Origin of the sequence: Streptomyces sp. NPDC004435 (genome assembly GCF_042873895.1) — a bacterium.
In the GTDB taxonomy this organism is placed as follows: Bacteria; Actinomycetota; Actinomycetes; order Streptomycetales; family Streptomycetaceae; genus Streptomyces.
The window spans coordinates 168082-225002 of record NZ_JBIAMB010000017.1 but is presented as its reverse complement, the minus strand read 5'-3'; the positions used below and the strand labels follow the sequence as shown (position 1 = coordinate 225002).

Genomic DNA, 56921 nt, shown 5'->3' with positions numbered 1-56921 from the left:
GCTCCTCCTCCGGACGGCGAATCGGCAGCGCCGGTGGCAGGGCCGCCTCCGGTCTCTGACCCGCTCGTCTTCGCCCGGGCCAGCGCGGTGATGCTGTGGTCCTTCGACGCCCGGACCACCAGCCACGCCGAGCAGCTCGCCGGGATGAAGTCCTGGATGACGTCCGAATCCGCCTACGCGGACTGGGACTCCGTGCAGGCCCAGATCCCCGACCCGGTGCTGTGGTCGCGGCTGAGGGACAACGGCCAGCACGCCACCGCAGCCGTCTCCGAGGCGCACTTCCCCAGTGCCTTCAAGCAGGCCATCGCCGACGATCCCGCCGCGATCACCGAGGCGTACATCTACGCCGTCACCGTGCGCGGCAAGACCCAGCTGGCCTGGACCGGGGGCGGGTCGGGAGCCGAGGACCGCCAGATCACCCTGGCCGTCCAGTGCCGGCCCAGCGCGGACTGCCGCCTGGTCGCCGTCGCCCCGCGCGTCGCCCCGTAGCCCTCTCCCGTACTTCCTGACCCGAAAGGACGCCCGACGTGGGCTTCTGTGACCTGCCCGTCGCCGGTTCGATCTGCGACATCGGCGACGCGATCGAGTTCGCCTCCGATCCCGTCGGCGCGATCGGGAACTGGATGGTGCAGAGCGCCGGTGACCTCGCCGCCGCGGCGGCCGACCTGGCTGCCAAGGCCATCGACCGCACCACCGCCATCGACCTCGGCGCGAGCTGGTTCCGCGACAACTACGAGACGATCTTGCCCATCGGCCTCATCGTGCTGGTCGCCACCTTCTGCGCCCAGCTCGTCAGAGCCGCCGTCAAGCGAGACGGCCAAGCCCTCGTCCAGGCCCTCACCGGAACAGCGAGCGGCGTTCTCTTCGCATTCTGTGCGATCACCTTCACCACCGTGGCCATCGAAGTCGTCGACGCGCTGTCCGCCGGACTGTTCGCGGCGGCCGGCACGGACATCGCCTCCGCCGTGCGCCGGATCGTGAAGGTCTCGGCCATCGGTGCCGTCGCCGGACTGGGCTGGCTCGTCGCGGTCATCGCCGCGCTCGCCTCAGCCGCAGGAGCGTTCCTGTTCTGGTGCGTGATGATGGTCCGGAAGGTCGGCATCCTGATCCTCGTCACCTTGGCCGTGTTCGCGGGAGCGGGCGGCGGCTGGGAGGTTGCCCGCCGGTGGCGCCGCGGCTGGATCGAAGCCACCGCCACCCTCGTCGTCTCCAAGCTTCTGATGACGATCGTCTTCGTCCTCGGCATCTCCGCGCTCGGCGAAGCCGACAGCAAGGACGGCCTCGCCGCCCTGGCGGACGTCGCGGCAGGCATGGTGATCATGCTGCTCGTGCTGCTGTGCCCGTACATGGTCTTCAAGTTCGTCCACTGGGCGTCCGAGGGCACCGACGGCGAATCCATCCACCGCGCCGGTGGCGCAGGAGCCTCAGTGGCCCGCCAGCACGCCGAGAACGCCGGCCGTAAGGCAGCAGCCGCAGCGGCGACCGCCGGCACTGGCGGCGCCGCCGCAGGAGCCGGCGCGGCAGGAGGTGCCCAGGCTGGCGCCGGCGGGTTCCCCGGTGACATCGCCGCCAACCCCGCGACCGGCACTGGCATGCAGAGCGAAGGCTCCAAGGGCGACTCGGAGAGCCGTCTGCAGGACCTGCTCCAGCAGACGATCTCGCCTCAGTCCCAGGGCGGCGGCACGCCCGACGGCCAGGAGGGCGCCCCTCCGAGCTGGAGCGGGAACTGGGCCGGCAGCGAAGCGGCCCCCGCGGGGCAGCAGAGCGGTGAGTTCGGCAGCAGCTCGGCTGCGATGCCGCCCGCTCACGGGGCCGCGAGCAGCGACTCCGCGCCCGCCGGCCCGCCGCCGGGCCCGTAGCCGCCCCTCCCGTACACCCGCCGCCGGGGGCAGGGGACCCTCCCCGCCCTGCCCCCGGCTCCTCCCTCCCGGAAGCGATCGTGTCCTCCGTTCTCACCGTCAAATTCCCTACCCGGTCGCGCCGCGGCATCCTCCTCGGTCTGACCCTCCCCCAGCTCGTCCTGGTCTCCTCGACCCTCGCCGTGCTGCTGGCCACCGTGGTGACCGCGGGCCTGCTCGGCGCCGTCGTCCTGGCTCCGCTGTGGCTCACCACCGCCGTCCTGGTCGGCGTACGGCGCGACGGCCGCTCCCTGATCGACTGGGCGCCGCTCGTCGCCCGCTTCGCCCACCGCCGACGGACCGGCCAGACCCTGTGGCGCGCCCGCCCCGTCTCCCGGCCCCGAGTGGAGGGGCTGCTGCACCTGCCCGGCACCGCCGCATCCCTGCGCGTCGCCACCGCCGACTCCGGGGCCGCCGCCGTCCACGACCCCCACAACCAGACCCTGACCGCCGTCGCCCGCGTCAGCTCCCGCGCCTTCGCACTGCTCGACCCGGCCACCCAGACCGCCAACGTATCCGCGTGGGGCCGGGCTCTCGCCGGCATCGCCCGCACCGGACGCATCTCGACTGTGCAGGTCCTGGAGCGGACCGTGCCGAACTCCGGCGACAGCCTCACCCGGCACTGGACCGAGCACGGCAACCCCCATGCCCCGATCGCCGGCCAGATCTACACCGAACTCCTCGCTTCGGCCGGACCTGCCGCCGCCCCGCACGAGGCGTACCTCGCCATCGCCCTGGACCTGAAGGCCGCCAAGCGCCTGATCAGCCAGGCCGGCGGCGGCCTCGCCGGCGCCTTCACCGTTATGGAACAGACCACCTCCTCAGTCGCCCAGGCCGCCCGCAACGCGGGCCTGACCGTCTCCGGATGGCTGGGGCCCCAGGAGATCGCCGCCGTGCTGCGCACCGCGTACGACCCGGCCGCCACCGCGCACCTGCAGCAGTGGTCCGCCACCGGTCAGGCAGAGGCCGACCCTGCCGCCGCCGGACCGGTCGCCCAGGTCGAGGAGGCCGACCGGCTGGTCACCGACAGCGCCCGGCACGCCACCTTCTGGATCGAGAACTGGCCGCGGACCGAGACGAGCCCGGGCTTCCTGCACAGCCTGATGTTCAGCGCCGGCGTCCGCCGCACCTTCTCCCTCATCTACGCGCCCCAGGGCATCGACTCCGCTCTGCGGGACGTCCAGCGCCGCAAGGCCGCGATCATCGCGGACGCCTCCGAGCGCCAGCGCCGAGGACAGGTCGACTCCGAAGCCGACAGCGTCGAGTACGCCGACGTGAAGACCCGCGAGAAGCAGCTCATCTCCGGCCACGCCGACGTCGCCCTCACCGGACTGCTCACCGTCTCCGCCGACACCGACCAGGACCTCGACGCCGCCTGCACCCAGATCGAGACGGCCGCCGCCGACGCCCAGGTCGACCTGCGGCGCCTGATCTACCAGCAGGCCGATGCCTTCATCACCGCGGCCCTCCCGCTCGCCCGCAGCACCCTGTAGCCCGCCCTGCCGCCCGACGGCGTCCTCCTTCCCCGCGAGAAGCCCATGTCCCCTGATGACCGCCGCGACGCCTTCGACGGTGACGCGTACCCCTACCTGCGGGCCGCCACCGCCGGGCTGCGCCACCACACCCGCGCCCAGAGCGCGACCGGCCAGGACCAGCCCAGCGACCGGCCCCACCTCGACGCGCTCCACGCCCACCTCACCGCCCTGCACCGCCTCATCGACCAGGCCGCCGAGCAGACCCGCCCCGAGCGCCCGGCAGCCGGACGTCACCTGGCCACGGCCCACGCCCGCGTGTGGCAGGCCGCCGACTCCGTCCACGCGGCCTTCCACCTGGTCCCTGCGGCCACGGAGGACGAGAAGTGCCAGCCCGACCGGCTTCCCGAGGGACCGCCCTTCCTCACCATCTGCCAGCGGCACCTCGCCGCCGTCCACGCGATCCGGCGCAAGACCACCGCCGCCGACCTCGCGTCCTGAACCGTCCTACTGGAAGCGTCCCTTGTCCCACCGCCGCGCCAGCGCCACTCCCCTGTTCACCCCGCATGGCATCGACCGCGCCCAGCGCCGGGCTCTGCGCAAGCAGACCGCCCGCGCAGAAGCCCGGGCCCGCACCGCCGCCGGCACCGGACCCGACCAGCAGTCCGGGGAAGCAGCCTTCCCCGCGCCGTTCTACCCACCCACCGGACGTCCCGGTCCCGCCTCCGCCCGCGGCAACCGCCTCAAGCTCCCCGCCCACCGCATGACCACCGCCGTCGCCAGCGCCGCCTACCCCTTCCTCGCCGAAGGCGGCCTGGGCGCCGACGGCATCTACATCGGCAAGGACCTCCACGCCGAAGGCAGCTTCACCTTCGACCCGTTCTCCCTGTACGGGCGCGTCGAGGGCTTCACCAACCCCAACGTGCTGCTCGCCGGGGTGATCGGCCAGGGCAAGTCCGCCCTGGCCAAGAGCCTGGCCCTGCGCAGCATCGCCTTCGGCTACCGCGTCTACGTCCCGTGTGACCCCAAGGGCGAATGGTCGGACGTCGCCCGGGCCTTGGGCGGCGAGTCCATCGCGCTCGGCCCGGGCCTGCCCGGCCGCCTCAACCCCCTCGACGCCGCACCCCGGCCCTCCTCGGTCCCACAGACCGAATGGGCGGGAGAGGTCCGCACTCGCCGTCTGCTCCTGCTTGCTTCCCTGGCCCGCACCGTCCTGGGCCGCGATCTGCTGCCCATGGAGCACACGGCCCTCGACATCGCGCTCGACAGCGCCGTCGCCCGGGCCGCCGCCGCCAGCCGCGAGCCTCTCCTCGGCGACGTCGCCCACGCCCTGGCCGACGGTCCCGGCCTCGAACTGGCCGGCGGCCTGCTCTCCGGACGCCTCGGAGATGCCGCCCGCGACCTCGCCCACGCCATGCGCCGCCTGGTCTTCGGCGACCTGGCGGGCATGTTCGACGCCCCGTCGACCACGGTCTTCGACCCCTACCGGCCGATGCTCACCGTCGACCTCTCCCGCCTCGGCGGCAGCGACGACACCGCGCTTGTCCTCGCCATGACCTGCGCCTCCGCGTGGATGGAAGCCGCCCTCACCGACCCCGGCGGCGGACGGCGCTGGGTGGTCTACGACGAGGCGTGGCGCGTGCTGCGCCACCCTGCCCTCCTCATGCGCATGCAGGGCCAGTGGAAGCTCTCCCGCGGCCTGGGCATCGCGAACCTGATGGTGATCCACCGCCTGTCCGACCTGCTCTCCGCCGGCGACGCCGGCAGCCAGAGCCGCGCCCTGGCCGAGGGCCTGCTCGCCGACTGCAGCACGCGCGTGATCTACCGCCAGGAGACCGACCAGCTCGCCGCCGCCTCCAGCCTCCTCGGCCTGACCTCCGTAGAAGCCGGAGCCCTGTCCCACCTCAGCCGGGGCCGCGGCCTCTGGAAGGTCGCCGGACGCAGCTTCGTCGTCCAACATCAGCTACATGCAGCCGAATTGGACCTTTTCGACACCGATTCCCGTATGCATTGACCCCTTCTCCTGGAGTTCCCCTGCACCCCGATTACGAGCACTACGACAACATCGGTCGTAGCACCGAACAGATCATCGCCGCGCACTTCGGCATGGCGACGGAGGGCGACCTCCTGCGATGGGCTCGTCGTGACGCCGAGGCGTACCTCGCCGAGCGTCCTCTGCCGACTGGCTCGCCTGTCCCTCTCGACACCGCCGCATATCGCGTCGCACTCAACGAGGCCCGGACAATCGCCGAGGTCAGTGCGGTCACCAGACACCTGATCGAAGCCTGCAGGCCCGTGCTGGAGTCGATGGGCCAGGTCCTGTCAGACATCGCCGACTGGAACGGCCGGTATGGGAAGTCAGAAGCCGACTCCCCGTCCCGGAAGGTGATGGAGGCGGCCAACCGCCTCATGTCCACGCTCTGGGACGCCGAGGCAGCCGACCTCGCCGCGCTCCGGGCGACGTACGACCCCGCTCCTACACAACCGGGGTCGAAGCCCGCACCGGGCCTCCCGCCTGCCCCGCCCGAGGCGCCGTCCTCCGGCCCTAAGCCCAGCCGCTAACACCCTTCCGAAGGCTGAACTTGTCGACCCGTTCCTTCATCGCTCGCCCCACCGACCCCTCGACCGGAAGCCGGTACGCCGGCCGTTACTGCCACTTCGACGGCTACCCCGAGAACCAGCTCCCTCTGCTGCTCGGCGGTCTGCAGTATCGATTCGCCGGAGACCTCGAAGCCCTTCGCCGCCATCTCGTCGACGCCCCGCACGATTGGTCGGGGCTCGGCATGGACCTGCTGGAAGGCGCCCCCGAGCACGTGCTGAACCAGATCGATCCGCACGCGGAGCGCTTCCCCAGCCGCCCCCTCGACGACGTCGTCACCCTGTCGGGCGAGCCGGCCGAGCCCATCACCATCACGCAGGCCAACGCCGGCGGCCTCGAATGGGGCTACGTCCTGCACGACCACGGCATCGAGGTCATCGCCCTGACCTGGGACGACCGCGGAGGCCCCATCGTCAGCTGGGACACCTCCCCGCTCACACGCTTCCAGGGAACCCCGTCGCTGTGGGGCCGCGACCAGCCCGTACCCGTCCGGCCAGCCCGCCCCGCGCTGAAGGTCGCCGCGCCCGCCAGTCCCCTGCCGGCCCCGGCCAAGACCCGCGTCACCCGCTGACCCCGACTCCAGGAGCCCATCCCTGTCCGCCCCGCAGATCACCGTCGTCATCGCCACCCAGCTCCGCCCCGACCGCCTGCTCTACCTGGAGCAGATGCACGCGAGCCTCTCCCGGCAGACCGTTCCGTGGGAGGCCGTGCTCGTCCTCGACGGCGCCCCGCCCGAAAACGTGCCTGCCCCGATCGCCGCCGACCCGCGGGTACGGGTTCTCCCCCTGCCCCGTCCAGTCGGCGCCGCCTGCGCCCGCAACCTCGGCCTGAACCTCGTGAACACCGAGTTCGTGAACTGGGCCGACGACGATGACGTCTTCCCCGACTGGAGCCTGGGCGTACGGCTGGCCGCAGTCACCGACCGCCTCGGGTGGGTTGCCGGGTACAGCGCGGACTGGCTGCCGGACGGCACCACCCGCGTGTGGGAGTGCCCCACCCCGCCCGGTTTCCACGCCGCCGGCGACGTGGTCACGTACTGGCCGCTCCCGCAGGACACCATCCCGATCGGGCCCACGACGATCCTGGCCCGCACCCGCCTCGTACGCGCGGCCGGCGGCATGGGCGGCCTCGTCCAGGGCGAGGACTACATGGCCGCCGTCGGCGTCACCAACCTGGCCCCCGGCGTCCTGCTGCCCCTGCCCGTCTACAAGTACCGCAAGCACGAAGGGCAGATGACACAGGGCGAGCAGTACGACGAGCTGGAGCTCGCCGCCCGGCAGCACGCCCACGCCTACGGCCACGCCCTGCGCAACGCCTTCGTCGCCGCCCGGGCAGCGTGAACATGGCCGGCACCGCACTGCCGCAGGCACGGCCGGACGCCGAGATCATCCTCTGTGTCAGCGCCAAGGAGGGCCTGGTCGCCATCCCCGTGGGTGAGAAGTACTCCCACGGACACACCGCCCTCCGCTCGACGGGCGCCTTCGAGAAACAGAAGGCGGGCTTCCACGTCCTGCGCGACCTCAGCACGATGCGCGACGTGATGCCCGCGCTGGCCCAGGCCGCCAAGCTCTATCGGGTCGCACTGACCACCAGCTCCAACCCGTATCTGGGGGACTACGCCCAGAAGCTGGCGCACTGCCTGCCCGGCAACTGGACAGCGACGGTCGAGGTCTACGCCCACCCAGTGTGGCAGGAGGACTGGCTCCCTCTGCTGTGGGACAGCGGTCAGCTCACCGAGGCAATGGAGCGCTGCCGCGTCCCGTACGGCGCTGTCCTCACCAGCTCGACCGGCGCGGAACTGCTCCTGATCGAACAGCCCGGCGCCGCAGGTCGCTACCTGCTCGGCGCGTGCGCGAGCAGCACCTTCGACGACAACTACGAGAATCCGTTCGCTCCGCCGGCCATCGGGTTGCCCAAATACCCGAAGCTCGCCGCCGCCCAGGTGACGACCAGCTTTCTTCCCCGCTATGAGCACGCGGTGCACAAGCGCCTGTTGGCGGAGGTCGAGAGCGGGCACGGACGTCTGGAAGACCTGCGGCGCTCTGCCGGTGACGGCCACGCCGAGAGCTCGACGGCCGTGCTCCGCCAGCTTCGCCCCCACGCGGCGCACCTCCTCGACCGAGTCTGGTGGGCCACCACCCCGGACCGGGCGGATGCCGAGGCGCTGGACCGGCTGACCGCTCTGCTCCGGCCGGGGCGAGGCGACCGACCCTCTGTATTCAGGGCGCCGGCCCCGCTGCCCCCTGCGTCGGCCGACGACGTACGCCGATGGCTCGCCGACGCCCCCGTACTCCTGAAGCACGCCCGGGCCACCCTGCCACCCCCGTCCGCGGCCGACTCCCGCAGGGCGCTCGCCTCGGCTCCCCGAGCCCCCGCAGCCCCGACCGCCTCAGGTCGCGGCCGGTGAGCCCGCTCTCCTTCCTCCCCTCCTACTCCGAGGACGTACATGCCCCATGTCCCCCATTTCCACTTCGGCCTCGACCCCGGCCTCGGTGTCGTAGCCCGACCGACAACGGAGATCACGCCGCATCTGGCCAACTGGTACCTAGTGCATGAGCAGTTCGAGCTCGTTCCTGGCACCGCAGATCTGTACCGGCTCACCCGGCAGGACCACGATCCTTGGCGACGAGGCCGGCAAGCCGTACACGATCTCCGCCAAGCCGGATTCGCCGTCCAGGCCGACTACAGCCTCGATCCCGCCCAGTCCGCCCCGCCCGCTCCCACGCGAGGCAACGGGCTGGCCGAGCGCCGAGCCCGCATCGCAGCGGCGGCAGCCAGCCGTTCCCCTCAGCGCCCCCTCACGACCGCGCCCTCGACAACGGCGCCCATCCCCGCCGCCGGACCAGTTCGCGCTGCTGTCTCGCGGGGTCGGTGACCCGTGGACGACGCCTCGATTCGCATCGTCCGTGAGCGCGGCGGCGAAGTGGAAGTCACCGGCCCCGTCGACTCGCTCGCCATGGAACTGCTCCTGCGGGCCGGCTTCCTGACCCAGCCGACGCTGAGAGGCCCCTGGATCCGTCTCCCGTTCGACATGGGCGAGACCTGGGAGAACGACCGCGCCCAGTGGGCCGCCGACATGCTCCGCACCGCGCGGTACCCCGTTCTCCTCGACTCCAGCCTCACCTCCGCCCCTCCCCCCGCCCCGCCTCATCGCCGCGCTCCCGCCCTGCGCGCGGCTCCATCGCGACGCCGCTGACGCGCCGCCTTCCGGAGAACACCCGTGTCCCCTACCGCCCACATCACTCTGTACACAAGCCCTGACGACGGCATCGTCGCCCTCCCCGGCGGGCCAGGTGCCGACTGGGCCGTCATCGCCCTTGACCTCGCGCACTTCGAATCGGCCGACGAAGGAATCCACGTCCTGCCGATGTCCGACCTCGACCGTGCGCAGAAGGCGCTCGACACGCTCTACACCAACGCACAGCGGTTCGGCATCACGGTGACCACCACCCGCCAGACATTCATCGGCGACATCGGACGAGGCATCGCTGCCCGCCTGGATGACTCCTGGACGGTGGAGGTCGGCAACTGCCTGCTTTCGCCCTCGGATTCACGTAGCCGCCTGAACTTCCTCTGGGACTCCCTGGGGGGATCGCTGTCCTACGTCATGCAGTCGTACTCGGAGCAGGTATCGGCAGTGGCCTTCCTCCGCTCAGAAAACGGCCTCGAACTGGCGATGCTGCGACGCCCGTGGGACGGTCAGATCGTCGTCGGCGCCCTCGCTCCGGAAGCGCAGTTCACCTCGCTGGGGACGGCGGCGCCGGTCAGCGTCGCCGCACCCGATGTCGCCAGCGTCCTGAAAAAGGTCACGGAGACACTCCTGCCGTCCTACGAACACGCCCTGGCGCAGGCCCACTTCCGGCTCCTAGGACGCGTCCTTGATCAGATCCGGTCGGCCCGGAAAAACGGCGCCCTGCCCCGCGTCTGGGCGTTGAACGAGGACCTCTGCCAACACTGGTACAGCCTCGACCAGCATCTACGCCAAGGCGTGTACGGCCCGCTGCCGAAGGCTCTGGACGATCTCCTCCGCGGGGCCGACGCAGCCTTGACCGAAGGCAGCGCGCAGGACGAGGAAGGAGCTGTCCAGCTCCTGGAGCGCTGGCTACAGCAGGGCACACTGCTCGTCGACCTGGTGCAGTCCCTCGACCCGGACTTCACCGCCTCCTCGGTCACACCGTCGGCGCCTGCTTCCCTCCCGCCCGGGCCGCCACATCAAGGGCGCCGGCCGGGGATGAGCAGGTGACGACCGCACGGACGTCGGGACCGGTTCTGGGCGAGCCGTACGTGGCCCGGCTGCTAGTCGGCACCATGATCGCGCGGCTCCCGACGGGCATGGTGCCGGTCGTCCTCCTCCTGCTGGTCGCCGACCAGGGCGGGGCCGCGTCCACCGCTGCCCTGATGTGCGCGGCGTACGGGCTGGCCTCCGCGCTCGGGCAGCCGGCACTCGGCCGGGTCGTTGACCGGCACGGGCAGACGGCCGTGACCTGGACGGCTACCGGCGTCACCAGTCTGGCGATGCTGGCCATGCCCCGCGTCGACTCGACCACGCAGACGCCGCTGTTCATCGCCCTGGTGGTCCTCGCCGGCATCTCCACCCCGCCGGCCGAGGCCAACCTTCGAGCCCTGTGGCCGAGCGTGCTGCCCGATCCTCAGCAGCAGCGCGCCGCGCTCGCCCTGGACACCGGCTCGCAGGGGCTGATCTTCATCGCGGGCCCGCCGCTGGTCGCCGCCATCACCACGTTCGCCGGACCGGACACCGCCATGGTCGCGACAGCCATGCTCGGCCTGGTCGGGGCGGCGGTCGTCCTGAGCGCCGCCCCGTCCCGGAGCTGGCGCCCCGGCACGGCCGCGTCGTCCGGGCTTCTCGGCCCCCTGCGCTCGCTCGGGCTAGTCGCTCTGCTCGTCGCCATGACCGGGACCGGCGTCGCACTCGGCGCCCACACGGTCTGGGCCGTCGCGCTTGCCGAGCGGAACGAGAGCGCTCTGCTGCTGGGACTCCTGCCGGCGGCACTGTCCGTCGGCAGCCTCCTCGGCGGCACGCTCTACAGCCGACGGGCGTGGCCGGGCAGTCTCACCGCTCAGCTCGTTGCGGGTTCCGCCGCCTTCGCCGTGTGCTGGCTCCCCCTGCTGCTGAGCCCGGGCCCGGCAGCGGCCGTCGCCGTGTCCGCCCTGCCGGGTCTGGCCCTCCCGGCCCTGGTGACCAGCGCCTTCCTCACCGTGGACGCGCTCGCCCCGGCCGGCACTGTCACCGAGGCGTACGCGTGGCTGATCGCCGCCATCGGCATCGGCCAGGCCACGGGCACAGCCTTCGCCGGCCAACTCACCACCCACCCCCAGCTCGGCGCCGGCCTCCCCGCCGCCGGAGCGGCGCTCACCATCGCCGTGCTCGCCGCAGCGTGGAACTGGATCTACGTACCCGGCACCCGCGCACGCCGCGGTCGGCACCGCCGTGTTCCCGCGCACCGCGCGGGGAGGGCTTCGGCCCGTCCCGCCTGACACCCCCTTCCCTCTTTCCCTTCTCGAACCCAAGGAGATCTTCATGGCCGTGCCCACGTCCTTCGAGGTCGTCCACAGCTGTGGACACGCCGTCCCCTACGACATGTCGACCCGGTCGGCCGACCAGCGCGCCGGGTACGCCCGGTGGCTCGCCGAACGGAAGTGCACCGAGTGCTGGCGAGCCGAACATCGGGCCGATGCCGCGAGCACCGCAGAGTGGCTGGCCGCCAAGCGCGCCGAGGAACAGGCCGCCGCGGCGGCGTGGGCCACCCAGTTCGACATGCCCGAGCTGGAGGGTCCCGAGAAGATCCTCGGCTGGGGCGAGCGCTGCCGGCACCAGCTCGTGACCAGTGCGTACGAGGCTCTCGTCACCGAGGGGAGCTGGGACGAAGCCGACTGGGCACAGCTGGAGGAGCAGATCCGCCTGCTGACCCGGGCCGGCTGGTGGGTCGACCAGCGCGGCGCCGACGGCGTGGATCTGCCGGAACTCGTCGAGGCCGCGAGCGACCGGGACCGGCCTACGGAGAACCCGTTCCGGTAAGCGCGCAGCGCGCAATATAGCGGCGGATCCCCGGTTTCCGAAACCGGGGATTCTCCGGACCCTTTGTCTTCCACCGCCGCCCCGCGACCTCGTGGAAGGACCGTCCGTGCCTGAGACCCGCCCCGTGTACCTGCCGCACGACCCGCTCACCCCGAAGCGGGACATCACCCACGCGCACTTCCGGCCCGGGGAGCACGTGGTGATCTTCAAGGGGGCCGCCGAGGGGCGGCTGTGGGGCGACGCGATGAAGGTGGTCACCGACTCGTGGCACACGCCAACCGACGAGAACGGGTGGCGGCTGCTCGACCCGAACGGCGGCCACCGCTCCTACCTGACCGCCCACCCCCGCTACATGGTGCACCTGTCCACCCGGTGCCCCGAGTGCCTCGTGCACCAGCAGGCCCTGCGCGAGTACCTGATACCGCGCGTCGGTACCGGCGAGGAGCCGGTCGACTGCCGCTGGTACTCGGTGACCGCGCTCAACCAGCTGGTCCACGCCGCTGACGTAGGCCGATAGACGGACAGGCCCACATCCCTCCGCCCCCTACCTGTCAGTCCGACACCCCCAGCGAGAACATGATCATTCACCTGTACCGGCATGGCTTCGAAGCCGCCGATGCCCTGGCCGATGCGCTCGGTCGTCCCCTCAGCGCGGACGAGGGGCTCACGACCGAGCCCGGCGGCACCGTGGTGGCCTACTGGGACCAGCTCGACCGCTACACCGACGAGAGCCGGTACTGGACGACACCGGAGTGGGCCCAGCACCTCGCCGATCCGCTGGTCGAGCATCCCTTCGCCGCCGCCCCGGACGGCTCCCGACGCGCGATCCTCCACCTGTACGTGCGCCTGCATCCACTGGACCGGGAACTCTCCCCGGCCGAGTGGTCCGAGGTCAGCCACCGACTGGCGCGCACGGCCGGACTGGCTCCGCCCGGCGACGAGTGGTCCTGCCGCTGGGTCGCCGTACGGGACAAGGCCAACCGCATGGACCTGATCGGCAACCTCATCCGCCTCGACGGCGCCTGGGCAACCACCCCCCGCCGCCTGGCCGAAGCCCTGGAGGCGGAAGCCCGCCGGATCGAAGCCGACCTGCTTCTTCACACCGGACACCCCGCCGTCCAGGAGAAGGCGCCCGCGGCGACCCGGCCGACCGCCGCCTCACCGGCTCGCACTCCGGCTGCGACAAGTCCGCTCGCGGGCATCCTGAACCAGCTGGCCGCCGAACAGGCCGGGCCGATCGCGGCGGTGCGGCAGCTCGTCGAGCAGGTCGGCCGCCAGGCCGCCGCCCTGCCCGGCCACGAGACCGCCGCCGCCGGCCGGGACCTGTTCTGGGCGGCCCGCCGCCTCCACGGCGTGCAGGATCAGCTCGGACAGATCGCTGCCCGTCTCGCGCCCGCTCCGCCCGCCCCAGGCCCGGCGCCCGCACTCCCGCGGACGTCTACGCCGCCCGCGTCGGTGCGGCGGTGAGCACGGCGGACGCGGACGCCGAGCAGACGGTGGTCATCGTGCGCGATCTGGCGACCGACGTGATCACCGCGAGCGGCGGGGACGGTCTGGCCCACGGCATCCTGGAGCGCTCCTTCTTCCTGCGGGAGACGCACGGGGTCACCTGGCACCGGCTGTCGCCCACGGTCACGCCGGAGGAAGAGCAAGCCGTCGCCCGTATGGCTGTGGCGCGTCTCCAGGCCGCCGGGTACCGGGTCCTCGCCTCTCCGGAGTTCGCCTGGGAGGGCACCGAGGCACGTTACGTGACGACGGGCCGGGCGATCGAGAACCTCGCCGGCCGGATCCGCGAGGCCGCCTCCGTGGACGACCTCACCTTCGAGCTCGCGGAGCTCACCGCGACGCACGACGGCATCGTCGCCTCGCTCGGTCTGGTCCTGCACGCGCTCGCCGACGCGTACGACCGGTTCAGCAGGCCGTCCGATCCGCGCTGGGGTTCCCGCCTGCGCAGCGAGGCGGATCACGAACTGCGACTTCTCGCAACGGAGTTGAGGAGCGTACGTGCCACCCTCGCGGACCGCGCCACGCTTCCGGGCCGTCGCGGGCCTCACCCCCCGCCACCGGCTCCACCAACGTCTACCGCCTTCGGACGGACCCGATGACCTTCCCCCCTGTCCCCTCATCGAGGAGCCCATGTCCCTCCCCCGATCCCTCCCCGACGACGACCGCGACCTGGAATCGTTCGCCACCCTCCTCGCCGAGCACCTGCCCGGCAACTGGACGGTCGAGTACCACCCGCACCAAGGCGACGAGGACCAGTTCCGGCACGCAGAAGACGTCTGGGACCTCAACCTGGTCAGCGGCGCCATCGCCGAGTTCGTCCTGCGCGAGGACGCCCACCTGATCCGGCAGGACGGCACCCGCCTGTACGTCACGATCCGCCCGCTGCACGACGACGAGTTCCTGGTGGCGGCCATCGCCCCGACCGGATCGATCGCCGCCGAGGCGTTCGAAGGGGTCCGGGAGCCCGACGGAATCGCCGTGCCGGGCGATCCCGAGCGGGCCGCTCACGCCGTCACCGCCGACCTCCTGCCCCGCTACGAGGTCGCACTCGCCCAGGTCAGGCACGCCGTCATGAATCCCCCGCAGCCCGCTTCCCGCCCCGACACGACGGTCGTGATGACCTGGCGGGAGGACGGCTCCCTCGCGGCGACGACCACCGCCCGGCCCGCATCCGAGGTGCTGCTCGCCGAGGGCTTCGTGTGGGAGACCGCCTCGAACGCCTACGTGCTGGGCGGCGACGACACCCGCGCCCAGGGCCACGCGGTCCAGGCCGCCGGCGCCCGTCTCGCCCGCCTCGGCATCGGTGTTGCGCTGCGAACGGCCCCCCGCCCCGCAGCTGATGTCTCCCTTCCCGCGTCCCAGCCCGGTGGCCGCGCGGCCCTTCGCCACCGGTGACGCAGGCCCGTACCCCGCGCCCGTCCGTTCCTCCGCTCGATCCGGTCCGCCGGCCTCGCCTCGCCGTCTTCGTCCTACGCCGCTACCTGCGCGCGGCGGTGGTCAAGGCGGGCGGGACCAGCCGTCTTCCTGCCCGTCCGGCTCCGCCCTCCGGTCCAGCTGCGCCCGTCTCCCGCCGAACCCGCTGACCAGCCTCGCGGGCCAATCCCCTTGGAACGCCATGAACCCGCCCGTCACCGACGACGCCCTCCTCGACGCCATCGCCCAGCACCTCGACCAGCTCGCCAACCATCTGCTGCAGGCAGACGCTCGCCAGGCCGCACAGATCCTGGCGCGGGTCGTGGACCTGGAGGACGGTGTCCTTCGCAAGCTGACCGACCTCGTCACTGACTGCAGCCGGGCGTCCCGCAACCATGCCGCGGACGGACTGTTCCCGCCAGAGGCATGGCTGGCCTTCGGCCGTGCCGGCAACACGCTGGCCAATGTCTCGGGCGACCTCGACCAGCATCGGAGCGCCTTCGAGCAGATCGGCAAACAGGCACCCGCCTCCGCGCCGCCGAAGGCCACCGCGTTCGTCGCCCGGGGGCGGCACCGGTGAGCAAACAGCGACAGAAGTGGTCTGGCTGGGGCGACCAGCAGGCCGCACAGCAGCACTACCTCATCGAGCCCCGCTACCTGGCCGGCGGCGGGGACCTGCGGCACATCACCGAATACCTGCGCGCCTCCGGCTGGAAGGACAGCACCCCCCGGTCGTCCGCCGCTCTCGTCTTCGGCTCTCCCGACGGGGCCGTCCGTGTCGCCTACCAGCCACCGGGCGGCTGGCAGATCCACGGCGCCGCCCAAGGGCACCAGCCGGCCTGGCAGGTCACGTTCACCGCGCAGACGCCGGTGGAGATCGTCGCCGGCCTCACCGACGCACTGACCAAGGAACGCTCCGCACACGCCCCCAACGTGTGGGCGCCGCTCTCCGAACACGGCTGGTCCACCGACACCGGCCAGGAGTACACCGCCGTCAGCCCCACCCGGGACGCCTTCGTCCAGTACGTCGGTACCGGCCCCGATCAGCACTGGTGGATCGGCGCCCGCAACGAGCACGGCGCGGTCTGGAATCTGCAGGCCACCCCGACGACCCCGCTGCACCTGCTGCAGGGCCTGACCGAGGCTCTGGCCTCCCCCGAGCCGGTGATGCGACCGCGCGGACACGTGCCGCCGAGCAAGCGCATCCGGGTCACCTCCGTGTCCGTCCTTCCCGAACAGCTCAGAGGCTGGCAGCAGGCGCGCATCACCGCCGCCCGCGCCGCCACCTGGGCCCGCAACTCCGTCCGCGTCGCCCGGCCCCGTACCAAGGCACGCCAGCACATCCCCCACTGACCCCAGGACCCCCGTGCCTTCTCCGCTCTCATGTCCCACCGCTCCGGATCCGGCCGAGACCGGCGCCACCGAATTCACGCAGGCGGGCGCGTGGCTCTGAGCACCGCCCAGCGAGCCTCCTACAGCCGCGACCACCACTCGAAGATCCCGTTCCTCACCGAGCCCCGGCACCTCGCCGGCCCCGGCGACCCCCGGCACGTCACCCACGCGCTGCTCGCCGCCAGCTGGAGCGTCACCTCCGCCCCCGGCGACCCCCGCACCGTGCTGGCTGGCCCCGCCCAGGCCCGTCACCGGCTCGTCCTCGACCCGCTCTCCGCCTCCTACTGGCAGATCGAATCCGCCGACTGGAGCTGGTGCGCGTCCTTCGGCCGGATGGTGCCCGCCGAGATCGTCGCCGGGTTCACCGACCGCCTCATCGCCGGGACCCCGCACAGCGGCATCGGCCCGTGGGCACGGATGGAGGAGGCGGGCTGGTCCGTCGAGCGGCGGCCCGACGGCACCGCCGAAGCCTGCTCCTCCGGCCCCCATCAGATACGGGCCGAACTCGCCAAGGTCTACGACGACAACCCGGAGCAGACGGCCTGGAGGATCGAAGCCCTCCCGGAATACGGCGGGGCCCCCGCCTGGCGCATGTGGATCAGCGGCGCGATCCCGGAGCACTTGCTGGACGGCCTCGCCGAGCAGCTCGTCACCACCGCCCCCGTCGTCCGCGGCATGTACGACCCGGAGAGCCACGGCGCCCGGCAGGAGCCGAGCGGCCTCACCCCCGAGCAGGCAGTCGAAGCGCACTTCGCCCGAGTCGACGCCTTCGACCGGCGGGCCCGGCCCCATCGCCGCACCCGGCCTGCGGTCTCCCTGCCCGCACCGACCGCGCCCTCCGCCCCCGCCTCCGTCTCCCTTCGCTGACCTTCGAAAGACCCCCCGTGCCCCACCCTTCTCCTTCCGTCCCCCCGCCCCCGGACCGCACACCACTGATCACCCGGCTCTCCACCTTCCTGCTGCAAGGCGACGCCGTGTTGGCCGCGTGGGAGCGGTTCGACGACGAGCACACCGACCTCGACGGCTGGCCGTACGACCAGGACGCCTACGACGCCCGGCAGGCCGAGAAGGACGCCGCCCTCTGGCACCGCTTCTCTCCCCTGCGAGAGCAAGCCGCCGCCCTGCTGGACGCGGCCGAGACGTCCGCCGGCCATCTTGCCGGGAAGTCCGGCCAGGCCCGCTGGAGCTGGCAGCTCGCTCATCTGCGCGGGGCCCTCGAACGGGTCGACACCGCCCACACCGAGTACGAGCGGCTGGTGGCCGATCCGTCCACGAGCGCCGAGGACCTCCTCGCAGCCTCCGCCGTACGCAACAGGCAAGCCTCCGAAGCCCTGGTCGACTGGCTCACCCACGGACGTGCCGTGCTGGAGATCCACGCCGCCACCGTGCGGGCCGGGCAGACCGGCATCCGCCTCACCACCCGCGCACCGCTTGCCGCCACAACGGCATCGCCCGCCCGCCGCCGCTGAACCCCCCTTCTCTCTCTTCCTCTTCCGCACCTCACTTTCTTGGAGCCCTTCGTGTCCCAGCGCCCGCTCGTCCTGGTCGTCGCCCCTGGCGATGACGTGTACCGCGGCTACTGCCTGCGCCAGGTCGCCGACGCCTACGACATCGCCGTCCTCACCACCGCCCCCCTCACCTGGGAGAAGCCGTACGTCGTCGACCACGAGACGGTGCTGGACTTCGACGACGTGGACGCCCTGCTCAGTGCCGCCGAAGCCATCACCACGCGCCGGCCGGTCGCGGGCGTGCTGACCTGGAACGAGTCCCACCTGACCGCGGTCGCCCAGCTGGCCGAACGTCTCGGCCTGGCGGTCACGACCACGGAGTCGGTCCGCACCTGCCGGGACAAGGCCGCCAGCCGCGCCGCGTTCGCCCGCCACGGCGTGCCCTCCGCCCGCTCCGTAGCCGCCGCGTCCCTCGACGAGGCTCTCGCGGTCGCCGAGGCGATCGGCTTCCCCGTCGTGGTCAAGCCGGCGGCCGTGGGCGGCAGCATCGGCGTCATCAAGGCCGAGACCCGCGAGGACCTCGCCGAGGCGTACGCGTTCGCGACCCGCGGCGTGCAGCAGCACGGCGGCGACAACTGCAGCGTCCTCGTCGAGGAGTACCTGTCCGGCCCGGAGGTGAGCGTCGAGTGTGTCACCTACCAGGGCGTGACCACGCCGGTCGCCGTCACCCGCAAGGAACTCGGCAGCGAGCCGCTCTTCGAGGAGACCGGCCACACCCTCACGGCCGGCGACCCGCTCCTGGAGACCGTCGCCCCGATCGCCAAGGCCGCCGTGCGGGCGACCGGCGTGACCGGAGGCATCCAGCACGTGGAGATCCGTCTCACCCCCACGGGCCCGCGCGTGATCGAGGTCAACGGGCGGATCGGCGGCGACTGGATCGGCTGGGCCGTCGAGCAGGCCCTCGGCCTGCCCCTCGCCCGTATCGCCGCCGACATCGCCGTCGGCGCCGCCCCCGACCTGACGCCCACCCGCCAGCAGGCCGTCGCCATCCAGGTCCTGTATGCCCCGGCGTCCGGCACGCTCGCCCAGCGGAGCATCGCCTCCGGCTTCGCCGAGACGGCCGGCTGGGTCCACGGCCCGGCCTGGCTGATGGAGGAGGGCGACGAGGTCCTCCTCCCGCCCGAGGGCGACCTGGACTCCTCCCGCGTGGGCCTGATCGCGACGTACGCCGACACCATCGGTCTCGCCATCGCACGCCGCAGCGCCACCAACAGCCACATCGCCCTCGCCGTCGACGCTCCTGCCCCGGGCCGCCCGTGACCGAGACCGCCCGGCAGCCCGCACTCGCCCAGGTCTCGCCCCGGTACCTCGCCGGAGGCGGTGACCCCCGCTGGGTCACCGCGCCCCTCCAGCAGGTCTACCGGTGGCAGATCGCGCACCTCCCCCTCAGCCCGGTGGTGCGTGTCATCCCCCGCGACCGCAAGGCCGAACTGCACCTGTCGCCCGACCCCGACCAGCCCTGGTGGATCCTGCGGCACCTCGGGGCCGGCGAGGAGGAGCCCTGGACGATGTCGTTCGGGGCCCGCACACCGGCTGAGATCATCACGGCGGCGACCACCGCCTACGCCGCCGGTCCCACGTCCGAAGACCTCCTCGATCCCGTCACGGTCCTCGAACAGGCCGGCTGGCCCTCGCGCCACCAACGGCACTTCGACTCCCCCGACGGGCACGTCCACATCGGCCGTCTCGCCAACGGCTCGTGGCACATCAAGGTCACCGCCGGCATGGAACCCTGGCGGATCTCGCACCAGCAAGTGGCCGTCTGGGAAGCGCACTTCACCGAGCACACCCCGCCTCACGTGGTCGCCGCGTTCCTCACCGACCTCGTCTCCCCCGACCCGGTCCTGCGCCACGAACGGACCATGGCCCCCGCCCTGCGGTACAGCGTCCGCATCCAGCGCGAACGCGTCCCAGCCCAGCAGGCCGAGGCAACCCTGTGGGCCCGAGTCGACCGGCTCTTCCCCCTGAGCACCAGCCGCGAGCTACCGCCCTCCCCTCAGCGCCCGGGCAGTCCCCTCCCTCGCCGTACCCGGTGAGCACCATCCCGACCGAAGGAACCACTCTGACCGCCCCGTTCCCCTATCGCGCCGACCAGCACGCCGCCGCCCTCCAGGCACTGGCGGTGTTCGTGGTGCAGAGCGAGATGATCCTCGCCTCCTGGGACTCCTACTCCGAGAAGCACACCGACACCGATGGCTGGCCGCACGACGACGAGTCGTACGGCTGGCGCAAGGTGCAGCGAGACGCCCAGACCTGGCGCGCTTTCGAGCCCGTCCGCCGCTCGGCGCGCTACCTCCTCGCCACGGCGCGGTTCCAGCTGCAGCACATCGCCGCCAGCGACATCGAGCCCCGCTGGCCGTGGCAGCTGTCCGAGCTCGCCCAGGCGCTCGACCGCCTGGAGGCTCTGCGCACCGAGTGGGCCAAGGCCCGCGAGGACCGGCGCATCTCCCAGCCGGCGCATGCCCAGTTCATCGACGCTCTGGCCGAACGCAATGCGGAGGCGTGGAGCGAACTGGACACCTGGGCCATCCACGGACACGCCCTCCTCGACCTGCACTTCGTCGCCCTCAAAGCCCCCGCCCCTGCCCCCATCGCCGTCGCGGACCCCACCCGTCTGCCCACCACCAGCCGGTCGGCGGTGAGGCGCTGATGACCAAGCACGAGCTGGTCGACCAGGCGCTGGTGTCCCCCGTCTACCTCTCCGGCCCCGGCGACCCGGCCTGGGTCACCGTGCCTCTGACCACGGTGTCCGGGTGGACGGCGCTGAACGCCCCCCTCGTTCCTCATGTCGTGCTGACCGGTCCCCTTTCCAAGAGCGAGCTTCGTCTGGAGCCGGTGCTGGAGGGGCCGTGGTGGCATGTGTCGCACCGAGACGGCCGCACCGGAACGAACTGGCACGCCTCCTTCGACGGGTCCACGCCTGTCGAGCTGATCGCCGCCGTCACCGACGCCCTGACCCATGCCGGCTACCCCCTGCGGCAGCCGGTCGACCCCTACGAGCCCCTGCGGCAGGCAGGCTGGACCGTCGCCGGCGGCCGGGGAACCTTCCTGTCCCCGGACGGACACGTCCGCGGCAGCCGGAACACCCTCGCCGGCAGCCGCTCCTGGCAGATCACCGCCGGCATCGACGAGGACGACCCCCTGTGGCATGCCTTCCTGTCCGCAGGCACACCCACCGTCATCCTGGCCTCGCTCTTCAAGGCCCTCGCCTCCCCGGAACCGGCACGGCGCTCCGCCGAGCAGATGAAGGGCTTCCCGCGCCGCGGGATCACCCTGGAGTGGGAACGGCGGCCGGCCGAGCACGTCGCCCGGGCCCTGCCCGAGCGGGTCGAGCAGCTCACCTCCCGGCGCGCGGCTCCCTCGCTACCGCCGTCTCCAGCCGGTGGACCCGGTCTCGCCGCGGCAGGGCGGAGGATTCGGTGACCGACATGATCGACCAGGCGCTCATCTCACCCTGCTACCTCGCCGGCCCCGGCGACGCGGCCTGGGTGACCGTCCCCCTGCACGAGGCCGCTGGCTGGAGCCACGGACACGAGCCCCTGCTGCCCCGGGTCGTCCTCTCCAGTCCGGACCAGAAGACACTCCTGCGACTCGAGCCCGCACCCGGCGACCAGTGGTGGCGGATCATCCACAACGGCGGCAGCGCTGCCACCAGTTGGTACGCGTCCTTCGGCGCGCGGACCCCCGTCGAGCTGATCGCCGCGGTCACCGACACCCTGACCGACCCTGCCTACAACGAGCGGGCCGTCGCCGATCCCACTCAGCCGCTGCGCCAGGCCGGGTGGGAGACGGCGCCCTCCGGCGAGTTCCGCTCCCCCGACGGCATCGTGACGGGCGAGCGGATCACCTTCTCCGGCATGACCAGCTGGTTCATCGCCGCCGCCCTCGACCAGGACCACACGGTCTGGCAGGCGCGCTTCGACGGCCGCGCCCCCGCCAGCGTCGTAACGGCCTTCACCCAGGCACTGGCCGTCGCAGAGCCGCTGCCGAGAACGCACGAGCAGACCCTCGGCCTCAGCAGGCAGCGTCTGACCCTTCACTGGCAGCAGGCGACGCCTGAGACCGTCGCCTCCGCGCTGCCCGTCCGCGTGCAGCGCCTGGCTGCCCGCCGGAGCAGCAAGCCGTCACCGGCGCCGCAGCCACCTCGGCTGACGCCGCGCCGTACCCGCTGACCACCTCAACACCGACCCTCCCCGGCACCGCCAAGGAACCACTGCCCCTTGCCCAGTCCCTCTTCCTCCAGCTCCGACGGCTATGACATAGCCCTGAAGATCGGCATGGCCGTCTTCGCCATCGGTTTCCCCCTCGCCAACTTCGCCTGGCTGGCCGGGAACGTCGCCGCCCGGTTGTCCGGGACCACCCCGTGGGTGTCCTACCGCCCGGCTGACGCGCTCCTCCATCCAGACCAGCTCTGGCCCGCAGCAGGAGAAACGTCCCTGCTCGTCGCCACCCGTATCGTCCCTGTCCTGCTGACGCTGGCCCTCGCCGCCGGCGCGGGCGTCCTGTGGCTCCGGTACAAGAACCGGTCCGGCGGCGGGAAGAAGACCGTCGACGGGATGGCGACGGCCCGCGACATCCAGCCGCTGCTCGCCAAGGCCGTCGAAGCCAAGGCCCGCTCCCTGCGGCCGAGCCTGAAGCACACCAAGCACATCGAACCCCGCGACGCCGGCATCCTCGTCGGCAACCTCGCCGGGACCCGCCACGAGGTCCGCATGGGCTTCGAGGACGTCGCCGTCGCGATCATGGCCCCGCGCTCCGGCAAGACCACCAGCCTCGCCATCCCCTCGATCCTCGCCGCGCCCGGACCGGTCCTGCTCACCTCCAACAAAGCGGCAGGCGACGCCTTTACGGCGACCTTCGACGCCCGTGCCGCCGTGGGCCGGGTGTGGTCGATGGACCCGCAGCAGATCGCCCACGCCGCCCGCGAGATGTGGTGGAACCCCCTCGCCGACGCGAAGACCCTCGACGGCGCCAACCGGCTGGCCGGGCACTTCCTCGCCGCGAGCGTGGACGCGAGCCAGCAGGGCGACTTCTGGTCCAAGGCCGGCAGCAACATCCTCAGCCAGTTGTTCCTGGCCGCCGCGCTGGACGAGCGGCCGATCACCGACGTGATGCAGTGGCTGGCCTTCCCCGCCGACCGGCGCCCGCTCGACATCCTGCGCGACCACAAGTTCACCGCGGTCGCCTCCCAGTTGAAGGGCACTGTGGAGGGGCCGCCGGAGACCCGGGATGGGATCTACGAGACCGCGAGGCAGTATGCCTCCGCCCTGCTCAACGCCGAGATCGCCGCCTGGGTCACCCCTCAGAAGGACGTCCCCGAGTTCCGGCCGACCAACTTCGTGACGAGCAACGACTCTTTGTTCCTGCTGTCGAAGGACGGCGGCGGCGGCGCGAGCGCGCTGATCGCCGCGTGCGCCGACAGCGTGATGCGGGCCGCGACCGCCCAGGCCGAACGCGCCGGCGGCCGACTCGACCCGCCGATGCTCGCGATCCTCGACGAGGCCGCCAACGTCTGCAAGATCTCGGACTTGCCCGACCTGTACTCCCACCTCGGGTCGCGCGGGATCATCCCGATCACCATCCTCCAGTCCTACCGCCAGGGCCAGAGAGTCTGGGGGGACACCGGCATGGACGCCATGTGGAGCGCGGCCACCGTGAAGATCATCGGCTCCGGTATCGACGACCCCGATTTCGCGGACAAGCTCTCGCGGATGGTCGGCGACCACGACGTCGAGACCGTCTCCACCTCGCACTCCGAGTCCGGGAAGTCGACCTCGGTGTCGATGCGGCAGGAGCGGATCCTGCCAGCCGACGCGATCCGCGCCCTCCCCAAGGGCAGCGCCCTGTGCCTGGCCACCGGCATGCGCGTCGCCATGCTCGACCTGCGCCCCTGGTACGCCGAGCCCGGCGCCGACGAACTCGCCGCCGCCTCCGCCCGTGCCTCGAAGGCCATCACCGCCCGGGCCCTCGCCAAGACCGCCTCCCGGCAGGACGACTACGACTCAGCGGCGTGACCAGCCGTCCCCGGCCGCGGGTGCACGCCCCCAGCACGTCGCGACCGAGTTCGCCGTGGCCGCCGAATTTCCCATCCCCGAAAGGATCTCCTGCCATCACACCCTCATCCGCTTCGGACACCGCCGCACCCTTCCGGGAACTCGCCACCCACTTCGCGAAACTGCGCGCCCAAGTCGACGCCGTGGACAAGGCGCCGGGTCCCGGGTTCCTCTCCGCGGTCATACCGCTCCTCCTGGAATCCCAGCAACTGACGAGACAGCTCGTCACAGCGTTGTCACGGCTCAGCACGAGCGAGTACGTCACCGTGCCCGGCAGCCGCAGCACCCTGGACACCCTCACCGCCACCGTCTCCAGCGCGGCCCTCGTGACCACCCACCTCGCCCAGGCCATTTCCGTCAATCCTCTGATCGGCGCGTGCCTTCCCGGCGCGGCGGTCGACGAGAAGGCCATCCGTCAGGCCCGCGAGACCGATGCCGAGAGCGGCATCGTGGAGTGCCTGGCCGAAGCCCTCCACGACCTCGACCTCACCGCCACCTGCTGCTCCTACGCCGCCACCAGCATCGGCCGCGCCCTCGAACGCGCGGAGGCGGCCATGCCTCTGCCCAAGCTCAACACCAAGCAGACGACCGCCCTTGAGGACCTGGCCCAGGGCGAAGGGCGACGGTACGAGGACAGCTTCGGCCGCAAGACCAAGGTCTACGTATCCGGCGGGTCCTCCGTCCATCCGGCCACCTTCGCCTTCTTCGAGAAGTACCGCCTGGTCCAGGTCGAGGCCGACACCTCCGACCGCCAGGGCCAGAGGGTGACCGTCACGGACCGCGCCCGGCGGCTTCTCGCCCAGTCCCGTCCGGCCACTCCCACAGGCCGGTCCGCTCCTGTCGCACAGGCGGCGATGGCCGGACGGTCGAGGTGAGGACCATGGCCGATGAGCAGGGCCGGTTCCTGGTCTCACCGCGGCACCTGGCCGGAGCCGGGGACCGTCTCGCCGACGTCCTCGGGCCGCTGATCCACGTTTTCGGGTGGTCCTGGACTCACGATCGGGAGACCGGGCGCGTCACCGTGGTCAGTCCCGACGACACGCTCCAGGTGGATTTTTCGCCGTCCCGCCTGGACGGTATGTGGTGGACGATCGCCCGCAACGACCTGGCCTGGAAGATCACCGCTACGCGGCAGACGCCGCTGGAGGCCCTCGCCGGCTTCACCCAGGCGCTGCCCCAACTGCTGGGCGACATGCGGCATTCGGACCGCATCCCGCTGACGGAACGTTCCGTCGCCGACATCGCCGACCTGTACGACTGGACCGCGGGCGCAGGGTCGTACACCTCTCCCGACGGGCACTGCACCATGCACCACCCGCCCGGCCAGCCGTGGCGGGTGGAGCACTCCGTGTTCGACGGATTCGACACCCACTGGACCGTCCACGCCACGGGCGCCGTCCCGGCCCAGCTCCCGGCCCAGTTCCTCACCTTCCTGGCCACGCCCGACCCGGTGGAGCGCACCCTCGCGGACGTCCCGTACCTGGCCCGGAGCGCAGCCCGGCTGACCTCGCTCACCGGTCTCCCCTCGGGGCTCGGGGCGCAGGTCGTCCACGCCCTCGGAGATCTGCCCACCAACGGGGAGGGGCGCCGGCGATGACGAGCCCTTCGGATTCCCGCCCCCCTCTGCCGGCCGAGCTTGCCCCCGCCCACGTCCTGCTGCTGGCGGAGGAAGTCACCATGTTCCGGGACCGCCTTTCCACACTGGAGTTCTCCAGGCCGGCCGCTCCGTCGGAAGCCCTGGCACACGCAGGACGCGCCGACGACCTCGCCGATACCGCAAGGGCGGTGAGGACCGAGATCGGCAAGGTCCAGCTCTACGTGAGCCCCGCGGTAGAGGACGCGTACAGCCGCATCCGGCTCCTGGAGACCCAGGCGGCCCTCGCAGGCGAGCACCTGCGGCTGGTCCACGCCTACCTCGTCCAGGTGTCGCCCCAGGAGCGCGCCCACCGGCCCTACCCGCGCGGCCGGGTCCTCGACACCCTCCTCGAAGCAGGCCACCACCTGCAGGAAGCGTCCCTGCTGACCTCGCTCGGCGCCTCCGACACCCTGCGTGCCGCTACGGATTTCGCGGGTGCGCTACGCGCCCAGAAGCTGATCGACGGCAGGCCGCAGGCGATGTCGCCCACGCAGTACCAGGCGCTGCGCGCCATCGCGACCGGACGCCTGAGCGTCGAGGACACCGGTGGCCGCGAGTGGGCGTGGATGAGGGACGCGTCGTTCTCGATGGCCACGGTCCGGTCCCTGGAGTCACGCGGCTGGGTCCGCCGGGAGGCACATCACCCCTGGCCCGGGGCGCGGACCGCCCGTCTGTACCTCACCGAGGCCGGCCGCATTGCTCTCGCCTCCTGGCTCGGCCGTGTCCCCGTCGCCTCCCGCCCGGCCGCACTCGCCACCCGGGCAAGCCGGACGCCCGTCCGCTGAGCCGTACTCCCACCCCCCGATCCGAAGGCAGCCCCCATGTCCCGTCACCTCCCTCAGGCCCCCCATTACGAGGTCTGCCTGCAGATGCTGACCCTCGCGACGAAGGCCGCCCAGTGCTTCGACGTGCTCGACGACCGCTCGCTGGCTTCTCCGCAGGCGACCGGGCGGATCGCCCGGCAGGTCACGGCGGTCACCTCGCTCGCCGAGGACGCCGCGGCCGTCGGCACGGCCCACCTGGGCCTGCCGATGTCCCTCATCGACCACACCGACCACACGGTCGCCTCCCGGCTGGCCCAGCTCCAGGTGGTGGCGAAGGCGGCAGCCGAAGCCCTGCGGAGCGCCGCCGAGAGCACCGACCCCCTCTCGATGACCGCCGCGGACACCAGGCTGACCCACGTCCAGGCGGCCCGGGACCTGCTCGCCACCGCGGCCTCCGACCTCCTCGCCTGCGCCGAGCGCGTCGCCGCCGAGATGGAGCGCTACCGGAACAACTACGCCGCCCCCGAGGCCCACCACCAAATGAGCGCAGACCAGTTCAAGGCCCTGAGGCTCATTGCGACCGGGGTCGTCTCGATCGACGAGGACGGCCAGCCCTGGGTGGGAATGGACAAGACCGCCGTCCACCCGAGCGCGATCCGCGCCCTCGACCAGCAGGGGCTGATCAACCCTGTGCCCTGCGCGTCCTGGGCCGAGGAAATCCGCGTCCTGCCCAGCCCGATGGGACGGCTCGTCCTGGCAGCCACCCTCGGCCGGCCGGAGCACCCTGCCGCCGAAGCGCCGTCGGTGCCCAGCCCGCCGCCGGCCGGGCCCGTCGCCTCCGCGGCGAGAGCCCGCCGATGACTGCAGATCACCCGCAGGAAGCCGGTGCGGGATACGCCGGGCGGTCCCCCCGGCGCGACCGTCTCCTTCATCGAGCAGCTCCTGTCCTTCGGGACGGACCACATCCTCCAGCACGACCTGCTGGCCTCACCGGCCCTCACCACCCCCAAGGGAGCCCCCGAGATCACCGTCCGAGCCGCCACGGCGCTGTCCCTGGCCCAGCGCGCGCTGGACCTGCAGGAGGGCCTCGCCGGCCTGCCGCTCCACCAGGGCCAGACCTTCAGGTCGGTCCAGGCGCGGCTGCGGCAGCTCGCCATGCTCGCCACCGACTCCAGCGAGGCCCTGGCCAACGCCGCCGACGCCCTCGCCCCGGTCCGCGGGATCACGAGCCTGGAGGAGCTGGGCGCCCCGTGGGCGATGGAAGCCCGGAGGCTGGCCCGGGACGCCGTCGCCGCAGGCCGCGACTTCCTGGCCTTCGGGGCGCAGGACTGCCTCGCCGCCGCAGAAGCGCTCGCCGCCGACCTACGGCAGCGGGGTTCCTGCCCCTCGAAGCGGCCCGCGGGCCTGTCCCCTGCTCAGCACGCCGGCCTGCGGGCCATCGTCCTCGGCCATGTCGCCGTGAGCGACGACAAGACGGTGCACCTGCACGGCGACAGCCGCCCCGTGGCTATCGCCACAATCCGCTCCCTGGAAGCACGCGGCCTGACCACCCGCGAGGTCTCCCCGCTCCACTGGTTCTGGTCCCGCTGCATCCCCACACCAGCCGGGCACCGCGCCCTCGCGGCCACGCTCACCGCGCCAGCCACCTTCCTGTCGGCGTCCGCCCCTGCCTCCCGGCCAAGCCGCCCGACCCCGCACACCACGAACCTCTGACCCCTGGCGAAACGCCGAGGTACACACCCACGGAGATTCCCCTGACCGCCACCCGGGCACTCGCCCTCTACGACACAGCCGGCCGAATCGACCGCCTGCGTTTCCAGCTCCAGACGCTGCCGCCTGCACCCAAGACCCCGGCAGCGCACAGCGTCTCCGCACTCGTCGTCGATCTGGTCACCATCACCATGGACGTGACCACCCACATCAAGAGCTGCTTGTCCGAGCTGTCCGCCGGCACCTCGCCGAAGACGGCGCTCAGGGCCTACAGCGGCGCGCTGGCGCCGCTGGGCGAGGCACTGACAGAACTCGGCCGCATGCACGCCGAGATCACACACTGGAACTTCAGCGCAGACGCCACGCGCCAACTCGGCTCGATGGGGCAGGTACTTCCGTCCCAGCGCGTGATCGATGCGGTATCCGGCTGCCGTGAGGCAGTCGACGAGATCCTCGACGCGACGGCCATCGGCCTCCGGACCAGCGCGACCGAGCTGGCGTCCCCTTCCTCGTTTCTCCGGTCCGGCGCTCCCGCACGCACGCTCCCCGCCACCGGCCCCGCACCGGCATCGCCTCCCGCTGCCCTCCCCGCAGCGAAACGCCGCTGACGCCACCGCGGCAAGCCCCGGCCCCGTCCACGCCCCTTCCTCGCCGAGCCCGCTCCCGCCCCCAGGAGCCGCTTCTCCGCCCCCTCATCCAAGGATTTTCCAAATTTCCACCTCGCCCCAGTTCCGCGCTCTTTCCCTTGGCGCCGGCGTCCAGTCCAGTACCCTGCTCGCCCTCTCCGCAGAAGGAATTCTCCCGAAAGTCGATTACGCGATCTTCGCCGATACCGGATGGGAGCCCCGAAGCGTCTACGCACACCTTGACCGTCTCGAACAGGAAATCGCCACACCGGCCGGAATACCCATTCTCTGGGTCTCCTCCGGAAACATTCGCAACGACGCTCTGGACCCCGATCACCGCTTCGCTTCGATGCCGCTCTACATCCTCAACGCGGACGGCCGACCTGGGATGACCCGGCGCCAGTGCAGCGGGGAGTACAAGGTCAAGCCCATCAAGAAGGAAGTCCGCAAGCTCCTCGGATACCCCTATCCAACGCGGGTCCCGAAAGACGTCTTCGTCGAGCAGTGGATCGGGATATCCACCGACGAATTCCATCGCGCCAAGGACGCGGACGTGAAGTACATGCGCAACCGGCACCCGCTGATCGACATGGACTGGACGCGCTCCGACTGCATCCGCTATCTCACCTCTCTCGGGCTCGCGGACACCCCGAAATCGAGTTGCCTGGGCTGCCCGTTCCACGGAAATGCCCAGTGGCGACAAATCCGTGACACCTCGCCCGACGAATGGGCGGACGTCGTCGAGTTCGACGCCGCGATCCGGAAGGGCAACGCCCGCGCCAACGCGACGGGGAACGCCCTGCTGGGCCAGGCGTTCCTGCACCGCTCGCGCGTCCCCCTCGGCCAGGCACCGATCGACCACGTCACCAGGGCCGAGCGCGCCGCCCTCGACGCCGCGGCGGAAGCCGAGGCCGACGCCGCCGAACTGGGCGTGGTGAATGGCTGCTCGCCCTGGAGCTGCCGGGGGGACGAGCCGGAGCAGGACGACTTCGGACTCGCGTCGTGATCGCCCCGAAGGGGCTTGTCCTTGATCTTTTTGCTGGACCTGGTGGTTGGAGCGTGCCTCTGCACCGCTTCGGGATCCGGGACGTCGGGCTGGAGTGGGACGAGTGGGCGTGCCGGACGCGGGCGGCGGCCGGCCTGCTGACGATCCGCACCGACGTGGCCGCGTATCCGGTGCACGTCTTCGCCGGCCGGGTCCGGGGGTTCATCGCCTCGCCCCCGTGCCAGGCATGGAGCCGGGCGGGCAAACGGCTCGGGCTGCTCGACCAGGACCTCGTCCACCAGGCGGTCGCCGACCTCGCCGCCGGCCGCGACACCCGCACCAAGCTCCTTTCCGCCTGCCGGGACGAACGTTCCCTGCTCGCGGCCGAGCCGATGCGCTACCTCCACGCCCTGAATGCCGTGGGCGAGCCGGAGTGGGTGGCCATGGAGGAGGTGCCCGACGTGCTGCCGCTGTGGAGGCAGTACGCGCAGATCCTGAGGTCCTGGGGCTTCTCCGTGTGGTGCGGCATCCTCAACTCCGCGGACTACGGGGTGCCCCAGACCCGGCGGCGGGCGATCCTGGTCGCCTCCCGTGTCCGTACCGCCGCACCCCCGACGCCGACCCACGCCCAGGTCGCCGAGCCCGAGAGCCTGTTCGGACCGGGCCGCACCCGCTGGGTGTCGATGGCCGAGGCGCTGGGCTGGGGGGCGACCGACCGGCCCGTCCCGACCGTCTGCGCCGGCGGCGGGCCCGGCGGCGGCCCCGAACCCTTCCCCTCCGGGGCCCGCAAGACACTGTCCGACGCCCGGGCGCGCGGAACCTGGACGGCTCCCCCGGCCGTCGAGGACGTCGTCCTCAAGCCCCAGACCCGCGGAGCGGGGTGGACCGCCCGTCATGGTGCCCGCGGCGACAGCCCCGCCACCGGACCGGCCCCCACCTGCACCGGGAAGACCGGCCACTGGACGTGGTCCCTGCGCAGCAACAACCAGCCCAACGCCACCGTACGGCCCCTCGACGAGCCGGCCGGGACGCTGTTCTTCGGGCACCGCGCCAACGAATGCACCTGGATCGCCACACCAGTCCCTGCCGGGAACGAAGACGCGCCGACTCCAGCGCCGATCAGGATCACCGCCGCCGAGGCGGGCATGCTGCAGACCTTCCCCGCCGACTACCCGTGGGCCGGGAACAAGGGCCAGCAGTTCTCCCAGATCGGCAACGCCGTCCCCCCGAGGTTGGCAGCGCACATCCTCGCCCCACATCTCGACCGCATCCTCACCACCGACGACTTCACCCTGGCCGCCTGATGTCCCACAGCCCCGATCCCAACGAGGACGACCTCGGCACGATCCCGGCGTCGCACCCGGTGTTCCACGCCGAGCAAGCCCTCCTCGGCGCGCTCCTCTTCGACCCACGCCTCCTCGGCGACGTGACCGGCATCTCCGCCGACTCCTGGAGCACCGCCGCGCACGCCAGTTTGTTCGCCGCGATCAGCACCCTGCCGCCGCCCGATCCCAACGAACACAGGAAGACCACCGTGTGGCTCACCCAGGTGCTCGCCGCGGCCCGGGAGGAGGCACGCGGTCTGAGCGCTTCCTACCTGCACACCCTCATCCAGGTCTGTCCCTGGCCCCGGCACGCGGCGGCCTACGCGCGGATGGTCGAGGCCGAGCACGCCCGCCGCCGCCTCCGGGACGCCACCGGCCTCCTCGTCCAAACGGTCCACGACGTCTCCCTGCCGGAGCCCGTCGAGGCAGTGCTCGCCGAGGCCGACGCGCTCGCCGCCGTGGTGGACGACATCGCCACACGCTTCCCGCCCCGCGCCGGCATCCTGCCCCGCACCCCGGTACCCCCGCCGAACGCCGCGGCCGACCCCACCGAAGCGGTGGAGGAGGAGCAGCTCCTACTCGCCACCGCCACCGCCCGCCCCGCCGACATCGAGTCCGTGCGGTGGCTGCTTGCCGAGGACTTCACCAAGCCTCTGCACGCCGGCCTGTGGCAGTGCCTCACCGCCCTCGCCCGGCGGCACGAGCCCGTCGACCCCGTCACCGTCCTGTGGGAAGCCCAGCAGCGCGGCCTGCTGCACGACGGAAGTGAGCCGAGCGGCGTACTCCGTCTCCTCGCCGAGCCCGCCGGGTCCGTCGGGCACTGGGGCCAGCGTGCCCTCACGCGCTCGCTCCTGGCCGCCGCCGACCAGGCCAGCCGACGCATCCAGGCGTACTCCGACGACCCGATGAACACACCGTTCCAGCTCGTCGCCGGTGCTCGCCGGGCCCTCGCCGACATCGGCGCCATCCGCACCCGCTGGCAGCACGCCACCGGGCACTCCCTCCCCCAGCCGGCGCGAGCCGCACGCGCCGGACCTGCGGCCCGCCGCGCCCCCGCCGTCTCGCCGCCGGCGCGTCCCGTCGCCGCCGGCCGGACCCCCTGATTCCCGAAAGGCCCCGATGCCGTACGCCCCCGCCAACGCCCACATCCACTTCGCCCTCCACCCCGACCACCATCCCGCCGTCATCGCCACCACGACAGGCCCCACGGCCGACGCCGCCCGCTCCCACCTCCACGACCTCGGATGGCGCAGCACCAGCCCGGCCACGATGGTGCTGGCCCGCATCGACTGCGAAGAGCCCCACTACACCGCCCAGGCCGCCGAGCAGCTCCGGCGGTACGGCTTCACCACCGAGATCGACCCCGCCCTCCAGGAGGAGATCGACACCGAGTGGACCTGGGCGAACTACCCCATGCCCTGGTGCACCCGCGAGGAGATCCGCGAGGTCGGCGCCGCGGCCCAGCGCATCCACGACGACATCGCCGCCGGCCGCCTGGTCATCCACCTGCACGCTCACGACGGCAACACCATCGTGGCCGTCGGCTCCTACAAGGAAGGCGTCCGGCGGCACGTGCACCTCCACGGCGAGGACCACCTCCGGCAGGAGACCGACCTCACGTTCCCCACCGAAGCGGAGGCCGTCGCCGAGTTCCACCGGCTCTACGGCGTCGCCGTCCGCCCCGGCCCCGCCCCGCTCACCAGCCGAGAGCAGGCCGTCCGCCGGCTCCTCGCGGGCCAGCCGCCGTCCGCCGCCGAGGAGACCCCTGCCCCCGCGGCCGAACCGCCGGCCGCGGAGCCCGGCGAGCACGAGGAGTTCCTCTCCGCCCTCTTCGACGAGGACCGCCAGTGGGAGAGGTACCGTCCCTTCGACGAAACGACCATCGCCTCCCACGAATCCCTCACCGTACGAGCCGAGTTCGACCACGAAGCACGCCACCGCACCGACGTCGCCTGGACGATCGCCGAGTACGACGGCCCCGTCGGCGAGCGCCTCTGGCACGCCACCCTCACCGCCGGCACCCCCGTCCCCCTCATCCGCACGATCCTCCAGCACCTCGACGCCCCGCCGCTCAGCACCGCGGACCACCCGGACAACGTCCTCCACGGCGCCGCCTGGCACCCGGCGAGCCACCCCGCCCGCACCACCTGGACGGCACCGGACCGGACCATCACCTTCGAGTCCACCCCGCACGCCACGGCGGACCGATGGACGCTGTACGGCGGGGAAGACCTCGACCGGGCGGCGTGGACCCTCCGTCTCTCCGCCGGCGTTCCCCACACCCTCCTGGCCGAGCTCGCCCAGACCGCCGCAGACCTGTTTCCGTCACCCACACGGCCGACTCCGAGGCCGCTTCCGGCGCCCGCCCGCGGGCTTCCCGCAGCCGTGCCCACCCAGCGCGCCCGCGGCCGGTAACCGGACCCGTCTCGACCGCCGCCGACGCTCAGCGCTTGCCCACCGACTCTGACCTGCACAGATGCGGCTCCGACCTGGCAGGTTCCGCCCGGCGAACTAGCTTTAAGGGAGCGTGCTAGCTAGATTAGGAGGGTGATTACGACTTGACGCACCCACTAATTACGCGTCAAGTCATTAGGGTCACACTGTCGGCGCTAATTTAACGGCGCCGACTACGAAGCCAACTTTACGCGGCGGAAGATTAGCAATGTTGCCCGCGACGCAGATTAGTAATCTCGCCGCCGCAAAAGTTTGGGGCCGACGCGGACGAGAACGTCCACGCCGGCCCCTCCCGGACGGCCGTCCGGGACCGGGTAACAGCCGGTCCCGGACGGCGTCAGACCCTGAGGAATACCAGCAGCGTCATGCCGCTGACCATCGCAGACATCACCGACGCCATGATGGCGCAGATGACCTCCACCCTCTGTAGCTCCTTCAAGGGGCTACCTCCTGACGGGCGTTCGGGCTCCCGCCCCGCTGAACCACACATGGGTCCACCTTCCTGTGAGGGGCACGCCGGTTGCGCGCCCCAGGCAGGTGGCTCGGCATACCGAGCCACCCGTGCGGAGCACGAGCCGGCCCCCGCAAGGAACGGGGCGACAGGGCCCCCACGATAGCCGTTCTTGAACCCTCCATGCGACCTTCTGGATACGCCTGGAAAAGAAATTCCCGGCGCGCGCACTCGATGCTTACGCACGCGCCAGAACGCAGCCGACTTCCACTCGTGCCGCCTATCGGGATTCAATAGGAACCGTGACCGGCAGGTGCCCACGGGGCGTCCTGCAGTACGGTGTGGCGGCATGACGGTGCTGATCATCGGCGCCAGCGGGTTCCTCGGGACCGAGCTGGTGCGACAGGCCCGGGCTGCGGGCCAGGCCACAGCCGCGACGTTCAACTCCCGCCCCGGCGAACCGGCCAGCGCCACCTGGCACCAGCTGGACTTACGCGATGCGCGTCGCCTCGACGAGGTTCTCGACGCCGTGACCCCTACCGCGGTGATCAATGCATCCAGCGGCGACGCCGACTGGGCGGTCACCGCCGACGGCTCGCTCCGCCTCACCGTGGCGGCGGCGAGCAGGGGAATCCGCCTGGTGCACGTGTCCAGCGACGCGATCTTCTCCGGTGCTGACGTCCACTACACCGAGACCGCCCTCCCCGACCCCGTCACCCCGTACGGGGCCGCAAAGGCCGCCGCCGAGACGGCCGTACGTCTCTTCCACCCCGACGCGGCCGTCGCCCGCACCTCGCTGATCATCGGCGACGGCGGTTCCGCACACGAACGCATCGTCCACGAACTCGCCGCCGGCACGCGGGAAGGCGTCCTGTTCACGGACGACATCCGCTGCCCTGTCCATGTCGCCGATCTGGCGGCTGCCTTGTGGGAGCTTGCGCTGAGCGACGCGACCGGCGTCTTCCACCTGGCCGGCCCCGACGCCGTCAGCCGCTTCACCCTTGGCGTCCTCGTCGCCCGCCGCGACGGCCTCGCCCCCGCCCTTCTCCCCGCCGGCCGCCGAGCGGACAGCAGCCTGCCCGGCGCCCTCGACGTACGCCTCGACAGCCGTGCCACTCAGCGACAGCTGAGCACCCGGCTCCGCGGAGTACGAGAGTTCCTAGGGAACGGCTGACGAGGGACGGTCTTATCCGACCGGCTTCATGGCCCCCTGCTGTGGGCTTGGGCGCTCCACCCGATGCCGGCCGGGTGGGAGCCGCTCCACTGCGACGGAGAGGTCTCCCTGAACCGGGCGTCACGTCCCGTCGGGCTCCGCTTTCGGCTGGCTGCGGGCACGCCGCAGCTCACGGATTCGATCCTGCGCGGCGAGCAGCCGCCGGTTCTCCTCTTTCAGGGACAGCGCGCCGTCCTGCTTCTGCTGTGTGGTCTGCTGCTTCGCGGCCCGGCGCTTCGTCGTGAAGGCCGCCGCCTTCTTCTCGCACTCCTCATGGACCGGCTTCCCGCGGCTTGGCCCCTGCTCCCGGCTGACCCACACCTTCCCGGTGATCTTGCCGCCGCACATCGCGCACACTGCCGGACCGCGTCGGCGCTGCTGCGGGGTCGCCTTCTTCGCCGGCTTTGCAGGCTGGACCTCGACCGTGCCGTCCGCACGGGTCACGGTCACCTCGGAGGCTGGGGTCACGTCATACGACCGCAGGTCACCGGGAGTCGCCCGGTGCTGCTGGCCCTTCCTGCCCGCGCGCCCTCGCGGGATACGGCTGCTCATGACCACAGCCTAGAGGTCCCTGATATTCCCCAAGACTGCGTCACAGCAGCCCGTGTGCTGTTACCCGCCCTGGGGGTCTCCGTTCATTCATCCACTCGGGTGAACGGGTGGCGGCCCGGACCGCGACTCGGCCACGATGCCCTGATGCAGGATGACGAACCGCTGGAGGAGTGGGCTCGCCGGCGCGATGCACGCCAGGCCGCCTCGAAGGGCAGGCGGCGCGCGGTGCCGCTCGGTGACGGCCCTCATCGTGGGGCCCACGTGGACCCCGACGCCCCGAGAGCGATCGAAGAGTGGACCGGCACCGAGTGGATGGTCGTCGGCGTCGTCGAGGACTTGGCCGCCGCGAAAGCCCTGTTGTATCCGCCGCCGCCCGTGCAGGAGAAGCCCGCCGAGTGGGACCGGCCTGCCATGGGCAAGGGACGCGGCCGGCACCGAAAGCCGTCCTCAGCTGAGGATCGGGACCAGTAGGTCGAGGTGTGTCCCAGCCTCGCGCCCCTCGCTCATCTCGAAGCCGCCTTCGATTCCTCCCCCGACCTCGCTCGGCCGCAGCACCTGCCCCTCTGATGCGGATAGCTCCGCGTTACGGTCGAAGCGACCTGCACGGCGCCGTTCCGGCGTCCGAGCCATCGCACCGAGGAGACCGACCGTTGGACACCGCCCCCCTGCCCACCGACGGGGACCTGTTCTGGCAGGAGCGCCGGACCTGCTTCCTGACCACCCTCCGTCCCGACGGCTCCCCGCACACGACCCCGGTCGGCGTCACCTACGACCCTGAGACGCGGATCGCCCGCGTCATCACCGACGGCGGCAACAAGAAGGTCCGCAACGTCCGCGCCGCCCTGGCTTCCGGGGGCGAAGCCCGCGTCAACGTCAGCCAGGCCGAAGGGCGGCGCTGGTCCACCCTCGAAGGCACCGCCGTCATCAAGGACGACCCCGCCGCCGTCGCCGACGCCGAGCGCCGCTACACCGAGCGGTACAAGACCCCGCGCGTAAACCCCAACCGGGTCGTCATCGAGATCACCGTCACCCGCGCCCTGGGACCCACCAAGCCTTCCGGCTGGTGACCCCGTCCGGCGTCGGCGCGGGCGCAATATAGGCGAGGATCCCCGGTTTCCGAAACCGGGGATCCTGCGGAGGATGGACGACACCACCGCCACTCCCCCGCCCCTCCGTCGAAAGGCGCCTCCCCCACCGAGATCCTCGCCCCACCAAGCGCTACGCCGCGGCGTACGACAGCCGGAACAGCTCCAGCGCCCGCTCCACGTCCTTCTCCGAGCGCAGCTGGACCTCCAGGTCGCCTGTGCCGTGATGGCCCAGTCCCGTCACGTCCCGGGTGAAGCCCGGCACGAGTTCCACCGTGGCCGGCGCGACCTTGAGGTACACCAGCAGCTTGTCCTGCCGTCCAGTGACGCAGGCGAAGTTCCGCAGCCGCTGGTAGGCGTCGTACTGCTTGCGCTCGACCTTCGTCACTCCCTCGCCCAGCCCGAGCAGCACCTCGTCGACCACGGCCGTGAGCTCCGCCATGGCGTCGGTCGGCCGGCGCGGTGACGTGCCCCGTCCGCCGCGCAGGCTCTGCCGCCGCGTCCCGCTGCCCTGGGCAGCGACCGACGCGACCGTCTCCAGCGCGATGTGGTGCTCGCCGAGCATGGTGTAGCGCACGAGGTCGATGGACCGCCGGTGCTCGCGCACCGCGTGCAAGTCGTAGCGCGTGAAGCCGCCCGCCACGCAGATCAGCCGGGGCGTGCTCCACAGAACTCCGGCGGCTGCCGCCGGCCCGAGCCGCTCGCGGACCAGGGCCTCGAACTCCTCCCGGTGGTCCATCAGCCAGGCCACGTAGAACAGGCCCTGCGACAGCACGCCAGGGTCGGTCGCCCGCTTGTACTCGACGATCACCGGCGAGCCGTTCTCGTCCAGCCCGAGCGAGTCGATGCGCCCGCCGTGGACGGGGCCGGTGCTGTACTCGGTGGCCAGGAAGCGGACCCCGAGCATGGGCTCCATCGCGCTCTCAACGAGCGCCTGCACATCGGCCTCAGCCTCAGCCAGCCACGGCGTGACCTCGGTCACGCCGTTTGCCGTGTCGAACAGTTTCAGGTCCAGCCACCCCCACTCAGCGATTGCCGAGCGAGAACGTCGCGGAGGACCAAGATTATTTCCCGAAAGGCACTCCCCGCCCCGCCGGACAGGACTAGACTGGCATGTGACCCAAAAGGGACATCTAGACCCCTTGGGACATGCTTGGGACCGCGCCTCTAACGGACTTTCAGATAGGCCGCTGACCTGCGGGAAACGCGAAAAAGAGCGACGGCCTCCGGAGCCGTGTGCGCAGGTTCGAATCCTGCCGGGGGCACTCTTCGCAGGAAGTGCCACACAGACCCCGTGATCAGCGGAAACGCCGATCACGGGGTTTTGTCGTATGTGCGGGTGTGATCGGGGTGGCGGTCAGGGGGGCGGGGGGCGGGATTCGCCCGCGGTGAGGTGCTCCAGGACTTCCAGGAGTTCCTCGCACGCCTGCTCCACGGAGCGGCGGGTGTTGAGCTGCTCGGTGATCACGGCGGAGAGCAGGAGGGCCGTGAGGGCCATGGTGCCGTTGAAGGTCTGGAGTTTGATCATGACTTCGATCTGGGTCAGTCCGGCGAAGGGGCCCGTCTGGTCGGTGGCGGCGACCGTGACCATGACCGAGGCGTACAGGGCGCAGACCGTGCTGCCGGCGAGCTGGAAGCTGAGGGCGGCCCAGATCAGGAGGGGGTAGACGAGGTAGAGGAGGCTCATGTGGCTGTGGGTGGCGATCGCGACGGCCGCGAGGGTGACGGCCGCGAGGCCCGCGACCTCCTTCCACCGCCCCGTCCGGAAGGGGGGCCGGACGTCCTTCAGCAGGAGCAGGACCGGCGTGACGAGCAGGACTCCCATGGCGTCGCCCACCCACCAGGCCAGCCAGACGGCCCAGAAGTCCTCGGCCGGGAGGCGGTCGGTGAGGACCTGGACGCCGACACCGGTGGTCGCGCTGATCGTCATCGCCGCGAAGGCTCCGAGGAAGACCAGGGCCAGGCCGTCGCGGAGCCGGTCCAGGCGGGCGCTGAAGCCGGCTCTGCGCAGCAGGAGGTAGGCGCAGACCGGGGCGGCGGTGTTGCCGAGGACGTTGACCAGGGCCACCGGGCGGAGCGTGGCGATCGAGGCGATGACGAGGAGGGCGCCCAGGGCGACGCCGCCCCAGACGCGGAGGCCGAAGATCAGGAAGGCGGCGAGCGCGACGCCCGTGGGGGGCCAGATCGGGGTGTAGATCGCGCCTTCGACGACGAGCTGCCGGGTGAGCCCCAGCCGTCCGGCGGCGAAGTAGGCCGCGGCGACCGCCAGGCTCTGGACGGCCACCAGGGCCGTCCGGCGCGCATCGAACTCCTTGGCAATCGGCACATCAGCCATCAGACAACGGCGCGGGCCCGGCGGCGAGGGGAGAGGGGGTCCCGTCCGGCTTCCCGGGTGAAATCCGGGTGAACGGCGGCGGTTCCCCAGGGGCTGTCGTCACACGTGCCCGGGCTGGTGTCCGGTGCGGCGGGAGCGCGTGCAGGGCGTCGCGGGGCGGACGGGGGTGTGACGACAGGTCCTAGGGCCGCGGGTCCGCCGGGGGCGTGGCGCGTTCGTCGTGGCCCACGACCAGGACCGCCGCGTCGTCCTCCTGGCCCACGCGTTCGGCGCCCTTGATCACAGCGGCGGCGACGGAGGCCGGCGACAGGCCGGCGACGGCGGCGATGCCGGCGAGCCGGACGGCCTGGTCGAGGCCCTCGTCGACGGGGAGCGAGGGGCCCTCCACGACACCGTCCGTGAGCAGCACGAAGACCCCGCCCTGGGTGAGGCGGTAGCGGGTGACGGGGTACTCGGCGCCCGCCAGGACGCCGAGCGGCGGTCCTCCGGCGTCCTGCGAGGTGCCGGACCTGCCGTCGGCCGTCGCCCAGACGAAGGGGAGGTGGCCGGCCCGGGCGCTCTCCAGGAGGCCGGTGGCGGGGTCGAGGCGCATGAACGTGCAGGTGGCGAAGAGGGTGCCGCCGAGGGAGATGAGGAGGTCGTTGGTACGGGCGAGCAGTTCGCCCGGTTCGCCTCCGACCGACGCGAGCGCGCGCAGGGCGACCCGGACCTGGCCCATGAGCGCGGCGGCCTCGATGTTGTGGCCCTGGACGTCGCCGATGGAGAGGCCGAGCCGGCCGTCGGGCAGGACGAAGGCGTCGTACCAGTCGCCGCCGACGTTGAGGCCGGTGCAGGCGGGGGCGTAGGCGACGGCGAGCCGGAAACCGGGCACCTCGGGCAGCTCCGCGGGCAGCATGTCGCGCTGGAGGGCGAGCGCCAGCTCGACCTGGGAACGCTGGAGCTCCGCGTGCCGGCGCGCCTGGGCGGTCAGCGAGCCCAGGCGGGCGAGCAGCTCGTCACCGTCGCCCGAGTGGTGCTTGTGGCTCATCGCTCGCGACCTCACGGTGGACAGGTCACCCGAACAGGGGCATTTGCCGCTTTTACACCGTAGTGCATGAAACGTTTCCGCGGTGGTCGGGGAGCGGCATCGCGGTCACGCGGAGCGCTTGCCGGAGGCGCTCTTCCGGGCGGCGGCCGTCTGCTTCTTCGCGGCCTGCTTCTTCGCCGGCTGCTGCTTCCTGGCCGTCGACTTCTTCGCCGCCGTCCCCTTCGCCGGGGCCTCCTTCGCCGCCGTCCCCTTCGCCGGGGCCTCCTTCGCCGCCGTCTCCTTCGCCGGGGCCTTCTTCGCGGCCGTCCGCTTCGCCGCGGCCTTCTTCGCCCCGGTCCTCTTCGCCGGGCGGCTCTTGATGTCGGTGACCTCCGCCGGCTCGCCGCGGGCCTCCTTCGCGTCGCGGACGCTCTTCTCCAGGGCCGCCATCAGGTCGATCACCTGGCCGCCGGTGCCCTCCTCGCCGGGCTCCGGCGGTGCCACGCCCTCGCCGCCGGCCGCCTTCGCCGCGATCATCTCCTCGACCGCCTCGCGGTAGTCGTCGTGGAGGGTGGTGATGTCGACCTCGCCGAGGGTGGCCATCAGGGCGTCCGCCAGGTCGAGCTCGGCCTCGCGGACGGTCACCGGGGTCTCGGGGGCCACACCCTCCGGGGCGCGGATCTCGTCGGGCCAGAGCAGGCCGTGCATGGCGATGACGTCGTCGACGACCCGGAGCATGCCGAGGCGTTCGCGCCCCCGCAGGGCGTACTTCGCGACGGCGACCTTGTCGCTGCGCTTCAGGGCCTCGCGCAGGAGGGTGTACGGCTTCGCGGCGGGGACGCCGTTGGCGGAGAGGTAGTACGCGGCGTCCATCTGGAGCGGGTCGATGTCGCCCGCCGGGACGAAGGCGACGATCTCGATCGTCTTGGCCGTGGGCAGCGGCAGCGCGGCCAGGTCCTCGTCGGTGATCGGGATCATGGTCCCGTCCGCGTCCTCGTACGCCTTCCCGATCTCGGCCTGCCCGATCTCCTCGCCGTCCAGCTCGCAGACCTTGCGGTAGCGGATCCGGCCGCCGTCCTCGACGTGGATCTGGCGGAAGGAGACGGACCGGCTCTCGGTGGCGTTCACCAGCTTGATCGGGATGCTGACCAGCCCGAAGGATATGGCGCCGTTCCAGATAGATCGCACGGTTCCTACCCTTCATGCCGTTATCGCCGGAAATATGGGAGTCTCATCGTATGACGCCCCTCACGGAGGTGGCCGGGCGGCGCATCACGCTCAGTAACCTCGGCAAGGTCATCCACCCCGCCACCGGCACCACCAAGGGCGAGCTGCTCCACTACTACGCCACGGTGGAGGCGGCGATCCTGCCGCATCTGCGCGACCGGCCGGTCTCCTTCCTGCGCTATCCGGACGGGCCGGGCGGGCAGCTCTTCTTCACGAAGAATCCGCCTCCGGGTACGCCCGCCTGGGTGGCGACCACGCCGGTGCCGCGCACCGAGGACCCGCGCGCCCGGCAGGTGATGGTCCAGGACCTGCCCTCGCTGGTGTGGGCGTCCAACCTGGTCGTGGAGTTCCACACCCCGCAGTGGACGGCCGCCGCCCCCGCCGTCGCCGACCGGCTCGTCCTCGACCTCGACCCGGGGTCGCCCGCCACGGTCGTCGACTGCTGCCGGGTCGCCCTCCACCTGCGGGAGCGGCTCGCCGGGGACGGGCTCGAGGCCTTCGCCAAGACCTCCGGCGCCAAGGGGCTCCATCTGCTGGTCCCCGTCGTGCCGACCCCTTCCGAGCAGGTGTCCGCGTACGCGAAGCGGCTCGCCGTCGAGGCGGAGGCGGAGCTGCCGCGGCTGGTCACGCACCGGATGGCGAAGGCCCTGCGCGCCGGAAAGGTCTTCGTCGACCACAGCCAGAACGCCGCCGCCAAGACCACCGCCACCCCCTACACCCTGCGGGCCCGCGAGCGGCCGAACGTCTCCGCGCCGGTCACCTGGGAGGAGGTCGAGGCGTGCGCCGACCCCGCCGGCCTCGCCTTCGTGATGGGCGACATCGCGCCACGTCTGGAGCGGTACGGGGAGCTGCTGGGGCCCCTGTTCGAGGCGGGGCGGGCGGGGGACGTGCCGTGAACGGGAGCCGGGACGGCGGTGGCCGGGTCGTGCTCCTGCCGCCGGTCGACGTCATGCGGCCGCGGACGGCGGAGGAGATTCCCGGCCAGGCGCCGCCGCCCCGCGACCTGCAGTACTCCCTGAAGCTCGACGGGTTCCGGGCGCTCGCCTTCGTCCTGGAGGGCGGGCGTGTGGTGCTCCAGTCGCGGTCCCGGCGCGACCTCTCCCCCGAGTTCCCGGACATCGCGGCGGCGCTCGCGGACCGGCTGCCGCCCGGGATCGTGCTGGACGGCGAGCTGTGCGCGTACCGGGAGGGGCGGCTCAGCTTCACCGACCTGCTCCGCTCGCACGCCGACCGGAAGCGGACCGGGGTGCCGGTCTCGTACATCGCCTTCGACCTGCTCGCGGTGCCCGGCCGGGACGTACGGGCGCTGCCGCTGCGGGACCGGTGGGAGCTCCTCGGCACGGCGCTGCGGGAGGCCGGTCCGCCGCTCCAGCGGGTGCTGGCCACGGACGACGAGGCGACCGCGCGCGCCTGGTTCCGGGACCTGCGGGAGGCGGGTGTGGAGGGGGTGGTGGCCAAGGCGATGAGCTCGGCGTACCGCTCCGGCTCCACCTGGTCCTGGCGGAAGGTGCGGCACTCCGAGACCGTGGACGCGGAGCTGGTGGGTCTCGTCGGGCCGGCCGCCCGGCCGCGGGCGCTGTTGGTCCGGCTGCCGGACGGGCGGACCCTGACGACGACGCCCCGGCTCACGCCCGTGCAGGCCCGGCAGGTCGGCGCCCGCGTCGCGGAGACCGGGGGCGGGGTGACGGCGGAGACCGACCCCGAGCACGGACCGGTGCTGCGGATCGCCCGGCCGGCCGCGGTCGAGCTGCGGCGGGTCGCCGGGCGGCACGAGTCCGCCTCGTTCGTACGGTTCCGGGGCGAGGGGGTCTGAACCCGCCCCACGCGGGCGCGTGCGCGTGGGGCGGGTTCCGGGGCCGGAATCGTGCGCAACGACCGGTCCTCGCGCCGTACATGGCGCAAACCGAGCGGAACGCTCCACGGTCGCGGGGCGGGTGGCTCCCGTTCGGCGTCGACGGGCTTCCCGTGGTGCACACTTGCTGCCTGGTGAAGGGCTCACGGGGAAGGCGGCCTGGCAATGCTGACGGGGATCGAGGAGGTCGACTGGGCCTCGCTGGGGCACGCCTACGGCCCCGCGGACGACGTGCCGGCACTGCTCCGCGCTCTCGCCTCGCCCGACCCCGCCGAGCGGGAGACCGGTCTCGACGGCATGTACGGCGCGGTCCACCACCAGGGCGACGTGTACGACTCCACGCTCGCCTGCATCCCCTTCCTCCTGGAGCTCGTCGCCGACCCCGCCGTCCAGGACCGCGGCGGCATCGTCGAACTGCTCACCAGCATCGGCGGGATCGAGCTCGACGACGAGGACGGCGACCTGGACGGACCGTCCGGGCCCGGCCCGGGCGACGCCGAGTTCGTCCCCGCCGCGAACTTCGCGATGGCGGCCGCCGCCGTCGCCGCCGGCGCCGACGTCTTCCTCGGCCTGGTCGACGACGCCGACCCCGAGGTGCGGCTCGCCGCGCCGGTGGCGCTGGCCTCGCTGCACCCGGACCCCGCGCGCGTGCTGACCCTGCTGCGGGAGCGGCTGACCGTGGAGCCGGACACGGAGGTGCGGCTCGCGCTGGTCGAGGCGGTGGGCCGGATCGCGCTGCGGCACGCCTCGCTGCGCGCCGAGACCGTCGACTGGCTGGGCTGGCTGGCGCGGGCGGCGCAGGACCCGGGGCTGCGGCTCGCGGCACTGGCCCAGCTCGCGCGCTGTGCGCCGGGGCGGATCCCGGAGGACGTGGTGCGGCGGGTGACGGAGCTCCTGGAGGAGATCCGGACGGTGCCCGCCCCGGACGACGAGGGCGGTGAGACCGCCGCGCGGATTCCGGTGACGCTGGTGGGGCAGGTGCGCGAGCTCCTCGGGGAGCAGGTGGCGGGGCGGCGGACGCCGTGGACGGAGGAGCTGCTGCGGACCCTGCACGGTGCCCTGGACGACCGGGTGGACGACCGGATCGCGCTGATCCTCGCCCAGCTGCGGAGCCCGGACCCGGGGCAGCGTTCGGACGCGATCTGGCTGTGCGGCGGGCTGATACGGCTCTGGCGGGGGCGGTACGAGGAGCTCGTCGCGCTGGTCGGCGCGCAGCTCGCCGATCCCGACGCGCGGCTCCGCGAGGCCGCCACCTCCTTCCTGGAGCGCCTCTTCGAGCTGGGCGCCCCCGCGGCCGACGCGCTCGCCGGGGTCCTGTCCGAGCGGCCGGGCGGGGCTCCGGCTCCGGCCGGCGGCCTGGCGGAGCTCACCGGCAGGACCGGGCGGGACGGCGCGCTGCTGGCGCTGGCGCGGAGCGGTGACGCCCGCGCCGTGCCGCTGCTCGCGCGGGCGCTGGAGGGGCGCGGCGAGGTCCGGCGCGAGCTGCTGTACGCGGTCGACGGCCTCGGACCGGCCGCGGCGGGGCTCGCTCCGCTGCTGCGGCGGCGCCTCGCGGCGGTGGAGCTGGACGAGGACCTGTACGACCGGGCGGCGCCGCTGCTGTACGCGCTGGCGGCGGTGCGGGGCGGTCAGGCGCTGCCCGAGGTGCTGCGGGTGCTGCGCGGGGCGCCGGAGCACCGGCGCGAGTGGGTGCGGGAGGCGGTGGCGCGGACCCTCGGCGCCTTCGGGCCCGCGGCCCGGGAGGCCGTACCCGAGCTGCGGGAGCTGCTGGACGCGGACACGGCGTCGGTCGCCACGGCGGCGGCCCGGGCCCTGTGGACGGTCGAGGGGGACGCGCAGGCGGTGGTGCCGGTCCTGGTGCGGTGGCTGCGGCCCGGGTCCTCGGGCGCGGACCGGTGCGCGGCGGCGCAGGCGCTGGGCGCGATCGGTCCGGCGGCGGCCGGGGCGGCGCGGGCTCTGCGGCCGGGGCTGACCTCGCGGGACCTGTGGGAGCGGGTGCGGTGCGCGACGGCGCTGTGGCGGGTGTCCGGGGAGACGGAGCGGACGCTGCCGGTGCTGCTCGCGGCCTGGGAGGAGAACCGGCACGCGCGCGTGGAGGTCGCCGCGTGCCTCGCCGAGATGGGCCCGGCCGCGGCGGCGGCGCAGCTGCCGATCCTCACCGAGCTGACCCGGCGGCGCCGGCACAACGCCCGGGAGGGCGCCTCGGGCAGCCACGACATCCACCAGGACGAGAAGCTCCTGACCCTGTGCCGGGCGGCACTGGCCCTGATGGAGCGCCCGGCCCGGCCGTGGCACGACGGGCCGGCGGCCGGCGGCGGGAGCGAGCACGCGGAGGGCGGCGGCCGATGAGCGGACGGGTGCGGACGCGGGTGTCGGCGTACGCCCTCGCGGTGCGCGAGGGCCGGATGCTGCTGACCCGGCTCTCGGACGCCTCGCCGGTCTTCGCGCCGGGGCTGTGGCACCTGCCCGGCGGCGGCGTGGACCCGGGTGAGCAGCCCGTCGAGGCGCTGGTCCGGGAGCTGCGGGAGGAGACCGGTCTGGAGGCGTCCGGCGCCGAGCTGCTGGACGCGCGCAGCTACACGGCCGCCCGGGGTGGCGTCGACTGGCATCTGACCGCGCTCTTCTACGCCGTCGACCTGCCGGCGGGCGCGGTGCCCGCGGTCTCCGAGACGGGCGGCTCCACCGACGCCGTGGCCTGGGTCCCCCTGCCCGACCTGCCGGACGTCCCGCTCTCCCCCGCGGCCGCGGACGCGGTACGCCTGCTGCGGGCCCGGTGAGGGCGTCCGGGGGTGTTCTCCTGGTGCCGTACGCGCCTCCCGAGGGGGATGACCTTCCCTAATTGGACATATGGTCTTTCCGAGACCGCCCGTCCGACCTGGGAGCCCCGTGAGAGTCCGCACCACCGCCCTCGCCGCCGTCGCCGCGCTCGTCGCGCTGGCCGGCTGCGGGACCGGCGGAGGGCTGGAGAGCGACGGTCCGACGCCGACCGCCGTGGGGCCCGTCCGGCTCTGGCCGGAGCTGCCGCCCGCCTCGGATCCGCCGGCCGACTACGGGGAGACGGACACCGAGCGGGTGCCGGGGATCACCGTGCGGAACGCCGACGTGCGGACCGTGGACCCGGTCGCGGTGGTCCGCGCGGAGGTGGCCGCCCACCCCGACACGTACACCGGCGCCGACGGCATGTACGAGGAGACCGCCCGCGCGATCCTCGCCTGCGACACCGCGCCGGCGGCGTGCCCGGTGCTGTCGCCGTACTACCGGGACCTCACCGGGAACGGCCGGGACGAGCTGATCGTCGGGATCCGGATGCCCGAGCAGCAGGTCGCCGTCCGGGTGTACCTCGCCGAGCGGGGCGGGCTCACCCGGGTGATGTCCACCGTCGACCAGGTGATCAGCGTGGAGCTGGCCGGCCGGGACCTGATCGTGCGGGCCGCCTCCGCGGGGATCCCCGGGTACGAGTACCGGACCGCGTGGTCGTGGGACGAGCGGCAGCACAGCATGCTCCCGGCGCGGGACGAGATCGTGCCCGTACGGACACCCCCGGACGCCCCGCGAGGCTCCGGCACCGGCACCCCGCGCCCGGAGCGGACCTCGCAGAGCACCCCGGAGCAAACCCCGGCGCGGACCTCGCAGAGCACCCCCGCGCCGCCCCCGGAGCGCACGCCTGAACCGACCACGGAGCGCACGCCGTGAGCCCCCGCCGGTCCAGGCGGCCGCGCGCGCCCGCCTGGACCGCGACGCTCACCTGGAAGGCCGCGGTCTTCATCGCCGTGATGTGCTGCGCGCTGGCCGCGCTGCTCGGCACCCTGGTGCACGTCTCGGTGACCGGGCAGACCGTGCGGGACGCGCGGGAGAAGGCGCTCTCCCGGCTCACGGACGTGACCCGGCTGTACGAGGCCGGTGAACCGCTGCCGCCCTTCGCCGGGCTCGACCCGCCGGGGCTCCCCCAGGAGCTGCGGGCGCTGACGGCGCGCGGCGAGCGCGGCACCGTGGTCGCCGACGACCGGGGCCGGCCGACCGTGTGGGCGGCGGGCCCCGCGGACGGGCACGCCCTCGCGGTGCGGGTCGACCACACCGTGGGCGCGGGGACCATCGACGCCCTGGACCGGTCGATCGTCGGCTCCTCGATCCTCGCGATCGGGGTGACCCTCGGCGTCGGGGTCGTGGCGGTCACCCGGGTCACCCGGCGGCTCCACGCCACCGCCCAGGTGGCCCGCCGGATCACCGCGGGGGACCTGGACGCGCGCGTGGACGACGCCCGGACGAAGGACCCGCGGCGCCCGCAGGACGAGGTGGCGACGGTCTCGGATGCGCTCGACACCATGGCCTCCTCGCTCCAGCGCAAGCTCCAGAGCGAGCAGCGGTTCACCGCGGACGTGGCCCACGAACTGCGCACCCCGCTGACCGGGCTCTCGGCCGCCGCCGAACTGCTGCCGGAGGGCCGGCCGGCGGAGCTCGTCCGGGACCGGGTGCGGACGATGCGCGGGCTGACCGAGGACCTGCTGGAGATCTCCCGGCTCGACGCCCGCAACGAGACCGTCGACCTGGCCGTGCATGAACTCGGGCCGCTGGTCGAGCGGGTGGTGCGGGCCTCGGGCACGGAGACGGAGGTGCGGATCGTCCGGGACGCGACGGTGGAGACGGACCGGCGGCGGCTCGAACGGGTGCTGGGGAATCTGGTCGCCAACGCCCACCGGCACGGCCGCCCGCCGGTCGTGGTGACCGTGGACGGGGCGACCGTGGAGGTGCGGGACCACGGGCCGGGCTATCCGGAGTACCTGCTCGTCTCGGGTCCGCAGCGCTTCCGCACCGAGGGCGGCGGCAAGGGGCACGGCCTCGGGCTGACCATCGCCCGGGGGCAGGCGGAGGTGATCGGCGCCGAGCTGGAGTTCGGCCGGGCGCGGGAGGGCGGGGCCGAGGCGCGGATCCGGCTGCCGGAGTACGTGCGGTTCGAGGACGAGGACGACACCCCACGGGGATGAGGGGCCGACACCCTCGGGGAGGGCAGGACCACACCCACAGGGATGAACCGCCCCCACGGCGCACCGTCACACAAAAGGGACATACGGCATACGGCTTGCTACGTTGCCGACCATGACCGCGCCTCGGACCACGGACGCTCCCCCGGACGCGCCGCCCCCCGGTGTCCGGGTCCCGAAGCGGCGCGGGATGGAGCTGGTGCTGCTGCTCGGAGCCGTCCTCATCTCCGTCTGCGGCTACGCCTCGGTGGGGCTCGCCCACGACGGCGCCGTGCCGCCCGACGCGGCCCGGTACGGGGCGGGGCTCGGGCTCCTGGCCCTGCTCGCGCACCTCGCCGTGCGGTTCCGGGCCCCGTACGCCGATCCGCTGCTGCTGCCGATCGCCCTGCTGCTCAACGGGCTCGGCCTCGTCCTGATCTACCGCCTCGACCTGGAGACCCCGCGCGACCAGGCGGCCGCCACCCAGCTGGTGTGGTCCACGCTCGGGGTCACGCTGTTCATCGTGGTGGTGGTGCTGCTCCGCGACCACCGCGCCCTCCATGGCTACGCGTACGTCTCCGTCGCCGCCGCGCTCGCCCTGATGATCCTGCCGATCTTCTTCCCGGCGGTGAACGGCGCCCGGATCTGGATCCGGATCGGCGGGCTCTCCTTCCAGCCGGGCGAGTTCGCGAAGATCCTGCTCGCCGTCTTCTTCGCCGCGTACCTCTCCGCCAACCTCAGCGCGCTCGCGTACGCCGGCCGCCGGATCTGGAAGTTCCAGTTCCCCACCTGGCGGGTGCTCGGCCCGATCGTGGCGATCTGGCTGCTGAGCGTCGGCGTCCTCGTCCTGGAGCGGGACCTCGGGACCTCGCTGCTCTTCTTCGGCCTGTTCGTGATCATGCTGTACGTGGCGACCGGCCGCACCGGCTGGATCGCGATCGGGCTGCTGCTGGCCGCCGCCGGGGCCTTCCTCATCGGCTCCGTCGAGCCGCACGTACACAGCCGGGTGGAGGACTGGCTCGATCCGTACGCCTCCATCCGGGCCGGCGACGGGCCGGGGCAGCTCGCCCAGTCGCTCTTCGCCTTCGCCGCCGGCGGGATGCTCGGCACCGGACTCGGCCTCGGGCACTCGGTCCTCATCGGCTTCGCCACCAAGTCGGACTTCATCCTGGCGACGGCCGGCGAGGAGCTGGGGCTCGTCGGGCTCACCGCGCTCTTCCTGCTGTACGCGCTCTTCGTGGCGCGCGGCTACCGGGCCGGGCTCGCCCTGCGGGACCCCTTCGGACGGCTGCTCGCGATCGGGCTCGCGTCGATCGTGGCGCTCCAGGTCTTCGTGATCGCGGGCGGGGTGATGGGGCTGATCCCGCTGACCGGCATGGCGATGCCGTTCCTGGCGCAGGGCGGTTCGTCGGTGGTGACCAACTGGGTGATCGTCGCGCTCCTGGTCCGGCTCAGCGACTCGGCGCGGGCGCCGCAGCCGGAGTCGGCGGACACGGGCGAGCTGGCCAGGGTGGAGGCGGGCCGGTGATCCGGTACATCCGGCGGGCCGCCGTGCTCTGTCTGCTCCTGCTGGTCGCGCTCCTCGTGAACGCGGCCCGGGTGATGCTGGTCGAGGCCGACGAGCTGGACGCGAATCCGGCCAACCGGCGGAGCTCCATCGCCCGCTGGGCCGAGCCGCGCGGCGAGATCCTCGTCGACGGGAAGCCGGTGACCGGCTCCCGCGACAGCGGGCAGCAGCTGCGCTGGGAGCGGACCTACCGCCGGGGCCCGCTGTACGCGCCGGTGACCGGCTACGCCTCCCAGACGTACGGCACCAGCATGGTCGAGGACGCGGAGGACGCGATCCTCTCCGGCGCCGACCCGATGCTGGCGCCGCTGCCGCTCTGGAACGACCTGACCCGGGGCCGCTCCCCCGGCGGCGACGTGGTGACGACGATCCGGGCCCCGATGCAGGAGGCCGCCTACCGGGGCCTCGGCGGCAAGCGCGGCGCGGTCGTCGCGCTCGAACCGTCGAGCGGCCGCGTCCTGGCGCTGGTCTCCTCCCCCTCGTACGAGCCCGGGGTGCTCTCCGGCACCGGTCCCGGCGTGAAGGACGCCTGGACCCGGCTGACCACCTCGCCGAACCAGCCGATGCTCAACCGGGCGCTGCGGCAGACCTATCCGCCCGGCTCCACGTTCAAGATCGTGACGGCGGCGGCGGCGCTGGACGCGGGGGTGGTGCGGGACGTGGACGCCCCGACGGACACGCCGGACCCGTTCGTGCTGCCCGGCACCCGGCAGGTGCTGCCGAACGAGGCCCGGGGCTGCGAGGACGCCTCGCTCGCGTACGCCCTCCAGTGGTCCTGCAACACGGTGATGGCCGGGCTCGGCGTCGACGTCGGACTGGCGGGCATGGTGGAGGCGGCGGAACGGTTCGGCTTCGACGACGCGACGCTGCGGGTGCCGTCCTGGGTGGCGAGGTCCAACTTCGACCACGACATGAGCCCGGACCAGCTGGCCCTGTCGTCGATCGGGCAGTTCAACACCACGGCCACCCCGCTCCAGATGGCGATGGTGGCGGCGGCGGTCGCCAACACCGGGGAGATCGCGCAGCCGTATCTGGTGGACCGGACGACGACCGACCGCGGCACGACCGTGGACCGCACCCCGCGGCGCGGCTACCGGCAGGCGATGAGCCCGTCGACCGCCCTCCAGCTCCAGCGGCTGATGGTGAAGGCGGTGGAGGAGGGGACGGGCGGGAACGCGGCGATCCCCGGAGCCCGGGTCGGCGGCAAGACGGGCACCGCGCAGCACGGACTCGGCAACGCCGGCACCCCGTACGCCTGGTTCATCGCCTGGGCGCAGGAGGAGGGTTCGGGCCGGCCCGCGGTGGCGGTGGCGGTGGTCGTGGAGGACGCGGAGGCGTCGCGCACGGACATCAGCGGGGGCGGCAGCGCGGCCCCGATCGCGCGGGACGTGATGCGGGAGGCGCTGCGCCTCGACGCGGAGGCCCGGGGCGCGCCGGGGCCGCGCGGCGGGCCGGCGCGGACGAAGCCGCCGCGGCCCGTCGGCCCGCCCGGCGGCCGTCCACCGGCGGGGGTGACGGCGCGACCGGCTCCGTGAGAGGGTGCCGGACGTGATCGTCCGAGTGAGCGAGGCCCGCGTCCGCCCCGAACGCTTCGACGCGTTCCACGAGTTGATCGTCTCGGCGGTACGGGACTTCCCGGCCCGCAACCCCGGCCTGGTGGACCACGAGGTGCTGGTCGCACCCCCGCACTCGCTGCTCTACGTGAGCCGCTGGCGGTCCGAGGAGGACCTGGTGGCGTACGCCGGCGAGCACTGGCGGGACGATCCGGTGGTCCTGCCGGGCGAGGAGGAGTACCTCCTCGGCCCCCTGGAACTGCGCCACTTCACCGTCGCACCGCTCGACCGAACGGCCTGAGCGCTCGACCGAACGTCCTAGTCGATCGCCCCCGCCGCGACGGCCTCTGACGCAGGTACGTCAGTCGATCGCCCCCTCCGCGACGGCCTCGGCCACCTCGGCCACCCGCTCGCGCTCCTCCGCCGCGAAGCGTTCCGCGTCGAGCCGCTCGGCAATCTCCTCGTCCTGGGTCATCAGCAGGTCGAGGCTGGAGTCGCCGAGGTCGAAGACGCCCATGTCGAGGTACGCCTTCTGGAGGCGTTCGCCCCAGAGGCCGATGTCCTTGACGCAGGGCACGATCCGGCTGAACAGCAGTTTCCGGAAGAGGTGCAGGAACTCGCTCCGCTCGCTGAACTCCTCCGCCTCCTTCCGGCCGACGCCGAAGTTCTCCAGCACCTCGACCCCGCGCAGCCGGTCGCGCATCAGGTAGCAGCCCTCGATGACGAACTCCTCGCGCTCGCGCAGTTCGGCGTCGGTGAGCTGCTTGTAGTGGTCGCGCAGGGCCATCCGTCCGAAGGCCACGTGCCGGGCCTCGTCCTGCATGACGTAGGCGAGGATCTGCCGGGGCAGCGGCTTGTCGGTGGTGTCGCGGATCATGCCGAACGCGGCGAGGGCCAGGCCCTCGATGAGCACCTGCATGCCGAGGTAGGGCATGTCCCAGCGGGAGTCGCGGAGGGTGTCGTCGAGGAGGCTCTGGAGGTCGTCGTTGATCGGGTAGAGCATGCCGATCTTCTCGTGGAGGAAGCGGCCGTAGATCTCGGCGTGCCGGGCCTCGTCCATGGTCTGGGTGGCGGAGTAGAACTTGGCGTCGAGGTCGGGCGCGGACTCGACGATCCGGGCGGCGCAGACCATGGCGCCCTGCTCGCCGTGGAGGAACTGGCTGAAGTTCCAGGAGGCGTAGTGGCGGCGCAGTTCGCCCTTGTCCTTCTCGGTGAGCTTGGCCCAGTGGCGGGTGCCGTGCAGGGCGAGCGCCTCGTCGGGGGTGCCGAGCGGGTCGTACGGGTCGACCTCCAGGTCCCAGTCGATGCGGCGGGCGCCGTCCCACTGTTTGTCCTTGCCCTTCTGGTAGAGGGCGAGGAGCCGGTCACGGCCGGCGTCGGCCATGTCGTACTCCCAGGAGAAGCGGGCCTCGCCGGTGGCGGGGATCTCCCGGCCGGGGCCGGACGGGGGGTTCACGTAGAGCTCGTGCGTCGACATCGACCACTCCTTCCGGCAGGAGGGCGTTCCCGCCGTCTCCAGCAGGCTCACACGTTGCTGGACGAAGCGTCAACAAGTCGCGCAGGAGGGATTGACGGGCTTGCTGACGGGCAGTCTGATAGCACGTGACCGACGGTAACCCACGTGCGCCACCAGCGAGGTGTCCCCGCCATGAGTCCCTTCACCGAGCCCGACCTCACCCTGCTGCGGGACGCTCTGGGGCCGCTCCGCGACCGCGAACGGGTCGCCGAACGGCTCCTGGAGGCCTCCCGCAAGCACTCCCACGACCCCGACACCGAGCTCGACTGGGACGCGCCCTTCGAGGACGGGCGCTGGTACTGGCCGCCGGAGCTGGTCTCGCTCTACGGCACCCCGCTGTGGCACCGGATGTCCGAGGAACAGCGCAGGGACCTCTCCCGGCACGAGGCCGCCTCGCTCGCCTCGCTGGGCATCTGGTTCGAGATCATCCTGATGCAGCTGCTCGTCCGGCACATCTACGACAAGTCGCTGACCAGCCATCACGTGCGGTACGCGCTCACCGAGATCGCCGACGAGTGCCGGCACTCCATGATGTTCGCCCGGCTGATCAGCAAGGGCGGCACCGGCGAGTACCCGGTGCCGCGGGTCTACCACAACCTCGCCCGCGTCCTGAAGACCGTCTCCACCACGCCCGGCTCCTTCGCCGCCACCCTCCTCGGCGAGGAGATCCTGGACTGGATGCAGCGGCTGACCTTCCCGGACGAGCGGGTCCAGCCGCTGGTGCGCGGGGTGACCCGGATCCACGTGGTGGAGGAGGCCCGGCACGTGCGGTACGCCCGTGAGGAGCTGCGCCGGCAGATGGTGACGGCGCCGCGCTGGGAGCGGGAGTTCACCCGGATCAGCTGCGGCCAGGCCGCCCGGGTCTTCTCCACCTGCTTCGTCAACCCCGCGGTGTACGACGCCGTCGGCCTCGACCGGCGGCAGGCGGTCGCCGAGGTGCGGGCGAGCGGGCACCGGCGGGAGGTCATGCAGGCGGGCGCCAAGCGCCTGACGGACTTCCTCGACGACATCGGCGTGCTGCGCGGCCCGGGCCGCCGCCTGTGGCGCTCCTCCGGGCTGCTGGCCTGAGGCCGGGGCCGGTGAGCGGACGGGGGCCGGGAATCACGGCCCGGAGCCGGAGGTACCGGGGATACGCTGCGGTCATGACGAGCGCCGCCTCCCCCGCGTACCGCCGGCTCAGCGTCGAGGAGCGGCGCGGCCAGCTCCTGGAGGCCGCCCTCGGGCTCTTCGCGCACCGGGCCCCCGAGGACGTGTCGCTCGACGACGTGGCCGAGGCGGCCGGAGTCTCCCGGCCGCTGGTCTACCGCTACTTCCCCGGCGGCAAGCAGCAGTTGTACGAGGCCGCCCTGCGCTCCTCCGCCGACGCACTGAACCGCTGCTTCGCCGAGCCGGCCCAGGGCCCGCCCACCGAGCGTCTCGGCCGGGTGCTCGACCGCTATCTGGCCTTCGTGGACGGCCACGACGCCGGTTTCAGCGCGCTGCTGCGGGGCGGGAGCGTCGTGGAGACCTCCCACACGGCGGCGATCGTGGACGAGGTGCGGCGGGCCGCGGCCGAGCAGATCTTCACGCACCTGGGGGCGGAGCGTCCCGGCGCGCGGCTCGGGATGCTGGTCCGCACCTGGATCGCGGCCGTCGAGGCGGCCTCCCTCATCTGGCTCGACGAGGGCAAGCGGCCCGACGCGGGCGAGCTGCGCGACTGGCTGGTCGACCACCTCGTCGCCCTGCTCGCGGCGAGCTCCGCGAGGGACCCGGAGACGGCGGAGGTGGTGCGGCGGCTGCTCGCCCAGGAGACCGCCGACGGACCGGTCGCCGGGCTCGCCCGGCGTCTGGTGCCGCTCGCCGGCCAGGCGGCGCACCTGCTCTGATCTCCCGCGCCGGGTGCGGCCGGGAGAGACTGGTGGGGTGAGAAGCGAGAACACCCCCTTCCGCGGCGGCCCGCTCGACGGGCGGGTGCTGCCCATCCTCCTCGGTGCCACCGGCCACCCGCCGAAGTGGTACGAGGTGCCGGTGCCGGCCCACGACGGCCGGCCGCCCATGCTGTACACGTACCGGCGCGAGCCCGCGGGCCACACCAGGCGGCTCGGCCTCCAGCGCGGCTGGGTCTACGAGTACGCCCCCGAGGGCCGCGAGCGGCGCGAGCTGAAGTGGCCGTGGTCCAAGCCGACCCCCCGGCCCGACGGGGAGCCGAACGGGTGAGCCGGAAGGGCGCGCCCCGCTTCGTACGGTAATCGGATGAATCCGCGCGCCATGATGCCTCCGGAGCCCGCTCTGGAGGTGGTGGTGACGTGTCGCGAAGGCTGCTGCGCACGGTCTGTACGGGAGCGCTGGCCGCGCTGACGGCCCTGCCCGGAACGGCGACGGCCGCGCCCCCGCCACCGGAACCCCCCGCGGCCCCGCCCGCCGCGTCCGCCCCCGTCGCCTGGGCGGACCCGGCGGCGGAACCGGTGGGGCCGGTGGACCCGGACACGGTGGACGCGGAGGCGGAGGCGGAGGATCCGAGCGCGGAGGATCCGGTCGCAGAGGATCCGGTCGCGGAGGATCCGGTCGCGGAGGACGTGGACACGGAAGCGGAGCCGGACACGGCCGTGCCGGACGGCGCCGACGACGACGCCGCCGCGCTCGCTCCCTCCGGCGGGGACTCCGTGGCGACGCTGCTCACCCGGCTCCGCACCCTCTACCAGGAGGCGGAGGAGGCCACGGAGGGGTTCAACGCCGCGGAGGAGGCGGCGCGGCTCCAGGGCGCCGACACCCGGCGGGTCACCGCCGACCTGCGGACGGCCCGGGAGGAGCTGGCGCGCGGGCGGTCCGAGGCCGGACGGCTCGCCCGGGAGCAGTACCAGGGCAGGACCGGGTACGCCTCGCCGCTGCGGCTGCTGTTCGCGGCGGACCCCCAGTCGGCCCTGGACGCCGGGCATCTGATGGACCGCACGGCCCGTGACCGGGCCTCCGCCGTGCCCCGGCTCCGGGCGGCCGAGCGCCGGGCCGCCGCGCTGGCCTCCGCGTCCCGCACCGCGCTCGACCGGCAGAAGACGCTCGCCGACCGGCAGCGGAGCAGGCGGGACGCGGTACGGAGGAAGCTCGGCGAGGTCGAGAAGCTGCTCGCCTCGCTCTCCCCCGAACAGCTGGCCCGCCTGACCGAGCTGGAGCGGACCCAGACCGCGGGCGCGCAGCGCGAGCTCCTCGACTCGGGCGTCCTCGACCACGCCCTCACCCCGTCGGGGGCGGGCGCCGAGGCGCTGCGCTTCGCGGTCGGCGAGCTCGGGAAGCCGTACGAGTGGGGGGCGGAGGGCCCGGACGCCTACGACTGCTCGGGCCTCACCCAGCGGGCGTGGGCGGCGGCCGGCCGCGAGCTGCCGCGCACCAGCCAGGAGCAGTGGGCGGAGCTGCCCCGGGTGGCCCTGGGCGAGCTGCGGCCCGGGGACCTGGTGGTGTACTTCCCTGGCGCCACCCATGTGGCGCTCTACCTCGGCGAGGGGCTGGTGGTGCAGGCCCCGCGCCCGGGCGGCCGGGTGAAGGTCTCCCCGCTCGCGGCGAACCCGCTGCTCGGGGCCGTACGGCCGGATCCCGGCGGCACGGCCCTGGCGTCGTACACCCCGCCGGTCCTCCCGGAGGGTGCCCGGGAGGGCTCGGACGAGGGGTACGACGGGACGGGGCCCGGCGGGGAGGGTCAGGCTCCGGCGACGGAGGCCAGGTAGGCGGCGGACTTCTCCGGGTCGAAGAAGAAGTGCTCGAAGTCGGCCGGGTCGTCGAAGCCGTTGGCGAAGCGGTCGGCGACCGGCTGGAGCTGTCCGGCCGCGCCGAGCAGGTTCAGGACGTGCTCCGGCGGCGGCGCCAGCATGGCGTTGGTCCACTTGGTGACCGGCTCCGCCGTCTTCCAGTAGCGGTCGAAGGCGGACCGCATCCAGACCTCGTCGAAGGGCCGGTCGCCGTGCTCGACGATGGCGGCGAGGTAGGCGGCGGCGCACTTGGACGCGGAGTTGGAGCCCTGTCCGGTGATCGGGTCGTTGGCGACGACGACGTCGGCGACGCCGAGGACCAGGCCGCCGCCGGGGAGCCGGCCGATCGGGTTGCGGACGGTCGGCGCGTACCGGCCGGCGAGGGTGCCGCCGGCGTCGGTCAGTTCGACCTTGGTGGCGCGCGCGTACTCCCAGGGCAGGAACTTCTCCATGAGCTCCAGCGTCAGCGCCAGGTGCTCGGAGGGGTCCTTGACGCCCTGGAAGGCGTCCAC

General features: G+C 72.7%; 60 protein-coding genes (2 of these 60 only partly in view). 53 read left to right on the top strand and 7 right to left on the bottom strand.

The window, feature by feature from the left end:
* The 38 genes from ACFYT9_RS28505 to ACFYT9_RS28320 all read left to right on the top strand — a co-directional run.
* Window positions 1-489: the 3' portion of a hypothetical protein gene (locus ACFYT9_RS28505; RefSeq protein ID WP_376425030.1), read on the top strand. Its footprint begins 192 nt before the window's first position; the window shows 489 of its 681 coding nt (coding positions 193-681); the start codon falls outside the window, past its left edge; it ends in the stop codon at window positions 487-489.
* 38 nt (window positions 490-527) lie between these two features.
* Window positions 528-1859, top strand: coding sequence for an ATP-binding protein (locus ACFYT9_RS28500; RefSeq protein ID WP_389168513.1), 1332 nt, complete (start codon window positions 528-530; stop codon window positions 1857-1859).
* Window positions 1860-1939: 80 nt separating this feature from the next.
* Window positions 1940-3391, top strand: a complete 1452-nt coding sequence (locus ACFYT9_RS28495) for an SCO6880 family protein (protein ID WP_376425027.1) — start codon at window positions 1940-1942, stop codon at window positions 3389-3391.
* 45 nt (window positions 3392-3436) lie between these two features.
* Window positions 3437-3871, top strand: a complete 435-nt coding sequence (locus ACFYT9_RS28490; RefSeq protein ID WP_376425026.1) for a DUF6238 family protein — start codon at window positions 3437-3439, stop codon at window positions 3869-3871.
* 22 nt (window positions 3872-3893) lie between these two features.
* The gene (locus ACFYT9_RS28485; protein ID WP_376394925.1) at window positions 3894-5384 is read left to right on the top strand and encodes an ATP-binding protein; all 1491 of its coding nucleotides are present in this window, start codon (window positions 3894-3896) and stop codon (window positions 5382-5384) included.
* Window positions 5381-5932, top strand: coding sequence for a hypothetical protein (locus ACFYT9_RS28480; RefSeq protein ID WP_388688839.1), 552 nt, complete (start codon window positions 5381-5383; stop codon window positions 5930-5932). Before ACFYT9_RS28485 ends, ACFYT9_RS28480 begins: the two co-directional genes overlap by 4 nt.
* Before the next feature lie 20 nt (window positions 5933-5952).
* Entirely contained in the window at window positions 5953-6540 is a 588-nt protein-coding gene (locus tag ACFYT9_RS28475; protein WP_389168510.1) for a hypothetical protein, read from the top strand.
* Window positions 6541-6577: 37 nt separating this feature from the next.
* Window positions 6578-7309, top strand: coding sequence for a glycosyltransferase family 2 protein (locus tag ACFYT9_RS28470; RefSeq protein ID WP_389168529.1), 732 nt, complete (start codon window positions 6578-6580; stop codon window positions 7307-7309).
* 2 nt (window positions 7310-7311) lie between these two features.
* A complete protein-coding gene (locus tag ACFYT9_RS28465) occupies window positions 7312-8376 on the top strand; it encodes a hypothetical protein (protein ID WP_389168508.1) in 1065 nt (354 codons plus the stop codon).
* A gap of 471 nt (window positions 8377-8847) precedes the next feature.
* Window positions 8848-9165, top strand: a complete 318-nt coding sequence (locus ACFYT9_RS28460) for a hypothetical protein (RefSeq protein ID WP_389168506.1) — start codon at window positions 8848-8850, stop codon at window positions 9163-9165.
* Window positions 9166-9189: 24 nt separating this feature from the next.
* Window positions 9190-10212 (top strand): hypothetical protein, encoded by a 1023-nt coding sequence (locus tag ACFYT9_RS28455; RefSeq protein ID WP_389168504.1) that lies wholly within the window; start codon window positions 9190-9192, stop codon window positions 10210-10212.
* A complete protein-coding gene (locus tag ACFYT9_RS28450) occupies window positions 10209-11465 on the top strand; it encodes an MFS transporter (protein ID WP_389168502.1) in 1257 nt (418 codons plus the stop codon). Before ACFYT9_RS28455 ends, ACFYT9_RS28450 begins: the two co-directional genes overlap by 4 nt.
* Before the next feature lie 43 nt (window positions 11466-11508).
* Window positions 11509-12006, top strand: a complete 498-nt coding sequence (locus ACFYT9_RS28445; protein WP_376394905.1) for a hypothetical protein — start codon at window positions 11509-11511, stop codon at window positions 12004-12006.
* Between the two features lie 106 nt (window positions 12007-12112).
* Window positions 12113-12523 (top strand): hypothetical protein, encoded by a 411-nt coding sequence (locus tag ACFYT9_RS28440; RefSeq protein WP_376233939.1) that lies wholly within the window; start codon window positions 12113-12115, stop codon window positions 12521-12523.
* 59 nt (window positions 12524-12582) lie between these two features.
* Window positions 12583-13473 carry a relaxase/mobilization nuclease gene (locus tag ACFYT9_RS28435; protein WP_389168500.1) on the top strand — a complete coding sequence of 297 codons (891 nt, stop codon included), beginning with the start codon at window positions 12583-12585 and terminating at the stop codon, window positions 13471-13473.
* Window positions 13470-14111 (top strand): hypothetical protein, encoded by a 642-nt coding sequence (locus ACFYT9_RS28430; protein WP_389168498.1) that lies wholly within the window; start codon window positions 13470-13472, stop codon window positions 14109-14111. Before ACFYT9_RS28435 ends, ACFYT9_RS28430 begins: the two co-directional genes overlap by 4 nt.
* Before the next feature lie 31 nt (window positions 14112-14142).
* Window positions 14143-14907 (top strand): hypothetical protein, encoded by a 765-nt coding sequence (locus tag ACFYT9_RS28425; protein ID WP_389168496.1) that lies wholly within the window; start codon window positions 14143-14145, stop codon window positions 14905-14907.
* A 220-nt stretch (window positions 14908-15127) separates the two neighbouring features.
* Window positions 15128-15505 carry a hypothetical protein gene (locus ACFYT9_RS28420; protein ID WP_376425008.1) on the top strand — a complete coding sequence of 126 codons (378 nt, stop codon included), beginning with the start codon at window positions 15128-15130 and terminating at the stop codon, window positions 15503-15505.
* Window positions 15502-16278, top strand: coding sequence for a DUF317 domain-containing protein (locus ACFYT9_RS28415; RefSeq protein WP_389168494.1), 777 nt, complete (start codon window positions 15502-15504; stop codon window positions 16276-16278). The genes ACFYT9_RS28420 and ACFYT9_RS28415 overlap by 4 nt, the downstream gene beginning before the upstream one ends.
* 90 nt (window positions 16279-16368) lie before the next feature.
* Window positions 16369-17184 (top strand): DUF317 domain-containing protein, encoded by an 816-nt coding sequence (locus ACFYT9_RS28410; protein WP_389168492.1) that lies wholly within the window; start codon window positions 16369-16371, stop codon window positions 17182-17184.
* 17 nt (window positions 17185-17201) lie between these two features.
* Complete coding sequence (locus ACFYT9_RS28405; protein WP_389168491.1) at window positions 17202-17786, top strand: hypothetical protein; 585 nt, start codon at window positions 17202-17204, stop codon at window positions 17784-17786.
* A gap of 51 nt (window positions 17787-17837) precedes the next feature.
* Window positions 17838-19085, top strand: coding sequence for an acetyl-CoA carboxylase biotin carboxylase subunit family protein (locus ACFYT9_RS28400; RefSeq protein ID WP_389168490.1), 1248 nt, complete (start codon window positions 17838-17840; stop codon window positions 19083-19085).
* Complete coding sequence (locus tag ACFYT9_RS28395; RefSeq protein WP_389168488.1) at window positions 19082-19861, top strand: DUF317 domain-containing protein; 780 nt, start codon at window positions 19082-19084, stop codon at window positions 19859-19861. The genes ACFYT9_RS28400 and ACFYT9_RS28395 overlap by 4 nt, the downstream gene beginning before the upstream one ends.
* A complete protein-coding gene (locus tag ACFYT9_RS28390) occupies window positions 19858-20475 on the top strand; it encodes a hypothetical protein (protein WP_389168486.1) in 618 nt (205 codons plus the stop codon). The genes ACFYT9_RS28395 and ACFYT9_RS28390 overlap by 4 nt, the downstream gene beginning before the upstream one ends.
* The gene (locus tag ACFYT9_RS28385; RefSeq protein ID WP_389168484.1) at window positions 20475-21248 is read left to right on the top strand and encodes a DUF317 domain-containing protein; all 774 of its coding nucleotides are present in this window, start codon (window positions 20475-20477) and stop codon (window positions 21246-21248) included. The genes ACFYT9_RS28390 and ACFYT9_RS28385 overlap by 1 nt, the downstream gene beginning before the upstream one ends.
* 5 nt (window positions 21249-21253) lie before the next feature.
* Window positions 21254-21997 (top strand): DUF317 domain-containing protein, encoded by a 744-nt coding sequence (locus tag ACFYT9_RS28380; RefSeq protein WP_389168528.1) that lies wholly within the window; start codon window positions 21254-21256, stop codon window positions 21995-21997.
* 105 nt (window positions 21998-22102) lie between these two features.
* Complete coding sequence (locus tag ACFYT9_RS28375; RefSeq protein WP_389168526.1) at window positions 22103-23839, top strand: TraM recognition domain-containing protein; 1737 nt, start codon at window positions 22103-22105, stop codon at window positions 23837-23839.
* Between the two features lie 182 nt (window positions 23840-24021).
* Window positions 24022-24753, top strand: a complete 732-nt coding sequence (locus ACFYT9_RS28370; protein ID WP_389168482.1) for a hypothetical protein — start codon at window positions 24022-24024, stop codon at window positions 24751-24753.
* A 5-nt stretch (window positions 24754-24758) separates the two neighbouring features.
* Entirely contained in the window at window positions 24759-25475 is a 717-nt protein-coding gene (locus tag ACFYT9_RS28365) for a DUF317 domain-containing protein (RefSeq protein ID WP_389168481.1), read from the top strand.
* Between the two features lie 188 nt (window positions 25476-25663).
* Window positions 25664-26299: a hypothetical protein gene (locus ACFYT9_RS28360; RefSeq protein ID WP_389168479.1), complete on the top strand. Its 636-nt coding sequence runs from the start codon at window positions 25664-25666 to the stop codon at window positions 26297-26299.
* A 36-nt stretch (window positions 26300-26335) separates the two neighbouring features.
* On the top strand, window positions 26336-27139 hold the full coding sequence (locus ACFYT9_RS28355) for a hypothetical protein (RefSeq protein ID WP_389168477.1): 804 nt from the start codon (window positions 26336-26338) through the stop codon (window positions 27137-27139).
* Window positions 27140-27163: 24 nt separating this feature from the next.
* Window positions 27164-27991 (top strand): hypothetical protein, encoded by an 828-nt coding sequence (locus tag ACFYT9_RS28350; RefSeq protein WP_389168475.1) that lies wholly within the window; start codon window positions 27164-27166, stop codon window positions 27989-27991.
* Between the two features lie 188 nt (window positions 27992-28179).
* Complete coding sequence (locus ACFYT9_RS28345; RefSeq protein ID WP_389168532.1) at window positions 28180-28596, top strand: hypothetical protein; 417 nt, start codon at window positions 28180-28182, stop codon at window positions 28594-28596.
* 163 nt (window positions 28597-28759) lie between these two features.
* Window positions 28760-29620 (top strand): hypothetical protein, encoded by an 861-nt coding sequence (locus tag ACFYT9_RS28340; protein WP_389168525.1) that lies wholly within the window; start codon window positions 28760-28762, stop codon window positions 29618-29620.
* Window positions 29621-29673: 53 nt separating this feature from the next.
* On the top strand, window positions 29674-30903 hold the full coding sequence (locus ACFYT9_RS28335; protein WP_389168473.1) for a DNA cytosine methyltransferase: 1230 nt from the start codon (window positions 29674-29676) through the stop codon (window positions 30901-30903).
* Window positions 30903-32027, top strand: a complete 1125-nt coding sequence (locus tag ACFYT9_RS28330) for a DnaB-like helicase N-terminal domain-containing protein (RefSeq protein ID WP_389168471.1) — start codon at window positions 30903-30905, stop codon at window positions 32025-32027. The genes ACFYT9_RS28335 and ACFYT9_RS28330 overlap by 1 nt, the downstream gene beginning before the upstream one ends.
* Before the next feature lie 16 nt (window positions 32028-32043).
* Window positions 32044-33339 (top strand): DUF317 domain-containing protein, encoded by a 1296-nt coding sequence (locus ACFYT9_RS28325; RefSeq protein ID WP_389168469.1) that lies wholly within the window; start codon window positions 32044-32046, stop codon window positions 33337-33339.
* A gap of 839 nt (window positions 33340-34178) precedes the next feature.
* On the top strand, window positions 34179-35003 hold the full coding sequence (locus tag ACFYT9_RS28320; RefSeq protein WP_389168467.1) for an SDR family oxidoreductase: 825 nt from the start codon (window positions 34179-34181) through the stop codon (window positions 35001-35003).
* Window positions 35004-35123: 120 nt separating this feature from the next.
* Here the strand turns inward: ACFYT9_RS28320 and ACFYT9_RS28315 are convergent, their stop codons facing one another.
* The gene (locus ACFYT9_RS28315) at window positions 35124-35594 is read right to left on the bottom strand and encodes a hypothetical protein (RefSeq protein WP_389168465.1); all 471 of its coding nucleotides are present in this window, start codon (window positions 35592-35594) and stop codon (window positions 35124-35126) included.
* Window positions 35595-35738: 144 nt separating this feature from the next.
* Here ACFYT9_RS28315 and ACFYT9_RS28310 point away from each other — a divergent pair, with 144 nt between their 5' ends.
* Together ACFYT9_RS28310 and ACFYT9_RS28305 are read left to right on the top strand one after the other, a co-directional pair.
* Complete coding sequence (locus ACFYT9_RS28310; protein WP_190044844.1) at window positions 35739-36065, top strand: DUF6087 family protein; 327 nt, start codon at window positions 35739-35741, stop codon at window positions 36063-36065.
* Between the two features lie 179 nt (window positions 36066-36244).
* Window positions 36245-36661, top strand: a complete 417-nt coding sequence (locus ACFYT9_RS28305; protein WP_351105175.1) for a TIGR03618 family F420-dependent PPOX class oxidoreductase — start codon at window positions 36245-36247, stop codon at window positions 36659-36661.
* A gap of 151 nt (window positions 36662-36812) precedes the next feature.
* Here ACFYT9_RS28305 and ACFYT9_RS28300 read toward each other — a convergent pair whose 3' ends face one another.
* The 4 genes from ACFYT9_RS28300 to ACFYT9_RS28285 form a co-directional block, all read right to left on the bottom strand.
* Window positions 36813-37661: a transporter gene (locus ACFYT9_RS28300; protein ID WP_389168463.1), complete on the bottom strand. Its 849-nt coding sequence runs from the start codon at window positions 37659-37661 to the stop codon at window positions 36813-36815.
* 375 nt (window positions 37662-38036) lie between these two features.
* Complete coding sequence (locus ACFYT9_RS28295; protein ID WP_389168461.1) at window positions 38037-39014, bottom strand: MASE1 domain-containing protein; 978 nt, start codon at window positions 39012-39014, stop codon at window positions 38037-38039.
* Window positions 39015-39195: 181 nt separating this feature from the next.
* The gene (locus tag ACFYT9_RS28290) at window positions 39196-40041 is read right to left on the bottom strand and encodes a PP2C family protein-serine/threonine phosphatase (RefSeq protein WP_376596035.1); all 846 of its coding nucleotides are present in this window, start codon (window positions 40039-40041) and stop codon (window positions 39196-39198) included.
* Between the two features lie 105 nt (window positions 40042-40146).
* Complete coding sequence (locus ACFYT9_RS28285) at window positions 40147-41208, bottom strand: Ku protein (RefSeq protein WP_389168459.1); 1062 nt, start codon at window positions 41206-41208, stop codon at window positions 40147-40149.
* A 50-nt stretch (window positions 41209-41258) separates the two neighbouring features.
* Here ACFYT9_RS28285 and ligD point away from each other — a divergent pair, with 50 nt between their 5' ends.
* From ligD to ACFYT9_RS28240, 9 genes are all read left to right on the top strand, one after another.
* Window positions 41259-42143, top strand: a complete 885-nt coding sequence (gene ligD, locus ACFYT9_RS28280; RefSeq protein WP_389168458.1) for a non-homologous end-joining DNA ligase — start codon at window positions 41259-41261, stop codon at window positions 42141-42143.
* Window positions 42140-43060, top strand: coding sequence for a DNA ligase (locus ACFYT9_RS28275; RefSeq protein ID WP_389168456.1), 921 nt, complete (start codon window positions 42140-42142; stop codon window positions 43058-43060). The genes ligD and ACFYT9_RS28275 overlap by 4 nt, the downstream gene beginning before the upstream one ends.
* Before the next feature lie 204 nt (window positions 43061-43264).
* Window positions 43265-45448, top strand: coding sequence for a HEAT repeat domain-containing protein (locus tag ACFYT9_RS28270; protein WP_389168454.1), 2184 nt, complete (start codon window positions 43265-43267; stop codon window positions 45446-45448).
* Complete coding sequence (locus tag ACFYT9_RS28265) at window positions 45445-45876, top strand: NUDIX domain-containing protein (RefSeq protein ID WP_389168453.1); 432 nt, start codon at window positions 45445-45447, stop codon at window positions 45874-45876. The genes ACFYT9_RS28270 and ACFYT9_RS28265 overlap by 4 nt, the downstream gene beginning before the upstream one ends.
* Before the next feature lie 70 nt (window positions 45877-45946).
* Window positions 45947-46792, top strand: a complete 846-nt coding sequence (locus tag ACFYT9_RS28260; protein WP_389168451.1) for a hypothetical protein — start codon at window positions 45947-45949, stop codon at window positions 46790-46792.
* A complete protein-coding gene (locus ACFYT9_RS28255) occupies window positions 46789-48081 on the top strand; it encodes an ATP-binding protein (RefSeq protein ID WP_389168449.1) in 1293 nt (430 codons plus the stop codon). Before ACFYT9_RS28260 ends, ACFYT9_RS28255 begins: the two co-directional genes overlap by 4 nt.
* 112 nt (window positions 48082-48193) lie before the next feature.
* Window positions 48194-49585, top strand: coding sequence for an FtsW/RodA/SpoVE family cell cycle protein (locus ACFYT9_RS28250; RefSeq protein ID WP_389168447.1), 1392 nt, complete (start codon window positions 48194-48196; stop codon window positions 49583-49585).
* The gene (locus tag ACFYT9_RS28245; protein ID WP_389168446.1) at window positions 49582-51159 is read left to right on the top strand and encodes a penicillin-binding transpeptidase domain-containing protein; all 1578 of its coding nucleotides are present in this window, start codon (window positions 49582-49584) and stop codon (window positions 51157-51159) included. Before ACFYT9_RS28250 ends, ACFYT9_RS28245 begins: the two co-directional genes overlap by 4 nt.
* A gap of 13 nt (window positions 51160-51172) precedes the next feature.
* Window positions 51173-51478, top strand: coding sequence for a putative quinol monooxygenase (locus tag ACFYT9_RS28240; RefSeq protein WP_389168444.1), 306 nt, complete (start codon window positions 51173-51175; stop codon window positions 51476-51478).
* 60 nt (window positions 51479-51538) lie between these two features.
* Here ACFYT9_RS28240 and ACFYT9_RS28235 read toward each other — a convergent pair whose 3' ends face one another.
* On the bottom strand, window positions 51539-52654 hold the full coding sequence (locus ACFYT9_RS28235; protein ID WP_389168442.1) for a ferritin-like domain-containing protein: 1116 nt from the start codon (window positions 52652-52654) through the stop codon (window positions 51539-51541).
* A gap of 171 nt (window positions 52655-52825) precedes the next feature.
* Here ACFYT9_RS28235 and ACFYT9_RS28230 point away from each other — a divergent pair, with 171 nt between their 5' ends.
* The 4 genes from ACFYT9_RS28230 to ACFYT9_RS28215 all read left to right on the top strand — a co-directional run bounded on the left by ACFYT9_RS28230 (window position 52826) and on the right by ACFYT9_RS28215 (window position 56388).
* On the top strand, window positions 52826-53761 hold the full coding sequence (locus ACFYT9_RS28230; RefSeq protein WP_376596023.1) for a diiron oxygenase: 936 nt from the start codon (window positions 52826-52828) through the stop codon (window positions 53759-53761).
* A gap of 74 nt (window positions 53762-53835) precedes the next feature.
* Window positions 53836-54558, top strand: a complete 723-nt coding sequence (locus ACFYT9_RS28225) for a TetR/AcrR family transcriptional regulator (RefSeq protein WP_376596022.1) — start codon at window positions 53836-53838, stop codon at window positions 54556-54558.
* A gap of 37 nt (window positions 54559-54595) precedes the next feature.
* Entirely contained in the window at window positions 54596-54889 is a 294-nt protein-coding gene (locus ACFYT9_RS28220; RefSeq protein ID WP_387274255.1) for a hypothetical protein, read from the top strand.
* 89 nt (window positions 54890-54978) lie between these two features.
* On the top strand, window positions 54979-56388 hold the full coding sequence (locus ACFYT9_RS28215) for an NlpC/P60 family protein (RefSeq protein WP_389168439.1): 1410 nt from the start codon (window positions 54979-54981) through the stop codon (window positions 56386-56388).
* Here the strand turns inward: ACFYT9_RS28215 and ACFYT9_RS28210 are convergent.
* On the bottom strand, window positions 56361-56921 hold the 3' portion of the coding sequence (locus ACFYT9_RS28210) for a styrene monooxygenase/indole monooxygenase family protein (protein ID WP_389168437.1). 675 nt of this gene lie beyond the right edge of the window; the window shows 561 of its 1236 coding nt (coding positions 676-1236); its start codon lies beyond the right edge, outside the window — the gene reads right to left on this strand; its stop codon occupies window positions 56361-56363. The two genes, ACFYT9_RS28215 and ACFYT9_RS28210, sit on opposite strands and share 28 nt — an antisense overlap.

Bases quoted from the DNA above. Each gene is read 5' to 3' on its own strand.
- ACFYT9_RS28325 (WP_389168469.1), top strand. From the start codon at position 32,044: ATGCCGTACGCCCCCGCCAACGCCCACATCCACTTCGCCCTCCACCCC.
- ACFYT9_RS28420 (WP_376425008.1), top strand. From the start codon at position 15,128: ATGAACCCGCCCGTCACCGACGACGCCCTCCTCGACGCCATCGCCCAG.
- ACFYT9_RS28330 (WP_389168471.1), top strand. From the start codon at position 30,903: ATGTCCCACAGCCCCGATCCCAACGAGGACGACCTCGGCACGATCCCG.
- ACFYT9_RS28315 (WP_389168465.1), bottom strand. From the start codon at position 35,594: ATGAGCAGCCGTATCCCGCGAGGGCGCGCGGGCAGGAAGGGCCAGCAG.
- ACFYT9_RS28235 (WP_389168442.1), bottom strand. From the start codon at position 52,654: ATGTCGACGCACGAGCTCTACGTGAACCCCCCGTCCGGCCCCGGCCGG.
- ACFYT9_RS28260 (WP_389168451.1), top strand. From the start codon at position 45,947: ATGGTCTTTCCGAGACCGCCCGTCCGACCTGGGAGCCCCGTGAGAGTC.
- ACFYT9_RS28345 (WP_389168532.1), top strand. From the start codon at position 28,180: ATGGACGTGACCACCCACATCAAGAGCTGCTTGTCCGAGCTGTCCGCC.
- ACFYT9_RS28380 (WP_389168528.1), top strand. From the start codon at position 21,254: ATGATCGACCAGGCGCTCATCTCACCCTGCTACCTCGCCGGCCCCGGC.
- ACFYT9_RS28310 (WP_190044844.1), top strand. From the start codon at position 35,739: ATGCAGGATGACGAACCGCTGGAGGAGTGGGCTCGCCGGCGCGATGCA.
- ligD (WP_389168458.1), top strand. From the start codon at position 41,259: ATGACGCCCCTCACGGAGGTGGCCGGGCGGCGCATCACGCTCAGTAAC.
- ACFYT9_RS28270 (WP_389168454.1), top strand. From the start codon at position 43,265: ATGCTGACGGGGATCGAGGAGGTCGACTGGGCCTCGCTGGGGCACGCC.
- ACFYT9_RS28355 (WP_389168477.1), top strand. From the start codon at position 26,336: ATGTCCCGTCACCTCCCTCAGGCCCCCCATTACGAGGTCTGCCTGCAG.
- ACFYT9_RS28225 (WP_376596022.1), top strand. From the start codon at position 53,836: ATGACGAGCGCCGCCTCCCCCGCGTACCGCCGGCTCAGCGTCGAGGAG.
- ACFYT9_RS28295 (WP_389168461.1), bottom strand. From the start codon at position 39,014: ATGGCTGATGTGCCGATTGCCAAGGAGTTCGATGCGCGCCGGACGGCC.
- ACFYT9_RS28445 (WP_376394905.1), top strand. From the start codon at position 11,509: ATGGCCGTGCCCACGTCCTTCGAGGTCGTCCACAGCTGTGGACACGCC.
- ACFYT9_RS28320 (WP_389168467.1), top strand. From the start codon at position 34,179: ATGACGGTGCTGATCATCGGCGCCAGCGGGTTCCTCGGGACCGAGCTG.
- ACFYT9_RS28375 (WP_389168526.1), top strand. From the start codon at position 22,103: ATGGCCGTCTTCGCCATCGGTTTCCCCCTCGCCAACTTCGCCTGGCTG.
- ACFYT9_RS28265 (WP_389168453.1), top strand. From the start codon at position 45,445: ATGAGCGGACGGGTGCGGACGCGGGTGTCGGCGTACGCCCTCGCGGTG.
- ACFYT9_RS28365 (WP_389168481.1), top strand. From the start codon at position 24,759: ATGGCCGATGAGCAGGGCCGGTTCCTGGTCTCACCGCGGCACCTGGCC.
- ACFYT9_RS28425 (WP_389168496.1), top strand. From the start codon at position 14,143: ATGTCCCTCCCCCGATCCCTCCCCGACGACGACCGCGACCTGGAATCG.
- ACFYT9_RS28385 (WP_389168484.1), top strand. From the start codon at position 20,475: ATGACCAAGCACGAGCTGGTCGACCAGGCGCTGGTGTCCCCCGTCTAC.
- ACFYT9_RS28230 (WP_376596023.1), top strand. From the start codon at position 52,826: ATGAGTCCCTTCACCGAGCCCGACCTCACCCTGCTGCGGGACGCTCTG.
- ACFYT9_RS28490 (WP_376425026.1), top strand. From the start codon at position 3,437: ATGTCCCCTGATGACCGCCGCGACGCCTTCGACGGTGACGCGTACCCC.
- ACFYT9_RS28250 (WP_389168447.1), top strand. From the start codon at position 48,194: ATGACCGCGCCTCGGACCACGGACGCTCCCCCGGACGCGCCGCCCCCC.
- ACFYT9_RS28435 (WP_389168500.1), top strand. From the start codon at position 12,583: ATGATCATTCACCTGTACCGGCATGGCTTCGAAGCCGCCGATGCCCTG.
- ACFYT9_RS28465 (WP_389168508.1), top strand. From the start codon at position 7,312: ATGGCCGGCACCGCACTGCCGCAGGCACGGCCGGACGCCGAGATCATC.
- ACFYT9_RS28290 (WP_376596035.1), bottom strand. From the start codon at position 40,041: ATGAGCCACAAGCACCACTCGGGCGACGGTGACGAGCTGCTCGCCCGC.